The organism is Francisella sp. Scap27 (genome assembly GCF_013394105.1).
Lineage (GTDB): Bacteria > Pseudomonadota > Gammaproteobacteria > Francisellales > Francisellaceae > Francisella > Francisella adeliensis.
Map to the genome: position 1 here is coordinate 1 of NZ_CP041326.1, position 57671 is coordinate 57671.

Genomic DNA, 57671 nt, shown 5'->3' on the forward strand with positions numbered 1-57671 from the left:
ACCTATTAAGATCGTTCGCTTAGAGGATTGGTTGTCTTGGTTATTGGTATTGATTAGCTAATAACTATTAGTTATTGAGTTATTTGGTATATTTTGTTTCATTATAAGCAAAGAATCTTTATAATGAAAATCATCAGTAATTTAATAATGGAGTTATCATGCAGATATCAGCAATAAATATCAGTACTATTGCAGTTAATGATAATATAATTCAAAACAATGCTATTTCACAAATTACTTTTTCAAAAACTCAATTATCTCTCTCTTTGCTCAAAAAAAGCTTACTCAACCTCTAATTTGAGTGTCTGCTAAAAATACATATAAATACTTTAATCTGAATCTTTTTAAATAAGGTAAATAATGATAGATAAAATATGGAAAAATGGAGAGATCGTATCTTTTGATCAAGCAAAGATTGGTATAAATACACATGCTTTACATTATGGTTCATCTGTTTTTGAAGGTATTCGAGCTTATAAAACAAATAATGGTACAGGTATCCTTAAGCTAAAAGAACATATGCAAAGATTCATATACTCAATGGAATCTTTAGGAATGGTTTGCGACTACTCTTTAGAAGAATTGTGCCAAGCAGTTATTGACACTGTAAAAGCTAGTGGATTAGGATCATGCTATATACGACCTTTAGCTTATTATGCAGAAGGAAGTGTAAGTGTTTTACCAAAAGAAAATCATCCTGTAGTTATTACTATTTATTGTCTAGAAATGGGCAAATATATGGCTGCTGATAAAGTAGACATTAAAATTAGTAAGTATATAAGGATACATCCAAAATCTACTGTTTGTGATGCAAAAATAGGTGGGCATTATGTTAATAGTATTTTAGCTTTAAGAGAAACTGTAGATACAGACTATCATGCAGCCTTACTACTAGATATAGATGGTAATATTGCTGAGGGAGCTGCTATGAATATGTTTTTTGTTAAAGATAAAGAGGTTGTCACAACACCATTAGGTACTATCTTAGATGGTATAACGCGAAGACTTATTATGGTCATAGCAAAAGATTTAGGCTTTAAAGTAGCAGAGAGATACTTTAAAGTTGATGAATTAATACGAGCGGATGAGGCATTTTTCTGTGGAACAGCTGCCGAGGTTACTCCAATAGCAAGCATAGATGGTATCAAATTGAAGACATCTGATTACGAAATCACAAATAAAATCAAAATAGCTTATGAAAAACTTAAAAAAGGCGAACTTTATAAAGAAGCCTTAACTTACATATAGGAGTAATTATTATGACTGGGAAAAAAGTTTATATTTTTGATACTACTTTGAGAGATGGTCAACAATCTCCAGGCGCAGGAATGTCTTTTGAAGATAATATTATTTATGCTGATTTAGCAGATAATTTAAATATTGATGTTTTAGAAGCCGGGTTTCCATCGGCTAGTAAGACTGATTATGAAATAGTAAATACTATATCTAAACGAATGACAGAAAAAAAATCAAATATGATTATTGCAGGCTTGTGTCAGTTAAGGAAAAATCAAGTTGAAATAACAATGGATGCTTTACGACCATCATTAGAAGTTGGTAAAGCTAGAGTTCATGTTTATCTACCTGTCGATCCTAATTTAGCTCAAGCAAGTTTAGGTAGTAAAAATGATAATGAACAAAATATTGAAAATGTTTATGAGTTAATAAAATTAGCTTTTGATGAAGGTTTTGAAGTTGAGTTTAGTGCTGAAGGGTATTCTAAATTAGGTGATGATTTTGATTATGTTACAGATATTTTTAGAGCAGCTGTTCGTGCTGGAGTTAAGGTGATTAACTGCCCTGATACGATTGGTGGAGCATGTGAGAGAGAAGGTAATGATTATTTTGTTACTAATATGACAAAGCATGCCAAAATTATTAAAGAAGAATTTCCTGATAAAGAAATTATTTGGTCAGCACATTGTCATAATGATTTAGGTTTAGCATTAGAAAATTCTATGAATGCTGTCTTTGATGGACCTGCGACACAGATAGAAGGCTGTATTAATGGAGTTGGAGAGCGTGCGGGAAATGCATCTTTAGAGCAATGTGTAATGTTTTTGAACTTATTTGGTAAGCAAGATGAAGCTCATTTTTATAATGATATTAATATAGCAGGGTTTAAAGAAATTTCTGATTTCATTGATACAAGAATGCTTTCAAGACAACCACATTATCCAATAACAGGATTAAATTCTGCTAGACATACTTCTGGTGGGCATACTAATGCTATTTTAAATAATCCTCTAGCATATCAGCCATTCCATCCAGAATCAGTTGGTAATGAATTAAGTTTTGTCTTTGGTCCATTATCTGGAGGAAATCATGCTAAGAAAATCATTCAAGAAAATGGGTATATTTGCGAAGAGTATGAAAAGGCAAAGTTTGCTCAACAAATTAAAGATATTTATCATGAAAGAAGAAAAGGTATTACTGATGATGAGTTAATTGAAGCTTATAAACAAATAAGATCGCCAATTTCTGTTTCAAGCATTGATTATGGTAAAGCTAATGGAGAAACATATATTAAACTTGAAGGTGATTTTTTTGGTAATATTGACTATAAAATTACAGATAAAGGTCAAAACTCAGCACTTTCAGCATTATTAAATGGTATTCAAGAAAATATTCCTGATATTAATATTGCAGATTATTATTCTCGTTCATTAAATGATGCTGGAATAAATTCAAAATCTGAAGCAACAATTATGATAAAAGCTGGAAGTGATGGCCCTGTTATTAAAGGTGTAGCTATAGACCAAGATATTGAAATGTCTTCGTTAAAAGCATTAATAGTAGCGACAAATAAGTTATATGTAGAAATGAATTTTAGGAAATAATATGTCAAAAAATATAATAGATAAAATTTGGGATACTCATGTTGTAAAGAAGGTAAAAGATTTTCCAGATATTTTGTATATTGATAGGATGCTAATGCATGAGGTAACATCAGCGCAAGCTTTTGATAAGATTAAAGAACTAGGAATTAGTGTAAATAATCCTCGCTCTATAATTGCTACTGTAGATCATAGTATATCTACATCGCCAGTTAATCGTGTAGAGATGAAAGATGCTAAAGCTAAAGCTCAAGTAGAGAAATTGCGTAGTAATGTAAAAGAGTTTGGCGTAGACTTTTATGATTTTGAAAGTCAACATCAAGGGATTGTTCATGTTATAGGACCTGAACTTGGTTTTACGCTACCCGGTAATACTCTTGTATGTGGAGACTCGCATACATCGACTCATGGAGCTTTTGGAACTTTAGCATTTGGTGTTGGTACTTCTGAAGTAGGGCATGTACTTGCGACAAATTGCATTTTACAATATAGACCAAAGACTATGAAAGTCGAATTTGTTGGTAAACCTTCAAAATTTGCTACAGCTAAAGATATTGTTATGAAGTTAATAGCTAATATCGGTATTGGTGGAGCTGGTGGTTATGTAATCGAATATACTGGTGATGTTATCAGTGACATGTCGATAGAAGAACGCATGACATTATGTAATATGTCTATAGAATGTGGAGCTAGAGCAGGGCTGGTTGCACCAGATCAAAAAACATTTGATTATCTTGAAGGTAAAAAATACGCACCTAAAGATGAAGATTTCGCTATAGCAGTTGAAAAATGGAAGAGTTTTAGAAGTGATGAAAATGCTCATTATGATAAGACTATAAAAGTAGATGTTGAAAATCTTGAACCAATGGTTACATGGGGAATAAACCCTCAGCATGCAATCAAAATATCTGAAAAAATACCAACACTTGAGAGTATTCCAGCACACCAACAAAAGTTAGCTCAACAAGCATATAGTTATACAAAGTTTAGTGCAGATGAAGATATTTTTGGTAAAGAAATTCAGTGGGCTTTTGTTGGGAGTTGTACTAATGGACGTATTGAAGATATGCGGGCTGTTGCAAAGGTTTTAGATGGTCGAAAAGTATCTACAGATGTTACTATGTATATTGTTCCAGGTTCAGAACAAGTAAGAAATATAGCGATAGCAGAAGGTCTAGATAAAATCTTTAACTCAGCAGGAGCACAATTTAGGATGCCTGGTTGCTCAATGTGTCTGGCGATGAATGAAGATAAAGTTCCTGCTGGTGAAAGATGTATTAGTACTTCAAATAGAAACTTTATTGGAAGACAGGGTAAAGGTAGTATAACTCACTTAGCATCACCACAAACAGTCGCTGCGAGTGCTATTATGGGTAAAATATGTAGTGTCGATAAATTAAATAAGGAGCTATAACATGGAAGCTTTTAAAACAATAAAAAGTAATGCGATCCCATTATGGTTAAGTGATATTGATACAGATATGATTATCCCAGCAGAGTTTTTAACTCAAATAACTAAGAATGGTTATGGCGAGAGTTTATTTTTTCGTTTAAAAGAGAATGATAAGAATTTTATCTTTAATAATTCAGATTATAAAAATGCACAAATTCTTATAGCTGGTGATAACTTTGGTTGTGGTTCATCAAGAGAGCATGCTGTTTGGGCAATTCTTCAAGCAGGGATAAAAGTTGTTATAGCACCTTCATTTTCAGATATATTTTTTAATAATGCTGCGAAAAATGGTTTGCTTTTAATTGCTTTAGATAAAGATGTCGCTAAACAAATGTGTGAGAAAGCAGAGAATCCAAAACAAGAAATTGGTGTGAATTTAGAGAAGCAAATAGTTACTATTGATAATAATAGTTATAGCTTTGAGTATGACCCTTTTCGTAAAAATTGTTTGCTAAATGGGCTTGATGATATGACTTACTTAGTTGAGCATTTGGATGTGATTAAAGAATTTGAGCAGGCAAGAGGTTAGTATGAATAAAAATATAGCTATATTAGCTGGTGATGGAATTGGTCCTGAGGTAATGCAGTCAGCTTTGCAAGTTTTAAATGTAATAGCTAATAAATATCAGCATAATTTTAAGTATACAGAGGCTTTAGTCGGTGGTGCAGCTTATGATGAGCATCAAAATCACTGTCCTGAAGAAACTATAGAAATATGCAAAAATTCAGATGCAATATTATTTGGTTCGGTTGGTGGTCCTGTTGAAGCACAAAGTCAACAAAAATGGCAAGGCTGTGAAGCAAATAGTATTTTAGCTTTGCGTAAACATTTTAATTTTAATGTCAATATTCGCCCTAGTCAGATTTTTTCATCTTTACAAGAATCATGTCCTTTAAAAAAAGAGCGTATAGCTAATGGCGCTGATATAGAGATATTTCGAGAGTTATCAAAAGATATATATTTTGGTGAACATAAAACTTTTACTGATGAAAATGGTGTTAGACATGCTACAGATATTGCTGAATACGATGAGATAACTATAAGAAATATTGTAATAAAGGCATTTGAACGAGCTAGACAAAGATCAAAAAACTTAACTTCTGTAGATAAAGCCAATGTACTAGATACTTCAAGGTTATGGCGTAAGGTTGTAGAAGAAGTTGCAAAAGATTATCCAGATATAAATGTTAAACATATGTATGTTGATAATTGTGCAATGCAAATGGTATTAAATCCAGCGCAATTTGATGTGATTGTTACAGCTAATTTGTTTGGAGATATTATTTCGGATTTAGCATCAGTACTACCAGGCTCGATTGGTTTAGTACCTTCAATAAGCTTGAATAACGAAGGATTTGGTCTTTATGAACCATCTGGTGGTTCTGCTTATGATATTAAGGATCAAGGTAAGGCAAACCCTATCGCTCAGATTCTTTCAGCAGCATTGATGCTTTCGTACTCCTTTGGTCTTGTTGAAGAGGCGGAAAATATTTCTAATGCAGTTGAGCAAACTTTAAATGATGGATATAGAACACAAGATATTTATTCATCAGGCACTACTTTAGTTTCAACTGAAGACTTTACACAACAGGTCATAAAAAGGTTGTAATTAGCTTATAACCAATAAATTATAAAACCTAATAACATTCTACTTATGAATAGTATAATAATTATGCTAGTATTTATTTACTGGTATTTATTTTCTTAAATTTTCATGAATCAAAAAAGCTCAAAAAAAGCTGCCGATATCTATCAAACAACACAATACAAAACATCATTAAAAGATAAAACTTATCCTAAATATCATCTTCGAGCACCATCGGGGTGGGTTAATGACCCATGTGGTCTTTTTTACTTTAACTCTTCATTTCATGTATTTATGCAGTCAAATCCATGGGGTAAAAATTGGGGCGATATGTCATGGTCACATCTTGTAAGTGATCCAAGTACAAAAGGTGAATTTAAGTGGTTCTATCCTACTGAAGATAAGGCTCTAAAAGTAACAGCAATCATACCATCATTAGATGAAAGAGCAGCTGATAGAAATGGTATCTTTACCGGTTGCATAAAGACAATGCCTTATAAAAATCAAGATAATGAGATAAGTTACTATCCTACGGCTTTTTATTCTGCTGTATGGGGTAGTGGTGAAGCTACTCAAGAAACTGTATGTATAGCAAGAGCTTTAGATACAAACAGAGTAAGTGAAGATGGCAGAATAGTAGACCCACACCTTACAAATTGGAAAAAGTATTCTCAAGATGAAAATGAAGACCTTCCAGAAGTTATTCTAAGGCAACCAGAAGAGTTAAATCTAGTATCTTTTAGAGATCCGTTTATTTTCAATTTACCTGATGATGATAATTTTTATATGCTTATGTCTGCAGGGAGAATAGATAAAGATAATAATCCTAAAGGTGTAGCTTTATGTTTTAAAAATAGTGGTGATGATATAACAAAAAATTGGGTAAGAGCTAATTCAGCAGATAATTTCTTTTTTGAGGGCAATGTTTGTGTAAAAGATAGTATCAGTAGAGGCGGTAATTTTGAGTGTGTGATTATGTATCGTTTAACAGATCATGTTGGTGCGATGAATGGTACTCCTTATATACTAATCTTTGCACAAGATGGAAGTGCTGAAGATAACTATGGTAGAAGTTTGTATTATGTACTGGGTGATATTGTTAAAACACAATCAAGCATACAATTTGAGCCATTAGATACTTTTAAAGATAATAATGGCAAGCCGATATATAAGCTTTTAGATTTGTCACCAGATTTTATTTATTACGCTGCGAATATAATGCCGATAGATTCAGAAAAAAGAAATATATTGATGGCGTGGTTAAATGTTGAATCAGCAAATAAAGATAGCTCTAACTGGGCAGGAGCGTTAGCAATACCAAGATTTTTGTTCGTATATAAAAATACTGATGAATGGCAATTAGGGCAAGAAACAGCTTTTGTAGAGTCATTAAGAACTCCTTTAACTTTCAGTAAAAAGTTTACTTTTAAACAAAAGCATGAGCATTTGATAAAAGCTGTAGATAGTCGACACTATAATGCTGTAGCTACATATAGTAGCGATACACTGATAAGTAAAGAATTTGGCTTTAAGGTTGTAGCTACAGATACTTTTAGTATGAATATTAATATAAAAAATGGTTATCTAAATGTAGCAGGTCGTAAACCATGTAAGCTTGATATTGATGAAACTACTACTGAACTCTGCCTAGAAGTTTATTTAGATGGGGCATCTTTAGAGATATTTGTAAGTAAAAATATCGGTAATGGAGCAATGGTGGGTTTTGCTACTTATAGTGCCCAGTTAAGTACCTTGAAAGACACTAAAGAAAACGCATATGTATATTCTGATAACGGTGTTGATGTGGATTTAGAGATTTATAATATGCAAAGCTGCTGGGTATCAGCACCTAAAGGAGAGTAAGATGCAAGCAGATATAATTAGTTCAAGTAAAGTTAAATTAACAGCACTTCTTTGTTATATGGCAGCAATGTTTGGTGGGGCATCGTATCCTATATGTGCTTTGTTATCACCTCAACTGGCAACTAATTTTGGTGTTATGACATCACATATTGTATATATTGATACTCTTTCATTACTTGGTTTGATAATTGGTAATAGTTTAAGTGGTAAAATAATTGCTAAAATTGGTGGTAAAAATACTCTTTTATTAGGAGTATTTATTTTTAGCTTATCTCAATTTGCTATAGCGTTTCAAGATAATATCTTTTTATATGCAGGATTTGTTTTAACTACAGGTTTGGCGATGGGTCTTTTTGTGCCATCTGTGAGTTATCTAATTGTAGCGGCATTTACTCCAGGTAATAAAAGTGAAGCCAAACTAAGTGTACTAAATTTTTTCTTTGGTTTAGGTGGTTTTATAGGTCCAAGTTTAGCAGGTATTATAGCTAAAAATTATGGTTGGAGATGGTCTTTCTTTGCAGTATTTTTTGCTCTTATGATTCTTGCGGTTATAGTTAAGTCAATCAACCTAAAAGAAGTGATCGGGGTTGCAAGCACTAAAAAAGAAAAAACTGATGTAAAACCAATAAAATCAATCAATCTAGGAGTGGTATTAGTTGGTTTAGCTTTGATTGCGTATGTGTATATTGAGTATATTATTACATATTGGTTTTCGCCGTATCTACAAACAGACCTTAATTTTGATGTTGAGACTGTAGGTTATATAATCGGTACATTCTGGTTATTTGTAGCTTTAGGTAGATTTTTCTTTGGTGAATTTGTGATACCTAAAACAAAAGACTATATCTTTATAATCGCTGCATCTTTAAGTATCGGGGTGTTATTATTGATGTTTATATTTCTAACAAGTCAATGGGTTATATTTGTAACGGTAGCATTACTTGGTTTAGCCTGTGCGAGTATATTCCCTGTTCTACTAGGGTTTGGTATGAAACAAAATCCAATAGTTTCACCAATAACAATGGCATTTTTAGTTTGCTCTGGGTCTGTTGGTGGAGCTATATCTTTACTATCTTCAGCAACTATTGGTTCACTTTTACCAAAAGTAGCAGCTATATATATGGGACCTGTATTGTGTATAGTGATTATAGTGATAGTTTTATATGCTAAGAGATATTCTAGAAAGGTGAATGCTGAGAGCTAATCGTATTTGTTATTAAAAGGTTGTTTTAAAAACAGGTCCATAAGGAGTTATACCAACTTCTGTATTATCTATGATTTCATGATTTATTATACCTGGATGATAACCTACATAGTCATCCTCTTCCTCTTCAATAAAGATAATGTCTATGTCATCTATATGATCATATTCCTGTTTCTGGTGTTTATAGGTAATATTTTTCGGCAAATAATAGTTATTTAAATTTTCTATATTTGCACCGTAGCAATATTTAGAAGCTATTAATAAAAATAAATAACTAGAAAGTTTATAGTGTTTCATTTCAGTTTATGGGAAGAAAAATTTACACATTAAACCTAAAGTTTACAACATCACCATCTTTCATGATGTACTCTTTACCTTCTAGGCGAGCTTTACCAGCTTCTTTAGCACCTTTTTCACCTTTGTACTGAATATAGTCATTAAATGCTATAATCTCAGCACGGATAAAGCCTCGTTCAAAATCAGTATGAATTACACCGGCAGCTTGAGGGGCAGTAGCACCTACAGGTATAGTCCAAGCACGAACTTCTTTTACACCAGCTGTTAAGTATGTCTGTAGATTAAGTAGAGAGTAACCTGCCTTGATAACTCTATCAAGACCTGTTTCAGTAAGACCCATATCTGCTAAAAACTCTAGCTTTTCTTCTTTATCAAGCTCAGAGATTTCCTGTTCCATAGATGCACAAACAGGAACTACATTAGCACCATCATTTTTAGCATAATCATTTACTAAATCTAATAAAGGATTATCTTCAAAACCATCATCATTTACATTTGCAATATAAAGTACAGGTTTGCTAGTTAGTAGAGGAGTTTGTTTTAACCATATAGTTTGGTCATCAGTCATTTCAAAAGTTCTAGCTGGTTTTTCTGATTCTAAATGTTCTTTCAACTTAGCATAAAAATCACCTTTAGCTAAAGCTTCTTTATCGCCTGACTTTTTCATTTTAGCAAATCTTTGAATAGCTTTATCACAGGACTCTATATCTGCAAGTATCAACTCCATATTGATAGTATTGATATCATCAATAGGATCAACCTTATTGTTCACATGAATTACATTATCATCTTCAAAGCAACGCACTACATGAGCAATAGCGTCAGTTTCACGGATATTAGCTAGAAATTTGTTACCTAAGCCTTCACCTTTACTTGCTCCAGCTACTAATCCTGCAATATCTACAAACTCCATAGTTGTAGTGAGGATCTTTTGTGGGTTGACAATTTCAGCTAGAGCATCAAGTCTTTGATCTGGTACATTTACTATGCCAACATTTGGTTCAATAGTACAAAAAGGGTAGTTTTCAGCCTGAATACCTGCTTCAGTAAGAGCATTAAAAAGAGTTGATTTACCTACATTTGGTAAGCCTACGATACCGCATTTAAATCCCATGATTATATTCCTTTGTTATTCTTATTTATTTTAAAAATGGATACCACTACCAAGTAGTAGTATGACAGTGTGTATTATTTTGTATGTAGCCTTTGCATTGCAGGTTCTATTTTGCCATTTATTATATCATCTATTGAACTTATAGCATTATCTATAGAGTCATCAATTAATTTTTTTTGAGCAATAGATGGGTTTGATAATACATAGTTGGCAACTTTTGATTTATGTCCTGGGTGGTCTATACCTATTCTAAGGCGTAAATAATCATTTGTACCAAGGTGCTGATGTATACTTCTAAGGCCGTTGTGCCCACCGTGACCACCACCTTGTTTTAGTCTTACTTGCCCGTTACCTATATCAAGCTCATCATGAACTACAAGTATCTCACTAGGATCTATTTTGTAGAAGTTTGCAACCTTGCTTACAGCTAAGCCACTATTGTTCATAAAAGTAGTTGGAAATACTAAAATCACATTGCTATAAGCTATATTAACCTTAGCAATATGACAATTGAGTTTTGAGTTTGTGCTAAAAGATTCGCCTTGTTCTTTTGCTATTTTAGCTATCAGCCATTCACCGACATTATGACGAGTATTTTCATATTCTTTACCAATATTGCCTAAGCCGATTATCATTTTTATCTTGTTCATTTTTTAGAATTTTCTGTTTTAAGTTTTTTCAAAACTAGTTGAGATACTTCTTTTATTATTTTCTCATTAGGTTTAGCATTTTTTTCTGTTTGAGTGTAGAAAACTGACATAGCTATTGCTCGACTATTATTCGGCCATATTATAGCAACATCATTTGTTGTACCATATTCACAAGTTCCAGTTTTATCACCAACTAGCCAATTACTAGGAGCTCCAGCAGTAATACGATTTTTACCAGTATCATTATCTTTTAGCCACTTTTTAAATAATAAACGATGTTTCTTATCTAAAATGTCATTAGAAAAAGCTAGTTTATTTATATCCCTAGTCATGATTTTAGGCGTAGTCTTATTAATATTCGTCCGTAAGTTGACATCGTTTATTTCAGGCTCTTTATCTGCAATTTTAGTAGCATGATCGCCTAAGGATAAATTAAATTCACTAAGTTTTTCTAAACCACCCAATTTTTCAACCAAAAGATTTGTAGCTGTATTATCGCTTAGAATGCTGGCATGACAAAGTTCTGCAACAGTCATTGTTTTATTAAGATGCTTTTTAGTGATGGGAGAGTATCCCGCTATTGAATTAGGAGATATTTTAATCTTCTCATTAAGCAAATTTTTATCGGTCATACTTTGCTTTAAAATTGCACCAACTACTAAAATCTTATAAGTACTACAAACAGGGAAGTAGAAACTAGATTGAAAGGAGAAGTTCTTCCAGTTATTACGGTTAATTGTATAAACCCCAATTTTACCGCCATGTTTAACTTCGATTTTCTTTATGTCTTTAGCTAGTTTTATGTCATCTGTTGATAGTGCAAATGTTGATGTTGTGACTATACATAAAAGTAGAGAGAAAAAGGTTTTCATAGATTAAAATTTGTCTGATGTTAATAATAAGAATTCATTGATTTTTTTGACATTTGATTTTTCAGCACTTGCGGCATCAATTAAAGGTAGTTTATCTCCACCAGAAATTTTTAAAGCATCTTGAGGAGTCTTATAAACAATAGTCGGAAAACCTTGAATATTTTTAGAAAGATTCATGTTGTTTAAAGCTTTATCATTTTCTTCGGTATTATTCTCATCATATTTATTAGTATCATGGTAATCGATGAAAGCTTTAAGAGGATCTTTTGAATTGAAAAAGCTATTTACAATTTTAGGGCTGTTATGTAATGCTCCAACAGGTAACCAGCGAACAGCAAGAAGCCCTTCTTTAATAGCCGGTTGACTCGCAGTAAATAGATATGAGCAGTAGCTACAACTTGGGTCTATGATTGCATAAAACTTATGAGGAGCATCATTTGAACCTTGTTGAATATAAGAGCCAAATTTTTGGATATCTAAATACAACTCATTTGCTTCCTCATCAGATGTGAAGTAGTTGGTGTAGATCTGGTTTAGACTTGTAAGCTTATTTTGGTTTCTATCCCAGGCAAGAAGTTCACCATTTACTAGTACACTTCCATCTTTGCTTGTGAAAGTTACAGTTCTTTTTTTAACATCGTCTTTATCTTCTAGAATATAGCCTTCTAAGCTTATCCCTGTATCAAAACTTTTTATTACTTTATATTGAGGGAATGCTTGCTCAACAAGCTTTAAGCCTTGAGAGTATGATTGTGGGTTGCTTAGCTTCGAAGTGGTAAATATATAGGTAAGCAATAACAGCACAGCCATAAATAAAATTAAAATAGTGAAGTTTTTCTTTTGCATTTGAACAGAATGTTTAATTAATCAACATGATATGATTATACCATATATAAAAACTATCTTGAGTTAGTAAGTAGAAAATAGTAGCTAGTATAATTGATGGACCAAAAGCTATGGTGTTTGTGCGTTTAGAACATAGATTTATAATTATAGCCATAAAAATGCCTATGATACAGCTAGCAAGGATTGTGTATAATAACATTTGATAGCCAAACCAAGCACCTATTGCTGCTAATAGTTTAAAGTCGCCATAACCAAAGCCTTCTTTGCCTGTAAGGATTTTATATATCCAAAATATACTCCAAAGAGATAGGTAGCCTAGAATTGCTCCCCAGATGGAACTATCTAATGTTATAAATACACCATAGTAATTGATAACAATACCAAGCCAAACTAAAGGCAAAGTAAGATTATCTGGTAATATTTGGTATTCTAAGTCTATGAAAAATAGAGGAATGAAAACCGTCGCTAAAATAAGCATAGCTAGGCATTGTAGAGTAGCCCCGTATTTAACAAAAACAGCTACAAAGATAATAGCGGTTATAAACTCAATTATAGGATATTGAGGTGATATTTTACATTTGCAAAAATAACATTTGCCTCTTAGTATAAGCCATCCAAAAATAGGGATATTATGACGATACTTAAGTTTATTATTACACTTAGGACATTTAGATGGTTTTAAAATACTATAAACTTCATTTGAGCTTGCAGTTTCTTCATCAACCGGTAGATCTAAAATTTCTCTAGCTAAATTTTTTTCTTCATTGAAAATATTTTTAGGGATTCTATATATCAGAACATTAAGGAAGCTACCTATTGCAGCACCAAATATGAATATATATGCACATACTATAAAAAAGTCATAATGGATCATAGAGCTATATTACTTGGATGAGCTAATGATAGGGTTGGCAGAAGCTTTAAGTTTGTTTAAACCATCAATAGCAGCGATACGATAAGCCTCAGCCATAGTAGGGTAGTTAAACGTAGTATTTAAAAAGTATCTAATAGTATTATGTTTACCTGGCATAGACTTAATAGCCTGTCCAATGTGAATAATCTCAGAAACACGATGACCAAAACAGTGAATACCTAATATTTCAAAGGTTTTTTTATGAAAAAGAATTTTTAGCATACCAGTTTCACTATAAGAAATCTGTGCACGAGCTAAATCTTTGAAATATGCTCTGCCTGATTCATAAGGAATATTCTCAGCTGTTAACTCTTCTTCTGTTTTACCAATACAGCTAATTTCAGGTCTTGTATAAATACCTGTTGGAATATCTTCAACTAGTTTGTCATTACAAGAACCATCAATAATATGAGTTGCAGCAAATCGACCCTGGTTAAAAGCAGATGAAGCTAAAGAAGGAAAGCCAATCACATCACCTACAGCATAGATATTATCTTGTGTAGTTTGATAGTTTTCATTTACGTTGATTAACCCTCTAGTTTTATTATAATCGATGCCAATTTCATCTAGGTTTAATCCTTCTGTTTTACCAGCTCTACCTAGTGCAAATAATACGTAATCTGATTCAATAACTCTACCGGATTCAAGAGATGTAATAACCTTGTCACCAACTGCTTTTATGCTGGTATAAGTTTCATTGTGCATTAGGTTTATTTTTTGGTTAACTGTAAAGTGATGTGTCAAAGTTTCAATGATTTCATTATCCAGGAAAGACATCAGTTTATCACGAGTATTAATCAGATTTACTTGAATATCTAGTGTTCCTAGTATTGAAGCATATTCACTTCCAATAACACCAGCACCATATATAGTTATAGATTTTATTTGTTTATCTTTTAAGCAAAGTAATTTGTCACTATCTAAAATTCTTGGGTGTGTGAAGTCTATATCTTTCGGTTGGAAAGGGCCAGAACCAGTACATAAAATAAATTTGTCGCCAGTAATGATTTCACTTGAACCATTTTTACGAGATATCTTTATTTTGTGGTTATCCATGAAGCTTGCAAAACCATAAAATACATCAATTTCATTGTCGGCAAATCTATTTTTCTTAATCTCAGTTTGCTTTAAAACAATCTCATAGGCAGTATCAAGCATTTCCGGAAAATCGTAGGTTTTACTGTTATATTTGATTTCACGAGAAAGCTGTCTTAGAGTTTTACTAGGAATAGTACCCCAATAGTTACAAGCACCACCAAGAGCATCATCTTCAATAATAGCAACATTTAAGCCATTTCTAGTTGCTTTCATTGCAGCACCTTCGCCACCAGGACCACTACCAATAATAATTAAATCATAGTTGTATTTCACAAGTTTCTCCATGTTCTAAAATTTTAAAAATCTTTATAGCAAAAGATGATAACATACTCAATGTATATATTAATAATTTTTGTTTAAAATACTAAGATTCTATAAGCAATTCAGCAATTTTTTTAGTCGGTGAAACAATCTGATCAACGCCAAGGTTGTTGGCTATATTAATACTTTCATCTTTATCTAATTTTATAGATATTCTAGGTGTTTTATCGGAGCCTTTAAGCACTTCTTTTATAGCTAATAAAGTCAAGATATTATCCGAGTCTTTCTCATTAAGAATAAATATAGCTTTAGCCTTTGTGATATTTGATTTTTTTAGAGCATCATAGTCGTGAGATTCAGCATCAATAAAATGCTTTTCTTGTTCCTCATCCATATTTATAAATCGCTGCTGGTAATTTTTTTCAATAATTACTAGATCATTTACTTGTGAATCAAAATAATCTTTAATTAGACATTTTGTGATTTCAGTATATCCACAAATGATTAGATGATTATTCATAAGAGAAGCTCCTTGTTGAAATTTAAATTTATCAGTGATTTTATTTATTATGCTACCAGCTAATAAAGTTACTACGCTGGCAAAAACACCAATCCCAATCACCATAACCGATACAGTAAATATTTTAGCTTCATTTGTAATAGGATGAATATCGCCATAACCAACAGTACTAAATGTTACTAATGTGAAATAAACAGCATCAGTAAAATTATCGATACCTTCAAATTGATCTTTTAACCCATAAACACCAAGGACACTATACGCAATTGCTAAAAAAAATGTCAGCGATATTATGAACTGTTGGAATGTGAATTTTCGGGTGGTTGTTTCATTAAATTGTTTTTTAAACACTAATAAAAGAATTATTTCAACAGCATGTAAAGAGAAAGTTATATCGTAAGAGAAGTGAGTGTCTTGGATATAATCACCTAACATCGAAAGAGCTATGAATATAACAGCTAAACGCCAATATGCTCTTTTGCGTTGGAATACTCCTTTTGCAATAAGTATCATCAGGTAGCCAAGAATTATAGGCATAGCTACACCAATACCAACATTAAACTCCATGCCAAGATCATAAAGATCAGATGTTAGGTGAGAGTGAAGATCAACTGAAAAAATTCTATTAATAACAGGTATCGCAGTAGCAAGGATTGTTACAATACCATTTATAGCAATAGATAGAGAAACCAGTATAGGAGCATATTTAGAATACTTGTTATTTATTAGGTTAATCATACAAGTTACTTATAAAGTAGTAAAAGCTATAGAAGATTATAAAATATAGGTTTATCAAAGTATAGCTATAACTGACCTTGTATACTAAGTTATATGGTGAGGCTGGTATATAAGGAGTGATTTTTGACAATTAGATAGTTAAATTGCTTCAATATGATAAAATTAAGTCCAGAGGTATATTTAAAAATTTCAAAATCAGAATGTCACAAAAGAAAATCAAAGCAGTAGCACTTATATCAGGTGGTTTAGACTCGATGATTGCTACTAAAATGATAGTAGATCAAGGAATACATGTTGAGGCTATAAACTTCTATACAGGATTTTGTGTTGAAGGGCATACTCATGCTATAAGAAAGCAAGATAAAGAAAAGCAAAAAAGAAATAATGCTTTATGGGTTGCTGAGCAACTTGGTATAAAAATGCATATTGTAGATGTAATAGAAGAGTACAAAGATGTTCTAGTTAATCCTAAGTACGGTTATGGAGCAAATATGAATCCATGCCTTGACTGTAAAATCTTTATGATTAAAAAGGCTAAAGTATGGGCTATAGAAAATGGTTTTGATTTTATTGTCACAGGTGAGGTGATTGGACAAAGACCAATGTCACAGCTTAAGGCTAAGATGAAAATTGTTAACGAGCAGGCAGATGTTGAATCTATACTTCTTAGACCCCTTAGTGCAAAAAACTTACCAGAAACAAAGGCCGAGAAAGAAGGTTGGGTTGATAGAAGTAAACTTTTATCGATAACAGGTAGGTCACGCAAACAACAAATGCAAATGGCAAAGGATTATGGTTATGATGACTATGCTACACCTGCAGGAGGTTGTTGTTTTCTTACTGATAAGAAGTACTCTGATAAATTGGTTGATTTGTGGCAAGCACGAAACACTAGAGAGTATGAATTAGATGATATAATGCTACTAAAAGTTGGTAGGCATATCCGCTATAATTCCAAGTTCAAGCTTATTGTAGCTCGTGAAGAAGGAGAGAATAATTATCTTCATGGTTATAAGAGTCAGTTTGTATCAGTGCATAGTGAATCGCATTTGGGTCCTCTTAGTTTAATCGATGGAAACTTCGAAAAGCAAGACGAGGAATTTATAGCTAGAATTTTAGCAAGATTTGGTAAAGGTAAAAAAGAAGAAAGTGTTGTAATGAAGTTTGAATACTTAGATGGCACTTGTAAAGAGCTAGAAGTAAAACCACTGGCTATTGATGAAGTAAAAAAAGAGTGGTATGTATAAATGAAAGAGCTTAATTTAGAAAGATTACTTTGTCCTATGCCTGTCATTAAGACTCAAAATATGCTAAAAACCATGGATAGTGGTGAGAAGTTAAAAGTGGTTTGCACAGATCCAGGAACGATGTTTGATATACCTGCATGGTGTAGAGTTAATGACTATAGGCTTATAAAAGCTCAAGAAGAGCAACAAAAATTTGAATTTATAATAGAGGTAAAATAATGGATCAATCAATAATAAATGCTTTAGTTTGTCCTGAGTGCAAGTCAGAATTATATCTAGATAAAGAAAGGCTATTACTTATTTGTAAGGCTGATAAACTTGCATATCCTATAGTTGAAGGTATACCAGTAATGCTTGTAGAAGAAGCACAAAAACTGAGTATAGAGGAGATTAAACAGTATGGCTAAAACTCATATAATAATACCAGCTCGTTTAAAGTCAACACGGTTGCCTGGTAAAATGCTTGCTGATATTGGTGGAAAGCCTATGATTCAGCGAGTATATGATCAAGCTAGTAAATCTAGTGTAGCAAATATAATAATTGCTACAGATGCTGATAAAATTAAGCAGGTTGCAGAGCAATTTGGTGCGAAAGTGGTTAGTACGAAAGAAGAACATGAGTCTGGAACAGATCGTTTAGCAGAAACAGTGTTAAAACTTGGTTTAGCTGATGATGATATAGTGATAAATGTTCAAGGTGATGAACCTCTAATTCCTATTGAAAATATTCATCAAGTTGCGGAACTTTTAGAAGATTCACCAGAAGCGGTCGTTTCTACTCTTTGTGAAAAAATCACCTTAGCTGAAGATGTTTATAACTCAAACAATGTCAAAGTTGTGTTCGATAAAAACAATTATGCACTTTACTTTAGTAGAGCATCTATTCCTTTTGATAGGGGATTTTCAGAAAACTTAAAAGTAGGGGATGCTAATTTTTATAGACATATAGGAATGTATGCTTACAGAGTTGGTTTTCTAAAGCAGTATACTGCACTGGCTCGATCACCAATTGAAGGCTACGAATCCCTAGAGCAATTAAGAGTTTTATGGAATGGTTATAAAATAGCTGTAGCGGGTGCTAAAGTAAGTACTCCTGCAGGTGTAGATACACAAGAAGATTTAGATAAAATAAGGAAGTATTTTTGATGTTTGAGCTTGATGAGCGTTTAGCTAATGACACAATAGAAGTATGCGAGTACTTAGATTGTAAAATATTAGTTATGAATAATGCTAAGTTACCTTGGTTTATAGTTGTGCCTTTTACTGAAAGAGTCGAATGGTATGAGCTTGATGATTCTGTGCAGTATAATATTAACAAAATAATTAATAAACTGTCTAAGCTATTAAAAGATCAGCATAGTGTCGATAAGATAAATGTTGCGACTATAGGGAACGTAGTAAAGCAGATGCATATACATGTAGTAGGGCGTTTTGAAGATGATTCAGTTTGGCCTGCACCTGTTTGGGGTAATATAGAGTCTAAAGAATATACTATGAATCAAAAACAGAAACTTATTCAAGAAGTTAGAAAATCCTTTAGTTGAATAACAAGGTTTGGTTAACCAATTTTATTGAAAATATCTTGAGATACCTTTTCCACAGCCTGATCACCGTTAACTTTAATGTACTTAGGCGCTTTTGTATTTAAACCATTAAAGTTTTTATAGAAGTTTATCAGAGGTGATGTTTGTTGGTGATATACAGAAAGCCTTTCTTTGACAGTAGCTTCGTTATCATCTGTACGAGTGATTAAATCATCGCCTGTTATATCATCTTTATCTTGTGTTTTTGGCGGGCTGAACCTTATATGGTATGTTCTCCCTGAAGCGGGATGAACTCTTCTACCTGTGATTCTTTCAATTAAAAGCTCATCTGCAATATCAACTTCAACTATGTAGTCTATATTGACACCTAACTCATCTAGTTTTTCTGCTTGAACAATAGTTCTAGGAACTCCGTCAAGCATAAAACCATTTTTACAATCTGCTTTAGATATTCTATCTTTCACGATCTTAATTATAAACTCATCAGAAACAAGTTGTCCCGCATCTAAAACCTTTTTCAGTTCATTACCAAGTTCACTACCTGATTTGATAGTTTCACGAATCATATCTCCTGTTGAGATGTGTGTGATATTAAATTTATCTTGAATTACTTTTGCTTGAGTGCCTTTGCCAGCTCCAGGAGCACCTAAAAGAATTATGCGCATGTGTGTTATCCTTCAAATCTTTGTTTACATAGAGTTGTTTTAATTATAAAATAAAACAGTATTTATAGCTATAATTTAAGAGTTTAAATTTGTTGATAGGATTTGTAATATGATTTCGCTGTTCTTAGAGAAAAAGCGCAAAGAAGCTCAAAATACGTTATTAGGGGTAGAGTTTGATGCTGTGTCTTTAGTGGCGGTTCAGCTGAATAAAGATGCTGAAAAATTTTCTCTAGTAAGTTGTGAAAGCGAAGAATTTTCAGAAGAAGCATATTTTGAAGGAGAATTAACTTCAGATTATGTTGGTAATGTTATTTCAAATGTAATTTCAGAAAATAAACTTCCTCGTTCTACAAAACTAGGTCTTGTAACGTATAAAGATATAGATGTATCTCAAGAAGAAATCATTTGTGATAAAAAAGCTTTAGAAATGATAGCTAAAGAAGGTGTAGAGTTTTATCTTAAAGAATCTTTTTTTAAGAAAAAATATCCGGACAAGTTTGCAGATATTGCTTTTGACTATTTTGATGATATTGAAGAGGAAGGTATTTTAAAGGTTTATTATATTGCTGAACCAAAAATTATGGAAACCTTAAATAACATAGCAGCTAAATCTAAAAAAGCATTATCAGTATGTGCCTTAGATAAGGATTGTATTACTAGTTTTGCACAAAAACTATTTCTAGCAGAGCTTGAGAAAAACAAACGAGATAGTGTTTTTTTAGGTTTGTATTCAGACAAGCTGTCTATTTATAGTTTTTCAAGCAAAGGTGAACTTAAAAACTATGAGTCGATAAAAATTTTTGATGAGAAAATTACAGATGCTAGCTATGTCGATGAAGCTACTCAGTTATTGTTAAGATTTATGGATTTTATGTCTCTTGATTTTTCAGAAGAAGCTGATTTTGATAGTTTTGCAGAACAAGATAATACTGTTTATATATATGGACTAAAGCAAAATTTAGATGTCTTATTTGAGTCGGTGAAAGAGCTTTCTATGAAAGATTGTCACTTATTGAATCCATTTGTAAATATTGACTGTGAAGATTTTGGTGAGGAGATTAAAAAACCTTATAGGTATGTTATCGCTATGGGAATAGCTATGAGGGAATCCTTATGATAAAAGACTTAAATTTTGTAAGGGGTCGAGAGAAAAAACATAAGTTAAAGCTTCTTGCAATAGATTTTGGTTTTATGACCTTGGTAGCATTTATAACTATGTTTATGCTTTCTATTATAATGTCATGGTCTAGTAGTGATCAGATTAAGGTGGAACAATATATACAAACTCAAATCACAAAACTAAATAAAGCTGCAGCTGAATATAATAATGTTAAAACACAAAGAGATAAGCTTCTCGATATGGCATCGGACCTTGCTAATATTAGAGCTAGCCAATATTATATTTTACTTGGTATTGAGAAAATCTCTCGAGCTATTACCGATGAGCTTTATATTACTAATATCAATTATGTTGTAAGCACGGATAATGTCATAATTAGTGGAGAGGTTCAAGATTTAAAGCTATTATCTGTATTTATGAAAAATCTTGAGATTGAGTTTAGAGTTAAGAAGGTTGAGCTTAAAAACTTAGGTTCAGAGAAAAATGGTAAAAGAAGTTTTACTCTAGAGTATAAGTTTGGTGAGGATAACGCCTTTAAAGGAGATAGTGTCAGATGATAGATAAGATACAGAATCTTCTAAACAATAAAAAGGTCAACAAGGTTATTGATGCTCCGATAAAATTTAAGATACCAGTTTTTATTTTAGTATTTGTGATTTTCTCAGTTTTCTTCTATGGTTTTTTTGTAAACCCTGTTTTAAGTAAGAATGCAGCAGTAGCTCAGCATATTAAATCCATGAAGCAACAGATTCCTAAACTAGTTAAAAAACAGAAAGATATGGTAGCTCTCAAAGATCAAGTTAAAGAGCTAGAAAAACATAATGCTGAAGAGCGTTTTAGTATTCCAGAAAGACATTCAGTTCCAATTTTCTTATCTGCATTAAATGAAGCTATTAGTGGTGCTGGAGTGACGATTATAGATTTATCACCAGCAGGCGTACAAAAAAATAAGTATCTCGATCTATATGCGCTTGATTTTAAAGCTAAACTTAGTGGTGATTTTTCTCAATTAGTGAAACTCTTTGTAGCTTTGATTGATATGAAAGATATTGCAGTCATTACAAATATAACAATTAAAAAAGAGAATGATTCTAAACTTATAGTTGAACTAAATCTTCAGACTTATTCAAGACAAGGTGTGGGGGCTTAGTTAAATGATAAAGCGTAGCTACACTAAAATGACATTTTCTTTAATAGTTTTGATCCTCTTATTTGATACTGCATTTGCAAACTATGATAGTCAAATCAAGCAGGTAGATCAGCTTGTTGAGAAAAATATGAAAACTATTAAAAGTTCAGAAAAGCTCGACATCCCTGAATATAAAGGTGATACACTTACATTCCAAAGGTTATCGAAGATTCGAAATGTATTTAATATTGATCATTTGCTACCTTTTGAAAAAAGAAGAATAAGAACAGTTAAGAAAAAAGCTAAAGAGACAGTGAAACTAAAGCCAATAATAGTGCCCAAAGACCTTGAGAAAGTTATGGATAAGAAAAAAACAAGGTTACAAGAATATCCGCTTGATTCATTTACATTTAAAGGATTAGTTAAGCAAAATAGTAATAATTGGGGAGTGGTTGAAAACTCTCGTGAACCAAAACCTATATACTTGAAAGAAGGCGAGCTTATAGGTCAAAATTATGGTCAAATTTCAGGAGTTACAAAAGAAGGTGTACTTGTAAACGAATGGATGAAAGATGAGAAGCAAAGAGTTTGGAAAAAGACTCAGGCAGTTATAAGATAAGGTATAAAATGTTTTTTAGAAAAAAGAATTTGTTAGCGTTGATTACATTGGTTGGAGGGGTTTTAAGCTTTGACACCTTAATTGCTGAGCCTACAAAAGAAGAAGTAAAGCCTCAAAGCACTATGAGTCAACCAACCCAAAAACGTCAACCTAAAATCGTAGGAAGAGATGAGCAAAAAAAGAATGATTTTGAGCAGCATATTAAGGATTTAGAGTTTCACCGTAGTTTGAATGGCAGCGCTGTTTTTCAACCAGTTTTTGAAGAAAATATTTCAGGTTTTTCCAACTACAAAACTAAAATTTCACAAGATGGTTATACTCTAACAATTACATTTAACGATACGAATATATCTGATAAATGGGTTAGCAATATTGATACTAAGGTTTTTAACACTATTGTAGACTCCATTAAAATCCGTAAAGAAAATAATAAGGTTATTTTTGTTATCCACTCTTTAGATAGGATAGCACTTACAGATTATAAGGAAGGAGATGCCTTCAAGTTTACTATCGATAGACGCAAGAGTAGAGTGCAAGGTTTTAATGTTAATGAGCCGATTTCAATTTCATTTAAAGAAGCGCCAGTGCAGACAGTGTTGCAAGTTTTATCAGAGTTTGCGGGTCTTAATCTTGTAGTTAGTAGTAGTGTAAGAGGTAATATTTCAATAGATTTGAAAAATGTACCGTGGAATGAAGTAATGAACATAGTCTTGGTTAGTAAAGGTCTTGCTACCAAAAAAATGAATAGTATTCTTTATGTTGCTACTGCTGCAGAAATCGCTGCTCAAGAGCAATTAGAGCTTCAAACTAAAAGATCATTAGAAAATAATGCGACATTAATTACAGAATTTGTACCTCTTAATTATACTACAGCTCAAGCAGCACAAACAGTTATTACATCTATGGCTAAGCAAAATGGTGGTATTATGTCTCCGCGAGGAAGTATTACATCTGATGCTCGTACAAATACTCTTATCATAACGGACACAGAAGAGAAAATGCCTCGCATCAAGGAGGTTATAAGTGAGATTGATATACCTAACGACCAGGTTCTGATAGAATCAAGAATTGTTGAGGTTTCAAGATCTAATAGTCTGCAAATAGGATTTAACTATAAACTATTTGATCCTTCAGGAACAACAGCTATAGGGTTAAATACTTTTAGTAATGCTGCTCCTACTCCTACTCCTCCTACTGGAGGTCTTGGAGCTGAATCACCTACAGCAATAGGTGCGACAGCAGCACTTGCGTGGAATGTGTTTGGCGGGATGAAGTTAGAGGTTGAAATTCAGGCTTTAGAGAGTGAGACTTTAGCAAATAGTGTGGCGTCACCACATCTTGTAGTTGCAAATAATGAGACTGCATTTATTAAACAAGGTACTCAGATACCATTCAATCAATCAACTGCTTCAGGTGCGGCATCTATTGCATTCCAAGAAGCTGTTTTGGAGCTTCAAGTAACACCACAAATAGCACCAGATGGTAATATTATATTAGATTTATTAGTGACTAAAAACTCAGTTGGACCTCAAGGTGAACAAACAAAAGATGGTACTGTGATACCTCCAACAATTAATACTCGTGAGATCACAACAAAAGTTATGACAAAAGATGGCTCGACTGTAGTTATTGGTGGAATTTACGAGAAGACAGAAACAGAAACTAGAGATAAAATTCCTTTATTAGGTGATATACCTTATTTAGGTTATTTGTTTAGTTTTACAAAGATTGATGAAGACGATAAGGAGCTTCTTATTTTTATAACTCCTAAAATAATTGAAACTAAGATAGATGGTGATAGATAATAGTTGCAAAACCACCATAAATTAGGTATCTTATATCTCTATAAATTTTCATAAAAAGGGTGATTAGTAATCAACTATCACAGTGTGTAATTAACTTATAATTTTGAGTCAAAAATGATAAGAACTAAAAATATCTTCTTAATTGGTCCAGTAGGTGCTGGAAAATCTACAATTGGTAAACAACTAGCTAAAGAACTTAAACTAGAGTTTATAGACTCTGACGACACTATTGAAAAAAAATGTGGTGTCGATATAAACTGGATCTTTGATCTTGAGGGTGAAGCAGGTTTTCGTGAGCGTGAAAGAGAAGTAATTGCTGAGATTTTAGCTGAAAAGCAAAATATCGTACTTGCTACAGGTGGTGGAGCAATCAATGATCCTGATACTCGTTCACTTTTATCATCTCGAGGTAAAGTTGTTTATCTTGAAGCAACTATTGAGCAGCAACTTCAAAGAACAGCAAAAGACACTAAAAGACCTCTTTTAAGGGTTGATGATAAAGAAGCTGTTCTTAGAGAACTAATGACAGAAAGAGAGCCTTTATATAGAAGCATAGCAGATGTTGTTGTTGAAACAAACGGAGCAACAGTTAAAAATATAGTAAATAAAATATCTACCTTCTTAGTAGAAGAATCTATGCTGTGATACAGAAACTACAAGTTAATCCAACTACAAGTCCAAGCTATGAGATTATTCTCGACTCAGGACTAGATTTTTCTTATTTATCTGACTTTATTGTAAATAAACAAGTTCTCGTTATAACAAATACAACTGTTGAGAAACTGTATTTATCTAGTCTAATTGAGTTTTTAAATTTAAAATGTAGTGTTGCGTCTTGTATCCTCGAAGATGGTGAGCAATATAAATCTCAAGAAAGTTTAGATAAGATATTAACCTCTTTGCTTGAGAATAAGTTTACACGATCATCTACAGTTCTTATTGCCTTAGGTGGTGGGGTTATAGGCGATATAACAGGGTTTGCAGCTTCAATATATCAACGAGGTGTTGATTTTATACAGATTCCTACTACGCTACTGTCTCAAGTTGATTCATCGGTTGGTGGTAAAACAGCAATTAATCATTCTTTAGGTAAGAATATGATAGGTGCCTTTTATCAGCCTAAGTTAGTCTATACATCTGTCGAATTTTATAAGACTCTACCCCAAAGAGAATATATTTCTGGAATGGCAGAGGTTGTGAAATATGGTTTTATTTCTGATAACTTTTATGATTGGTTGGAAGATAATCGAGATCTGATTTTAGCGAAAGACACGAAAACACTATTGCAAATGATAAAACTTAGTTGTGAAATAAAAGCTCAAGTTGTTGCTGAAGATGAAAAAGAAACTACAGGCGCAAGAGCAATTTTGAACTTTGGACATACTTTTGGTCATGCAATTGAAAAATGCCAAAAATATAAGGGTCTAAAGCATGGTGAAGCTGTAGGGGTTGGTATGGCTCAAGCTATAGAATTCTCATGTTTTCTTGAAAATATAATTAGCAAAGACTCTATTAATTACAAAGCATTTATAGAATCTTTTGGTATAAGTATATCTTTTCCTAATAATATTGATAAAAACGAATTTTATGATGCAATGCTTGTGGATAAAAAAAACTCAGTAGGAGAGCTTAAATTTATTTTATTAAACAAATTTAAGAGGCTTAATGTAATAAAAGTAGGTAATGACACTATTAAAAAGTTTCTCAAAATATAATAGTCTTTTAATACCATCATAATTGATTTTTCAATCGTTATATTTTTTTTAAGTTGTAATAATCAGTAAATTGCTTCCTTTAAAGAGCTTTAACTCCTGGTATGAAAATATCGTAGACTATATTAACTCTTATTTTAGATGTGATTTGGGTATGCAAATGCTATTAAAAACTATGCTTCCTTATGATGATTTCTCTATTGATTAAAGAAAGACACAATAAAGCAGCCAAGGAACTCAAATTATCGAATTTTTATATAAAAACTAGCATTGTTAAACCTTGTAAAGTTATATAAGGCTATATACCATATAAGTATATTAGGTCTTATTTTAATTTTGATTTGGTTGAAAAAGTTGGGAAATTATTTATAGTATTTATATTTTTACCATTTATTGTTTATGCAAATCCTGCTGTAAGAGATGGTTTGCCGATAATATCTAAGATTAATTATATAAACAACCAGTTAAATAATATAACTGTTGCTATTGGTAAAAAGAAGCCTGAAAGCAGTAGATTTAGATTAAAAAACACATCAAAAAGAGAGTTGTATTATACTTTATTAGCTTTATATGATAAGGTTAATCGTTTTAATTTTGAAGTTACAGGCATTTATATTCTCCCACCTAAAAATATTGATGAAGTAAAAGATGAAGACATTAGTTCGCTTTTAGATAAAATTATTGGGATGATAGGTCAATCATCAGATAACTTAAAAATAAGCAAAAAGCCTTTTGAAGTAAGCCATTCGATAAGTCGATTTGATATTGATAAGAGCTTTAATAATGTTATATATGCTAATATTCAAATAGAGAATATTCTATATCAAAAAACCTCTCCAAGAGAGGTTTATAAAGATGTCTCTCAGGCAAATAAAAATATTCTTTCAATATTACCTCAGAGTAAAATAAAGAAGCCAGTAGAGGAGAAAATAGCCTATAAATCGCCTTCTGATGTATATGAAATTCTACTCAAATGTTATGCTCAGCTGAGTATTTATGCAAATATAAAACACTACAATATAGCTACAATGGATATATCAGGAAAAAATATTCTATCAAAGAATATCCAGCCTAGTGATGTTCTTAACTTAGCAAAATTAATATTTTCTGAAACTATATATCTAAAGCCATCTAGAGATCAAAGCAACTCAGTTACTTTACATGAGAGTTATAAGACTCCAACAGATGTATATAAGCAAGCCTTATTGTTATTAAGTAATTTGAGAGAGCTTAATGAGATAACTGCTAAAAAGCAGGTGGGGCAAGTATGATTATTAAAAATAAAAAGTTATTAGTCTTTGGAGAACTACTTGTATTATTTTTCTCAATGCTTGTGATATATGGTTGGTTTTCTAATAATTATGAACTTACTAGAATTAAACAAAGTTGGCCAAATATGCAATTTAATACAGCTCTTTGCTTTGCTTTTTTAGCATTTTCTGGCTTGCTGAGGTATATGCGACTATTTTTGTTTGCAAGACTATTATCTTTATTTGTAGTAATTATAGCAACTCTAACATTGATAGAGTATAGTACAAATCTTAACTTATATATTGATACTCTTTTTTATAAGTCAAATGTTATACATGCTGTATACCCTGGAAGGATGTCACCAAATACTGCAATATGTTTTCTTTTTATAGCGGTTATTAATACTATTAGAAGTAAGCAAAATAATAGTTTTTTAGATCTATTATATTCATCATCTAGCTTAGCCGTAGTCTGTGTTTCTTTGTTAGCAATATTTGCTTATGCTGTAGGTATTAGCACATTTTAGCCGTAGTCTGTGTTTCTTTGTTAGCAATATTTGCTTATGCTGTAGGTATTAGCACATTGCATAGCTGGGGACAGATTACAGGTATGGCAATACATACAGCTATTTGTTTTTTTATTCTTGGAAGCATAAACTATAGTCGCGCTAAAGATAGTACTAAATTACTAAAGCTGGGTGAAATTGTATCTGTATTTATTTTTATGATGTTTTTTGTATCATGGTTATTTTTTATTAAATACGAATATAGTGTTACAAATGAAGTAATCAATAAAAATGCTAAAACAATCAATTTGACTATTAAAAATAATATTAAATCAAGAACAGATACGATGTTAAGGCTTGATAGTAGAGTTAATTGGTCTGCAGGAGTGAATTATTATTTTTTAAAAAATGATCTTGATAGCTATCTTGATAATTTTTCAAACTTGAAATTCATATATTTTAATAAAAATGGAAGGGAGTATTATTTTTCTAATATAAGTATATCTTCTCAACAATCTGCTAATATAATAAAACTATGTGATTCAGATGAATCAAAAGATTATTGTATCAAAGGAAACAATAACTCTTTTGTAGCAGTATTTGATAAAAGTTTATTTAAAAATTTAGTCGATGTTACAAATCTTAGACATTACAAAATTATTGTTAAATCCCCAGAGAAAGTAGTATATAGTAATTATAATCCATCTAATAATAGTTATATTTATAAGTTTAGTTATAACTTCTCTATTTTTGGGCAGTCATGGAATACGACAGTATTTTTTGATGAAAGTCAGTATGAAGGTCTTTTACCTGTTTTTCCTGATCTATATTTTACGCTTGGGTTCATCATAAGCTTTATTGTGTTGTTGCTTTTTTACTTTGCGGATAAATTTGCAAATAAGGCACAAGCACTTAGAGAGCGAGAAAAAGAGCTTGAAATACTTAGCTCTACAGATGTACTGACAAAAACATTAAATAGAACGGCGTTGCTTGAACTGTTAGGGTTATTGCTTAAAAAGGCTAAGAAAGAGAATAGTATTTTAACTGTACTATATGTTGATATTGATAATTTTAAAAATATAAATGATACATATGGTCATTCAGGAGGGGATGCTGTTATAGTTGAAGTTGCTTCTAGACTACAAAGATATCTTAAAAATAAAGATATAATTTCTCGTATAGGTGGTGATGAGTTTGTAGTAGCATTTACTGATATTAGTAATAGAGAGGATTTAATAAAAGTATTAGATAGAATGATAAAGATTTTTGAAACCCAAATAGAAGTTCTTCAAGGTAAGTATGTATCTCAAACAGTTAGTATAGGTATTTCTATATATAATAATCAGAATGATGTAACAGTAAATGAACTTATAAATCAAGCAGATAAAGCTATGTATCAAGCTAAAAAATTAGGCAAAAATAGTTATTCATTTTTTAAGTGAGTCTATTCATTAAACAATAAGAATAATTTTTCCAAACGATATTAATGAAAACGACTTTTATGATGTATTCTTTGTAGGTAAAAAACAGTAGGAGAGCATAAATTTATTTTGTTAAATAAGTTTAAGCAGCTTAATATAATAAAAATTAGTAGTAACACTGTTTAAAAGTTTCTTAAAATAGAAAAAGACAGCAATAAAGGATTATCTTGAGCTATATATTTTAGGTAATAGAGTATATTCATTTAGAAATGACTTTCATTATATTAATCAGTCTTCAGTTATGGATTAAGTATTTAAGATTTGTTGTCAATAAGGCTTCTAGTAGCTTTCTTTAATTCACCTCTATAGTGATCAAGATTTTTTGCAGATTCTTCTTTTAAGTCTTTGATTTGTTGAGTTAGAAAAGTAATTTGGTTTTCTAAGCTTTCTTTAAGATCTGTAATTCTTTGTTTTGCTTGTTCTTGTACTAGATCACAGTAAGACTTAGCATCTTTAGCTAATCTTTCAGCTGTTTCTCTACGAATACTTTCTTTAACAAGAGCCGAGTATAGTTTTTTTACCTTTATTTCTTCGTCTGACTCGTTTAAGACAGTTGACCATTCTTCGGAAATATTACTAAATAATTCTAATTCATCTATTTCTGATAGTATTTTAATTGCATTTTGACTGATAGCCATTAGGTTTTATTCCTTAAAAAATTTTAATTATGAAATATGTTTGGAACTGATTGTTTGAAACATCATATAAACTGAGTAAATAATACCTAATTGCGGGTGTAATTTAAAGTATATTTTTTTAAATATTTTGATTAAGTTGCTTGGTAGCTATAATGCTATAGTATAAACTAGCATTATTAGAATTCCTCTATAAAAAGATTCGTATGATTATAAAAGAAAATGACCCAATTTTTAGCTCGTTAGGTAAAATTAAATACTCTGCAAGAAGAGGTATGTTAGAGTTGGATATATTACTAGCACCATATCTAGATAATTGTTATCTAAATGAATCAAAAGAAGATAAAAAGCTATTTGTTGAGTTTCTTACGAGTGAAGACAATGATATGTTTGATTGGCTTTTTAAAGGAGTAATTCCTCCTGTCAAGTATAAAGAACTTGTCAAAAAAATAGTTGCTGAAAAGCATAAGTATAATACAACTAAATTAGTATAAGAGAGAAAATATGAACAATTTACTTAATCATTCTGATAATTTCCCTATATCTCAAGCAATAATGGATATTTCAAAATATTGGCTTTTAGATGAAAAACAAGTTATGAGTAAGCTTGTTGAAAAAGCAAGGGTTTCAGATATTCAGCAGGAAAAAATTCAAGAGCAAGCGCATCAATTAGTGGCTAAGGTTAGAAAAAATAGGCTTAAAAAATCTGGTATTGATGCTTTTATGATTGAGTATGACCTATCTTCTGAAGAAGGCATTGTACTTATGTGTTTAGCAGAAGCTTTGCTTAGAGTTCCAGATAGCTATACAGTTGACTTACTTATCAAAGATAAGTTAACAAGTGCAGCATGGAAAGAGCATGTTGGCACAGAAAAACATTTATTTGTGAATGCGGCTACCTGGAGCTTGATGCTTACTGGAAATATCCTAAAAGAAAATAAAAAATCATATAGAAGTATCTTCCAAAAAATGGTTAAAAAGTCTAGTGAACCTATGATTCGTCAAGCGATGAAAAAAGCAATGAAAATTGTTGGTAAGCAGTATGTACTAGGTGAAACCATCGAAGAAGCTTTGAAGGTTTCACAAATAAAAGTAGCAAAAGGATATAGTTATTCTTACGATATGTTAGGTGAAGCTGCTATGACGATGGTGGATGCTGATTATTATTATGAGCAGTATCTAAATGCTATAGAAGAATTATCAAAGTATGCTCCCAATAAAGAGATTAAAAAGAACCCTGGTATATCTGTTAAACTTTCAGCGTTACATCCGCGCTATGAAGTAGCTCAACATGAAAGAGTGCATACTGAATTATACCCTAAACTATTGAAATTGACTCAGTTAGCAAAACAGTATAATGTTGGTATGAATATTGATGCTGAAGAAACTGAAAGGTTGCAAATATCTTTAGAGTTAGTCGAAAGATTAGCTAACGAAGAGTCATTGAAAGAGTTTGATGGTATTGGTATCGTTGTTCAAGCTTATCAAAAAAGAGCTCCTTATGTATTAGAGTACTTAGCGAATCTTGCAAAAGAAACTAATCGCAGGTTTATGGTTAGACTTGTGAAAGGGGCGTACTGGGATGCAGAAGTTAAGCATGCTCAAGAACATGGTCTAAATGGTTATCCTGTATTTACAAGGAAGTATCATACGGATGTGTCATACCAAGCTTGTGTTAAGCAATTATTTGATCTTCATCAGTATATTTACCCACAATTTGCAACTCATAATGCGCAGACAGTGGCAGCTGTAACTCAAATTGCTGGCGATAATACTGACTTTGAGTTCCAATGTTTACATGGTATGGGTGATCCATTATATGATAATATCGTAGGGCATGAAGGTTTTAAAGATATTCCCTGTCGTATATATGCTCCAGTTGGTGGACATAAACACTTATTAGCATACCTTGTGAGAAGGCTACTTGAAAACGGTGCAAATAGCTCATTTGTAAATAGAATTGTTGATGAGAATTTACCGATTGAAGAGCTGATTGAAGATCCTGTTAAAAAAGCGGTTGAAATAGGTTGTGATCAGCATCCTAATATTCCTTATCCTAAAAATATAGTAGCACCAAGACTTAATTCGCAAGGTTATAACACAGATGACTTTGCTGAGCTTATGACTATGTATGAAAATATAAGTAAGTACACAGTTAAAAATGACTATAAAGCTAAACCTATAGTATCAGGCTTTAAGGCTAGTATTGAACATGCTGAAGATGTTATTAATCCCAATAATCTAGAAAAGGTTGGTATAGTTATAAATGCGGATGCTAAAGTAGCTAAAAAGGCTATGAAAAATGCTAATGAAGCATTTGAAAGCTGGAATAATACTTCTGCTACTCAAAGAGCTGAGATTATTGAAAAGTTTGCTGATTTACTCGAGGAAAATACTAGTGAATTTATAGCAATTGCTATGATTGAGGCTGGTAAAACTTTATCAAATGCTATTGATGAAGTAAGAGAAGCTGTTGATTTTTGTAGATACTACTCAGCGCAAGCTAGATCGGAATTTAATGGGCCTTTTGAGTTGCCTGAGCTATCTAATAAATTGAAGCAGATAGAGTTTACTGGTCGTGGGGCAATGGTTTGTATTAGTCCGTGGAACTTCCCACTGGCTATATTCTTAGGGCAAATTACAGCAGTGCTTGCTGCGGGTAATACTGTGGTGGCAAAACCAGCAGAACAAACATCAATAATTGCTTATAAAGCAGTAAAGCTTCTATTTAAAGCAGGTTTGCCTAAAAAAGTACTTCAATTTGTACCAGGTACAGGTATTGAAGTAGGTGGAGCTATAGTGAAAAGTAAACATTGTAAAGGTGTAATCTTTACAGGTTCTACAGAAGTAGCGGCGACTATAAACCAAACTCTTGCAAATAAAGATGGTGAAATAATGCCATTTATAGCAGAAACTGGTGGGCAAAATGCTCTTATAGTTGATTCATCATCATTGCCAGAGCAGGTTACTGCTGATGTAATGCGTTCAGCTTTTGATAGTGCAGGGCAAAGATGTTCGGCATTAAGAGTTTTGTGTTTGCAAGAAGATATCGCAGATAGTTATATCAAAATGATAGTTGGGGCGATGAAAGAGTTAAAAGTTGGTGATTCTAAATTTCTTAATACTGATGTTGGCCCAGTGATAGATAAAAAAGCTGCTGACAATTTAAATGCTTATATTGAAGAAAAGAAAAATAAGTTTAAAACTATATGTCAGCTTGAAGCTAATGAAGACTCTAAAAAAGGTACATTTGTATTGCCAGTAGCATTTGAGATTGAAAGTTTATCTGACCTTGGAAGAGAACAGTTTGGACCGGTGTTGCATATATTAAGGTTTAAAGGAAATAAACTCAAAGAGCTTATAAGAGATATTAATGCTACAGGTTATGGTTTAACAGCTGGTGTGCATAGTCGTATTAATGAGGTGATGAACTATGTTAAAAATCATATTAAAGCAGGTAATGTGTATGTAAACAGAAACATCGTTGGTGCTGTTGTTGGTGTTCAACCATTTGGTGGTCAAGGTAAATCAGGTACAGGACCAAAAGCTGGTGGACCTTTCTATATGCATAGATTAGCTAATGAAGTGTTATCTAATGTTAATAAGGCTCAAAAAGAAAAAATAGCCTCTGAAAAATTAGCTGAGTTAGAAAAACAAGTAAATACACTACAAAAATCAAAATATAGCATTACAAATATAATTGATGGTAATAGATCTAAAGCTTCTAAATCAGCTATTTTAAAGAGTAAATCAGGTAAAAATATAGGTGATATGTTTATCGCAACATCGGCAACTGTTGATAATGCAATAGAGATAGCTTATAAAGAAGCGGATAACTGGAATAATGTAAATGCTGAAGAAAGAGCTCTAATAGTGGAAAAGTTCATTAAAGCTTTAGATAAAAATAGAAATGAGGTTGTAGCAGATATTGTTGCTGAATCTGAAATTAGTATCGAAGATGCTCATCTGCAAATAGATAAATCAATTGAGCTGATAACATATTATGCTCAACAGGCTAAAGAAGAGTTTGCACACCCTAAATTGCTTCCAGGTCCAACAGGTGAGATTGATGAACTAAGTTTAAAAGGTCGTGGAGTTGCTGTTAGTATTTGCTCAAGTGATGATTCTGTTATTAGGTTTATAGGTCAAACTATAGCAGCACTTTTAGCTGGTAATACAGTAGTTGCAAAAGCAGCTTATACAGGGAACCTAACTGCTTATAGGCTTGTAAGACTTATGATTAAAGTAGGAGTTAGCCCTAAAGTGATCCATTTAATTACTGGTGATGCTGAAGAAATCACATCAACAATGCTATTTAATTCAAAAGTTGCCTTAGTTGCATTTTCTGGCAATACAAATGCCGTTAAGCAAGTGCATCAAGCATTAGCTTTAAGAAGGGGAGCGATTATACCTTTTGTAGCTGAAAGTGTTGAAAAAGTTGGAAGACATAGTACTGAGTTAGCAATTGAAACTGCGTCACCACTTTATCTTCGTCGCTTTGTAGTTGAGAAAACTGTGAGTGTTGATACAACTGCATCAGGCGGTAACGCATCCCTGATGAGCTTAGAAGAATAATTTTATAAACAGCCTTCGCCTAAAAAGAGGTTGTTTAAGGTACTAGCTTAAGCTATAAAGAGTTATTTCTAACAACCTCAAACACTATAAATAATTCACATTCTGTATTCTCAAGAGTTAAAAAAGTAAACTATTATCAATTAGCTTTAGGGTTTTTTACTATCTTCGAATTTGAGGGTATGTTAGTTAAATCTATCTTTCATCTTATTTGTTCATTTTTCTTTCAAGACTGTATTTGCTAAAAAGGTTGGTTATTTAAGGTTATAAATCATTGAAATGTTAAAATTTTAGTGATAATTTATGATGATAGGTGTTTTTTATTATGTTTTATTTTTATCAAAACTAAAACAAATAAAACTCTTTGAACTTATAATAACTCATTATTTAAAATAATCTAAAAGGATAAAGTTATGAATGATAATTCTAAAAAGATGTCGCTTTTCAGTGCGGTACTGGTTGGTGCGACATCGATGGTTGGTTCGGGGTGGCTTTTTAGCGCCCAGCTTACTGCTAGAAATGCAGGTAATTGGGCATTTTTGGCATGGATACTAGCAGCAATACTTATTTTAATGATAGCACTTTGTTTAGGTAAAGTGGTATCTATGTATCCTGTGCGTGGAGCAACAACACGCTCAAGTGCTATTTCACATAACAATGTATTTGCAATGCCTTTTGCTTTTGCAAACTGGTTTGGTGTTGTGGTGGTGATATCATCAGAAGCATTAGCGACTACACAGTATTTAGCTGGTGTTAAAAGCATGGATTGGTTAATGACAGATGGTGATTTGACATTAGCAGGTACAGCATTTGCTTTATTTATATTAGTAGTTTATTTATTTATAAACTTCTATGGGGTTAAATTTCTTGCTAAGATTAATAATGGTATTACAGTATTTAAGATGGTTGTACCAGTGCTTATAGTTATAATTTTTGTAGCCTATGCAATAACACATAGTTCTGACCATGTAAGTATGTTTGCAGATGATATTCCTGGGAATAGTCAGTTTGGATTTCACTCAGCTCTTACAGCTATCGTTGGCGGTGGTTTGATTTATACTTTTAATGGTTTCCAAACAGTAGTTTCTTATGCTAGTGAAGTTAAGAACCCTGGTCGGAATGTGCCATTAGCAATTTTTATAGCATTAGTCTTAGTACTATGTTTATACCTTGGTTTGCAGTATGCATTCATGCAAGCAGTACCACATGATTACCTTGTTCAAAAAGGTGGTTGGGCTGGATTAGATTTTGAGTCTCCATTATTACAATTAGCGATGATGCTTGGCCTTGGTTATATATCTGTACTATTGATAGTTGATAGTATTGTAAGCCCATCAGCAACAGGTTATATCTACTTAGGAGCATCTTCAAGAATGCTTTATGCGATGTCTGCTGAAGGTCAAGTTCCTAGATTTTTTGCCAAGATTACTCCGAAGGTTAATATTTCAAGAAGATCATTAGTAGCAAACTTTTTATTATCAGGCTTTTTCTTATTATTCTCTAATAACTGGACAGCTTTAATGCTTGTTGTCACAGGTTTCCATATTATTGGTTATATGGCAGCTCCAATTAGTATGGGCGCACTAGCTCCTCGTACTAGAATATTCGGTTTAGTAGTTTTTGTGATATTAACACTGCTACTTAATACAGTAGAAATTGAAACTAATGTTCATATGAGTGCTATATTAATAATCTTAATGACTATTTATGGTAGCCTTGAGTATAGAAGAATAGGTTTAAGGAGTCTATTGCCATTGGTTCTACCGTTTATTATATTTATTGCGATTGTATCACCAATTGACCACTATGTTTTTGAAGGGTTTGTAGGAGCAATATTTTACTGGTTTGTTACTGATAAAAGGTATATTGCATTCTGTAAAAAAACAGCAAATGATAAAAATATCATTGTTGACTAATATCATATTTTTGTTTAGGTTTAGTGTAAATCTATAAGTTTTTCTAGTTATATATTAATTTAATCAATATAATACAGTCTAATTTCTTTTTTTAAAAATTCAATTATGAATAAAAGCTCTAAATGGATTTTACTTGTCTTATGTTTAGGATATTTTATAGATTTTTATGATCTGACAGTGATGAGTGTGTCTTATGTTGATTTGTTCAAAAATCAATTTGGGATATTAGATTCGATAAGCATCCAAAAAATGTATTTTACAATAAATAATATACAAATGGCTGGGATTCTAGTTGGAGCATTATTATTTGGTGCTTTAGCTGATAGGTTTGGTCGTATTACCGTTATTAAGTATAGTATCTTGCTTTACTCAGTAACAACTATAGTTGCTATATTTGTTACTAATATTTATATGTTTATGGGGTTAAGATTTTTGTCTTATCTTGGATTAGCTAGTGAGTTTGCTGTTTCTACAGTACTGATTGTAGAATTTTTCCCTCGTAAAGTAGCTGCTTGGGGTATGAGTTTATTATATATATTAGGTGTGTTTGGTGGAATAACAGCAACATTACTAGGAGTTTTCTCATATAAGGTAATGTTTATCTTTGGTGGAGTTTCAGGACTTATAATATTTAGTTTCAGAAAAATATTAGAAGAATCTCCAGCATTTATAGAGTTGTATAAAACTGATGACATTAAAAAAGCAGGTAATGTTTTTTACTTGTTTAAAAATTATTGCAAACCGTTATTACTTAATTTTTTGATTACAATTCCGTATTTTTTTACAATAACGGTGATGTTTGCTTTGGTCAAGTTCATCGCAAATGATATGAATTTTGCAACATTGGTGAAGCTATTCTTATTTGGTTTTTTTACTGGTAACATAATTAGTTGTATAGTTAGTGGTTTTTATAACCAATATTTTAAGTCTCCAAGCTTATTTTTTATTATAAATATTATGGTGTTTTTAGTGAGTATATTTATGTATAAATATGTTTCTGCAAATACTATATTTATTTATGGGATTATTATCGGATTTATTGGGGGTGGGTACAATATAATGTGGGCGCAATATGCAGCTACAGAATTTCCAACAGAAGTGCGTTCATTAGCTACAAATATGATATTTGCACTAGGTAGAACTAGTAGCATATTTTTTGGGCTAATATTTGCAAGCTGGATATCTGATGAACAAATATTTAGAACTAATATAAATATCATGGCTATAGCTATCGCTGTCATGGTATTAGTGATAATATTTAGTTACAAGCGTAAAAAAATTCTAATAAAAAATTAAAGTCATGAAAAAAATATTATTTGGTATAACTGGAAGTGTTTCAGCATATAAGACTGTATTATTAATTAGGCTTTTTATAAAAGATGGCATAGAGTGTAAAGCTATAATTACAGAAGGTGCTTGCCAGTTTATTAAGCCAGAGCTTTTAGTTGCCTTAGGTTGTGACGTATATACTGATGAAAGCTTAGATATGCTTTCTTATGAGCAAGCGATGTCACATATAAACCTACCTAGGTGGGCTGATAAAATTCTTATAGTTCCAGCATCTGCAAATTCTATAACAAAATTTGCTTATGGTCTAGCTGATGATTTACTAAGTCAAAGTTTACTCGCAAATGATGATAACTCTAAAGTTTATATAGCTCCAGCAATGAATATGAATATGTGGAATAATCAGTTAACCCAACAAAATATTTCAAAGCTTAATAATTTAGGTTTTAATATCATTAATCCGGATGCTGGTGCACAGGCTTGTGGAGATGTTGGTGGAGGGCGTTTAGCTGAGCCTGAAGAACTTTTTAAATGTTTTCAAATGAAGTCGGCTAATCAAGATTTTGCAGATAAAAAAGCAGTGATAACTGTTGGAGCTACAGTTGAAGATATTGATGGAGTAAGATACTTATCAAACTATAGTTCCGGTAAGATGGGCTTTGCCTTAGTGGAAGAGCTTTTAGCTAGAGGAGCACGTGTTACTGTACTTAAAGCAAAAGTGACAGTTAGTTTTAATATTACTCATCCTGGATTGACTGTGTTAGATACTCCAAGTGCTGATAGTATGAATCAAGCAATGTTAAAGTCTTGTGGAGCCGCAGATATATTTATAGGTTGTGCTGCTGTTGCAGACTATAAAATCAAAGATAAGTTCACAAATAAAATCAAGAAAACTAAAGATGATAATTTAGTGCTTGAGTTCGTCAAAAACCCCGATGTATTAGCAAACTGTAAGAAAGAATACCCTAATATATTTGCTATAGGTTTTGCTGCTGAATCAGAGAATCTTATAGAGTATGCGAAAGGTAAATTAGTAAAGAAAAACCTAAATATGATAGTTGCAAATTCTACAGCAGTCTTTGGAAATGATAGCTCTAGTGTAACCGTATTATCAAAGGAAAACTCTATACGGTACAGTAATAAATCAAAATCTGAAATAGCTACTTATATATTAGATTTTGCAAAGGAGATGAGATGACAGAAAAACAAGTTAAAATAGTAGATAAGACATGTAATTTTATAACGCTTAAAAATGAGAATGTAGAATTAATACTTTTGGATCTAGGAGCCTTAGTTTATTCATTAAAAACTAAGGATGAAAAAGGCCAGTTAGAAGATATAGTTTTGCAGTATCAAGATATTCAAGAGTATGCAACAAATCCATCATATTTTGGTGCAACAGTTGGTAGAGTTGCTGGTAGAATTAAAGATGCTCAAATTCACCTTGATAAAAAAATATCTAATTTAGATAAAAATTTTCAAGACAAACATACTCTTCACGGTGGGAGTAATGGCTTGAATTTGCAACATTTTAACTATAGCTTTCTAGCGGATAATAAAGTCAGGTTTGAGACTGTACAATTATCTAAGAAGGATAGTTTCCCTGGTAATATATCTTTAGCAGTAACTTATGAGTTACTTGAGAAATCTTTGATAATTAGTTTTGATGCAATATCTGATGAAGATACTGTATTAAATATAACAAACCACAGCCACTATAACCTTTCAGGTAATTATAAAACTACAATAGAGAATCATGACTTGAGAGTTGAAGCTACTGAGTTTGTTAATATTGATGAAATGATGATACCTAAAGAAATAATAGACCTTCCTAGTGAAATGGATTTTAATGTTAAGTCTAGAATAGGAAGTAAGTTAAAGTATCAGGATTCTAATTATTTTAGTCGAGGAGGCATTGATCATTGTTATATAGTTGATGGCGAAGTTATGCTTGAAGATCAAAGTAGTGGAAGGAGGTTGAAAGTTTCTAGCTCGTATCCGGCAATGCAGATATATACTTGTAATTTTAGTCGAGGACATACACTATCTAACGGTAAAGTACTTAAGCAATATGATGCTATCTGTTTTGAACCACAGTTTGTAGGTGCTTTTGATGGTGATTATACTAATCATCCAATGAGACTAAATAAAGGTGAAAAGTATAGTCATTTTATAAAGTTGGAGTTTTAACTGAGTCTTTTATGTAAAGCTAATGCTTTCTCACGACTAGCTTTCAAGTCAGCTATAGGGTGAGGATAGTTATTACCTAAAATAATACCAGCTTCTTTTAATATTAACTCGCTTGCTTCCCAAGGTTTAGCAATTAGCTTATTTGGTAAAAGTTTTAGCTCTGGGACATATTTACGAATATATTCAAAAGCATCAAACTTTTCAGACTGTAATACAGGATTAAATATTCTAAAGTAAGGGGCAGCATCTAATCCACAGCCTGCGACCCATTGCCAGTTGGCATTATTACTAGCAAAATCAGCATCAAAAAGGGTGTCAAAAAACCATTGTTCGCCTTTCTTCCAATGAATTAGACAGTTTTTAATTAAAAAGCTAGCAACTACCATTCTTACACGGTTGTGCATATAGCCAGTTTGCCAAAGTTCACGCATTCCAGCATCAACTATAGGTATACCTGTTTGACCTTGTTGCCATGCTTTAAGTTTAGTGTCATCATTCTCCCAATCAAAAGCATCAAATTTTGCATTGATATTTTTATTAGCTAGTTCAGGGTAGTAAAATATTTGGTAGTAACTAAAGTCTCGCCAAACAACTTCTTTGATAAAATGTTCTTCATTATCACCAATATGCTCAAGGCTATAAACAGCATTAAAAATTTGGTTAGGAGAAATTTCACCGAAATGTAAATGAGGTGAAAGGGTGCTTGTCGCATTATCTGACATGAAATCACGAGATTTTTTATATGTACTTACTTTATCATCTAAAAATGATTCTAATTTTGAGATAGCTGCATCTTCACCAATTTGCCATTGCTTGACTATATCCTGCCAATCTAGCATTGGCTCAAGGAGTTTTAAATCTGTAATATCTATACTATCTGATGTTTTGGTAAGCTTTTGAAAAGTTGGTTTAGGTAATGTGGGCTTATGTGCTCTAGTTTTCATTAAAGCTTTATAAAAAGGAGTATAAACTTTATAGTGTGTACCATCATCTTTAGTACATTGCCAAGGCTCCATTAAAAGACTACCATTAAAGCTTTTTACATTGATATCACTTTCTTCGAGAATTTTTTTGATTTCAGTATCTCGAGCAATGCTATATTTATCGTAACATCTGTTCCAATAAACATCTGTAATACTATAGTTTTTTATAAGGTTTTTTATAATCTCGATAGGTTCACCACTATATACATTTAGATTATTATCGAGTGATTTATCTAAAGATATTAGTGAATGATGTAACCAAAGTTTGCTAGCACCACCAATTTCTACTTTATCATCATGAATATATATAGCTATAGTTTCATCAGCTTCACTAGCATAAGTAAGGCTAAGGTTGTCAATTAATCTAAGGTCTTGTCTAAACCAATGTAGTGCGATTTTTTTCATAATTCTTGTTGTAAGATGTTTTTTAGCATTTGAATATGTTCTTGAGAGTCATTAAGGCAAGGTATAAGACTAAATTCTTTACCGCCTTTATCTAAGAAATTTTGCTTTTCTGCAAGTGCTAGCTCTTCTAAAGTTTCTAGGCAATCGACACTAAACCCTGGAGCTATGACTACTACTTTTTGATTTTCTTTAGCAAACTCTTCTAACTTTACCGATGTATAAGGTTCAAGCCATTTTTTAGGCCCAAAACGAGATTGAAATGATAGTTCAAATTTAGTGTTTTTGTATTCATTCTCAAGAGTCTCTTTTACTAATCTATATGTTTTATGACAGTGGCAATAGTATGGGTCACCTTTAGTAAAGTATTCTTTTGGTAAGCCATGGAATGAAAATAAAACAGTATCAGGTGTAAAATCTAATTGGGATATATATCCTTTAATCTGGTTAGATATCGTTTCGATATGATACTTGTTATCGTAATAAGGGTTTATACCTTTAATAGTAGGTTGCCATCTTATTTTAGAAAGAACACGATAAACTTCATCATAAACAGTCGCTGTTGTAGTGGCTGAGTACTGAGGGTATAGTGGGAATATTGCTATCTCGGTAGCACCTTGCTCTTGTAAGTTTTTAATTTTGCTCTCTATACTTGGTTGTCCATATCTCATCGCACAATCAACTATATAATCATCTAGTTCGTTATCTAAATCTTTAGCTAGATTTTCTGTATAAAGCAGAAGAGGTGATTTATCATACTCTTTATTCCAAACGGCACCATAGGTATGGACATTTTTCTTTGAACGAATTGGTAATATTATAAGGTTTAAAATTATTTTCCAAAGAATAGGATTTGCCTCTATTACACGCGGATCAGATAGGAATTCTTTAAGATATTTTTTTATGGACCTAGCATCACATGATTCTGGCGTTCCTAGGTTTACTAATAGAATAGCCTTTTTTCTAAATTTACTTCCATATTCTTTCATAGTATTGTCGTGAAGATTATTCAATATGATAATTGTAGCAAATATTTTTCTAGTAAATTGTTAAATTTTCTTTATGAAATAGACATGTTTATTTTGAGTTAAAATCAAATTAAAAAGTATTTATATGCTTTAAAAATCCTTTTAGAAGTGTTAGTTTATACCTTGGTGTTTAACTAAATCATTATTATTACATGAGTGAAACTAATATTCTCTGGCTTACATTTATTATTTATATAGCAATTATTTTTGCTATAGGAATATATTCTTACTTTCAAACAAAAAAAGTTTCTGACTATATGCTTGGTGGGAGATCTCTTAGTGCTCCAATAGCTGCATTAGGAGCAGGTGCTTCTGACATGGGGTCTTGGCTACTTCTTGCATTACCAGGAGCTTTTATGGTTTCAGGATTAAATCAAGTATGGTTGCCACTAGGCTTAACTATAGGAGCCTTTGTAAATTGGGGAGTAGTAGCTAAAAGACTTAGAGTCTATACAGAAATAGCCAAAGACTCTATTACTATTCCTGAGTACTTTGAGAACAGGTTTCATGATAAAACTAATATCCTTAGATCATTGACAGCTCTTGTTACTGTTGTATTTTTTACAATATATATTGGTGCGGGTTTTGTTTCAGGAGGTGTTTTATTTAGCTCTATGTTCCATATTTCATACCATGAAGCTCTTATCTTTACAGCAATTATAATATTTACTTATACATGTGTAGGTGGTTTTTTAGCTATTGCATGGATAGATTTCTTTCAAGGTACTTTAATGCTTTTGGCTTTAATTATGGTGCCATTATGTGTGTACTTTGAGTTTGGTAATGTTGATGTTGTAGGAGCTATATCAAATATAAAAATAGAAGGTTTTTATGATATAACTTCCGGAATCCCTCTCATAACTATCGTTTCATTATTGGCTTGGGGATTAGGCTATTTTGGCCAACCTCACATTATAGTAAGATTTATGGCTATAAAAGATCCAAATAAAACTCCTAAAGCAATGTGGATTTGCATGATCTGGATGATACTGGCTCTTATAGGTGCAGCTTGTGTAGGTATTTTAGGAGCTGCTTATTATACAGATGGTATATCAAATCCAGAAGCTATATTCTTAAAATTATCAGCAGTATTTTTTAACCCATGGATAGAAGGTGTTTTACTAGCGGCTGTATTATCCGCTGTTATGAGCACATCATCAGCACAACTATTGTCATTATCAAGTGCATTTTCTGTGGATGTATATGCTAAGTTTATTAGAAAAAATGCATCACATCGTGAGCAGCTAAATGTAAGTAGGCTTATAGTATTTATTGTAACTATTGTAGCAATAATAATATCTTACAACCCAGATAGTAGTATTTTAAATCTAGTTAGTTATGCTTGGGCAGGATTAGGTAGTTCATTTGGTGCAGTTATTATATTTTCACTTTTCTGGTCAAGAATGAACAAATATGGAGCTATTGTTGGAATAATAGTGGGTTCTGTAATAGTTGTAATATGGCCATTCTTTGAGGACTTTGGTGGATGGTTTAAGGTTTATTCAATGGTTCCAGCATTTACTTTAAGTTGTATATCTATTATTGGTGTTAGCTTGGTTACAGGTAAGCCTGCAGATAGTGTCCAAGAAGAGTATAAATCTTATAAGTTAGGCTTAAATAAATAAATATCTCTCCAGTTTTCCAATCTTTTTATCTAAATAAATATCTCAAACTAATTATACTAATAGATAATGTTTATAGAGTAAAAAATACTTATTAGTGTTAATATAGCAGTGTTAAAAACAATATAGGTTAAAATAAAAAAATGAAATTTTCTGACTTAGGTCTATCTTCTTCAATCTGTGAAGCATTAGAGAACAAAGGTTATACAAAACCAACACCGATTCAAGCAAAAGCGATTCCACTAGTGTTAAAAAACAACGATTTAATGGCATCAGCTCAAACAGGTACGGGTAAGACTGCAGGTTTTACACTACCAATAATACAAAAATTACTAGATCAACCAAAAGCGACTACAAATACTATAAAAGTACTTGTGCTTACGCCGACGCGTGAATTAGCAGCTCAGATTCAAGATCAAGTTAGCTTATATGCTGCAAATACTCATATTCGTTCAGCAGTTGTATTTGGTGGAGTGAGTATAAATCCTCAAATGATGAAACTAAGAAAAGGTGTTGAGGTTTTGATAGCAACACCAGGTCGACTTTTAGATTTATATGGTCAAAATGCTGTAAGATTTGATAAGCTGACTACTTTAGTGTTAGATGAAGCTGATAGAATGCTTGATATGGGGTTTATCCATGATTTGAAAAGAATCCATAAGCTACTACCTAAAAAAATTCAAACATTAATGTTTTCAGCAACTTTTTCTCCAGAAATTAAAAAGTTAGCTAGTGAGTTTTTATTTCACCCAAAATCAGTATCAGCAGATGTTGTAAATACTACAGTAAAGAAAATTACACAAAAAATATATACTGTAGATAAGGCAAAAAAAACAAATGCTTTAATTAGTTTAATACAAGAGCAAAATTTACATCAAGTTTTGGTGTTTTCTCGTACTAAACATGGTGCTAACAAAATTGCTGAGAAATTAAATAAAGCAGATATTTCTAGTAGTGCTATTCATGGTAACAAAAGCCAAGGGGCTAGAACTAAAGCGTTAGCTGATTTTAAATCTAAAGAAATAACAGTACTTGTTGCAACAGATATAGCTGCTAGAGGCATAGATATAGCTCAGCTTCCTTGTGTGATAAATTTAGATCTGCCTAATGTTGCAGAGGACTATGTGCATAGAATAGGTCGTACAGGTCGAGCTGGTGAAGATGGCTTAGCTATATCTTTAGTTAGTGCGGATGAAGCAGAATCACTTTCAAATATTGAGCATTTGATTGGTCATCTTTTACCTAGAGAAGAGCTCGAAGGTTTTGAAGCTATTCATAGTGTACCTGTAACGAGTATGTTAAAAAAAACGAAAGTTAAGAAAATAGATGAAGTGAAAATTATTGCTGCAAAACGAGCGAATAGAGGCAAAAAACCATCCGTTCATAATAAAGATTTCTCTAAGAAAATTAAGAAAAAAATAAATGATAATAAATCTACAAGAGTCAAAAAGCCGACAGTTTAGAGTCCTACCCAATAAATTTTAGTTTGGTGTTATGAGTAATATAAAATAACAGTTTTAAATATGTTTTAGGTTAAGATAAGCTAACTATTCTTTAGTAGCTAAATCTCAAAACATTTCTTACATCAGTTCTAATACAAATCACTATATTCATCTCTAAGGAGTTTATGTCTCAAACCTTAGCAGATTTTGCTATTACTAGACTACCTATTTGCCATAATCTGAGAGAGAAAAGGCATAAATAGCTTATAAGGGGTTAGTGAGAAAGTTAAAACCTCTACAGGCGAGTTTTATAGAATAAAACAATTTCTAATAGAGGTTAATAAACAGAATATGTAGTAAGTATATGTTTTTTTATAATTCTTATTCGTATAAGCTAGCTGGTTCTTCATGCATGCTATGAAGATTTTCAGCCTTAACATGAGCTTGAGTACTTTCTATAATAGCATTTAACCAACCACGAGCTACCCACATGATTATAGCAATTACAGCTACAAATATTCCTAACATCAAGAATACATGACCGTAAACTGCAACACTTTCAACTTTAGTGAAAACATCACCTTCAGCAGGAGCTGTAAGAGCCCCAACCCAACCACCAATAGGGCCTGCGACCATTGTTGTCAAAGCCCACATTCCTAGGGCAAAACCACTCATTTTACGAGGGAATAGTTCAGCTACCATAGATAATCCCAAAGCAGAAATAAGGAGCTCACCAGTAGACTGAAAGAAGTAACTAATAACTAACCACCAACCTGAAACGATACCATCTGTAGCTGTAAATTGTGGGAAATATAAAACTAAGAAAGCAAATGCGCAAAGTGTCATCCCAAAACAGAATTTAGTTACATGTGTTCCAGGTACTTTCTTATAAAGTACAGATAGTATAGGAGAAACCAATAATATCACTAGAGGGTTTAAAACCTGCCATTGTTCGCCATGAACATGCATACCTAAAAAATAAGGATCAACATTATTAACAGCAAAAAAGTTTAAAGAGGTCGGCATTTGCTGATATAAAACAAAGAATATAATTCCTTGAACGATAAGTATTAATGCTACTATCATTCTTTTTCTTTCATTTTCAGACTGTTTAAACATTTGAATGAAAAAGTAAAGTACTGCAAGAAGAGCTATAACAACAACGATAGCTGTACATAGAGTTGTATTTTCTAAAATATTTCCAGCAATAACAATAGCTACTAATGAACCAATTATTACTGAAAAAACTTTCAGCCAAGACATTTTTTGTGAGCCGGCTTCTGTAGAAAGTTTAGAAATTTTAGGGTAAAAAACAGTATAACTGATTAGACCTAAAGCCATACCTATTGCAGAACATAAAAAAGCGTGTAAATATCCATATTTGGCAGCTACAATCGGTGTAATAATCATTGATACAAAAGAACCAATATTTACAGCCATATAGTATAGTGTCATAGCACCATCTTGAGCTGGATCACCTTTTTCAAACATTTTTGAAATTAGAGATGTAGGATTTGGTTTAAATAAACCTCCACCAATAGCTATACCAGCTAAAGAATACATAACTACAGTTTTTTCGGTGCTTCCAATAGCTGTCGCTATAGCCTCACCAAAGCTAAGTGTTAGGTAAGATAAAAATAAAAATCCAGCACCTATAAATATAGTTCTTTTAGCGCCTAGATAGCTGTCACCAATCCATCCACCAATAAGTGGACCACCATATAGCAGTGCTGAGAATGAACCAAATATGAGCATTGCATCTGCATCACTAAAACCAAGTTTTTTAGCAAAATAAATTGCTAAAATAGCTTGAAGCCCATAGTAGCCAAATCTTTCCCATAGCTCAAGGGTCCATAAGACCCAGAATGGTGTCCTACTACCTGCACTCGGTGAGCTATTAATATCATTAATAATCATTATTGAATCTCCTTTAATTGAATATATAGCGATAAAGCTATAGATTCATCATAAGATATTTATCTATCGAAAACAAGAAAAATGAAGAGCAAAATATGTTCGTAAATATGCTGTTAATTTATATTTTATTTAGCGAAGAATAATAGCAGTACCATAGCAAAAAACTTCAGTACCACTAGTGTTGCCACCTAAACTACTAGAATCATAACGAATTGATATGATAGCATTTGCACCTAGTTCTTTTGCTTGGCTTATCATTTCTTGTTCAGCATGAAGTCTAGCATCTTTACAGACATCGGTATAAGAGCTGTTTCTACCACCAATTATGCTTTTTAAGCCACCTAATATACCTTGTGTGATAGTAGGAGTACGCACAATAATTCCAGTAACCATGCCTTTGGTTTCTAGTACTTCGCGATTGCTTATAGTATCAGCTGTAGTTAAAATCATAGTTTTTCCTTCTTCATTCTTATATATCTAACTATACATGTTTTCAAGATGGCTATTGAAAAAATTAAGATTATCACCGTAATCATACTTACCTGTTATAACCTCTATATATACACCTTTTTGATGAGTTTTAGCTTTTAATAAAGCATCTTCAAGCTCTGATATGGTCGAGACCTTAAGACTAAGCCATTCTTTGCACCCTAGGACTGTTGGTAGGGCTGAATAGTTTATTTGAGCTAAATCATCATAGCTAGGATTAGGATCTAACTCTAAGGCTCTTTCAACCATATAGCCATCGTTATTTATACAAAAAATTATTGGATTGATATCATAACGACCCATTACAGCTAAATCATTTAGTGTAAGTTGATGAGAACCTTCACCTGTAACAAGAACTGTTCTAGCATTAGGATTTGCTAAAGTTATACCCAATGTAGCTGGGGTTGCCCAACCTATAGAGCCCCATAGTGTTTGGTTATGGTATTTAGCCTTTGCTGGTAGTGGGTATTTGGATATATTAAGTGAGGTTGAGCCTGTTTCTGCAACAAGGATATTATCATCATTTAAAAATGAAGTTATTTTGTCATAAAACACATCTAAAGAGATTTTGTTATCATCGGTTGATTTTGGTTTTTCTAATGTTTTAGAATACGATGATTTGTAATTTATAGCTGTAACTCTATCAAATAATTTATCTAAAAGCTCACCGAGGTATATGTTTTTGAAATAATTATTTTCACTTTCTACAAATAGAGGTGCTAGATTTAAAACTTTTGTCATATCAAGATTGTTTGTAAATCCAGAAGTATTAAAGTCTGACCATAACGCATCGCCGATATTTAACACTAAATCTGCACTTTCAACTATCTCGGAAGTACCTTTATCTGATAGGAGTCCAGCATAAAAACCCGTGTAGTTACTATGATGTTCAGATATTACACTTTTATCATGCGGCATAATAGCAAAAGGGATATTTAGCTTTTCAATAAGTTTTATTGCTTTTTCTGTTATACCAAACCTATCTAACTTAACTGACGGAATAGCAACAACTTTTTTAGCATTAGCCAACCTTTCTAAGATAAGCTCTAAAGCCTTATCTAATTGATTAGCATCACTTTTTAAATAACTACAGTCGATATCATCAGGTGTGGTATCTGTTACAGGTTTAGCACCATCATCTAAAGATAAACTTATATATGCAGGTTTGCGATACTTAAAAGCCTCTGCAATAACTCTATTCATCTCTCTACGGGCGTTATCTGGAGTTATAATTGCTGATACGCAAGCTGCTGATGCAGAAATGTCGAAAAAGTTACCAAACTCACCATCACCTAGAGTATGATGGACAGCTCTTCGCTTAGCAACAGCCATATCGTTAGGTGAACCTACAAGATGAAACACTACTACATTTTCAGCTTTTGAGCCCATCACACCATTTAAAGCACTTAGCTCACCAACGGCATAAGTAGTACAGAGTATAGCAGCACCTTTTACTCTAGCATAACCATCTGCAGCATAGCTAGCATTTAGCTCATTTGCATTGATGATGCTTGTAAGTTTAGAGTTGTTGATAAGTGCACGATCAAATGAAAATGCAAAGTCTCCTGGTACAGAAAATGAGTGTTCCACACCTAAATCAACTAGTCTTGAAACCACATATTCTGCAGTATTTTGAGCATCTTTCACAGTATCAAATTGTTTTTTTGCTGTTATTTGTTGAGCGTTTTTCTTGGGGTGGTTATTGATAGCCATTGCGAATCTCCTTGGATTGAACGAATAGTTAATAAGCTATAAATCTATCATAAGAAATTTATTTGTATAAAACAAGAATAAAAAAGATATGTTATACAATATATTTTTTAATTTATCGAAGAATGATAGTAATATCAAAAACTATTTTTAACTAGATATTCTGCAATAGATTTTCCTTACATAGTCACAAGCTCTTCCGATGCAGTAGGGTGGATAGCTATAGTGTCATCAAAATCTTGCTTAGTTGCACCCATATTGATAGCTACAGCAAAGCCTTGTAGCATCTCATCTACATTTAGACCAATCATGTGACAACCGACAACTTTTTCATTGTCACCTGTTACAACTAGTTTCATAAATGTTGGCATTCTATGACCAGATATTGCACAGTACAGATTTGTAAAGCGAGATTTGTATACTTTTACGCTATCATCACCATACTCAGTTCTAGCTTCTTTTTCAGATAAACCAACCGTACCAATAGCAGGGTGAGAGAATATTACAGTAGGGATATTTTTAAGATTAGCTTTTAGATTTGTTTCACCATTAAAAAGTCTACGAGCAAGATACCTACCTGTTTTTATAGCTACAGGAGTAAGTTGTGCAACACCAGAAGCATCACCGATAGAATAAACACCATCAACATTTGTTTCACTCATGTCATTAGCAGGGATTATGCCTTTCTTAGTGATCTCTATGTCAGTATTTTTAATTCCTAGATTATGAGTATTTGGAGCTCTACCTGTTGCCCAAATTAGTGTGTCGACATTTTCTAGTATTTTGCCTGTATCTGTAGTGATTTTTAGAGTATCACCAGTTTTTTCAACTTTGATGATATTTGTATGATTCATGACATTCATATTTGTCATTTTCATACATTCAACCAATACATCACTAACATCATCATCAAATTCCATTAGTGGCTTTTCTCTACGCACCATAATAGTAGTATCTGTATCATGAGCATTTAGTACGCCTGCAATTTCGACGCCTATATAGCCACCACCGACTACTACAGCTTTTTTTGGTGTATTTTCTAGCTCAAAAAAATCATCAGAGGTTATACCAAGCTCAGCACCTTCAATGTTTTGCGGCACGATAGGGTAAGCACCTGGTGCGATAAAAATATTATCAGCAGTAAGCACCGTACCATCATCTAACTCTATAGTCTTATTATCTACAAACTTACCCCAATTATTGAAGTGAGAAATATTCCATTTGTCTAAAAGTCTGTCATAAAAACCGTGAATATTACCAATATAAGTAGCTCTTTTTTGTTTTAGGGTAGCCCAGTTAAAACCTTTTACATCTACATCAAAACCATATCCTGCAACATCATGTTTTAATTGCTCAGCAATCATAGCTCCATAAAACATAGCCTTTTTAGGTACACAACCACGATTTACACACGTGCCACCTAGTTGTAGTTTTTCGATAATTGCTACTTTTTTACCAAATTTAGCAGCCTGTACAGCAGAAGCAACTCCGCCAGATCCACCACCTAGGCTTATTACATCAAAATGTGTATTTTTCATTATTTTTCCTTATTTATTTTACTCTTCTTCTAATAGGATTTTTCTATTATCTGTTTTTTGAAGAGGTCTATTATTATCAAAGTGAAGTGTATCTTTAAATATTTTAACTTGTTCTTTAGTAATGTAATTTTTTTGTTTTAACACAACCCATTTTACACCCTCTGTACATGGAGGAGTTGTTAAAGACCCTGTAAATTCATAAAATGAATGATGACCATTTGGAATTGGGTTATCATCATGATGAACTGTAAAATCAAACTCGTTTGTAGTGTTGACTTTTTTGGGAATATGCTGCCATATTTCTTTTATAAAAGAGCTATCTTTTCCTTTATTGTATTCGTAAAACAATGCTAATACTGCAATTTTACCATCTTTGGATATATTTACAAAATGTGCCTCAAATGGAAATTCTTTTCCATCTAAAAAGTTTTCACTAGGTGCATGGAAGTGCATTTGCTTTAATTCATATTTTTCTTTACCTATATCAAGATAACTACCTGGTTTAAATTGTATTTGAATTGTATGACCATTATTTAAGATAGAATTAATATGTAGGTGATAATCTAATCTTATTTTTTCAGCTTTATTTTGTGTTTTTGCCACAGTTGTTGTCAGTATGTTTATAGGTGATTGTTGTTTACCGTTATCACATTGCTTATAGCTTGATGATAGCTCTCCCCAGTGCTCTGGACCTTCTGCACCAACATATCCCCATTCTGCATGTTTTGTACTATCAACATTACTTGCACACCCAGCAAGAACTGCTAAAGATGAAGCTATAAATGTTTTTTTGAAAATTTTTTTGTATTTGAATTTCATTATTTCTACTCCTTTAAATAAATGACTAAGGATTTTTGTTTATTCATTATATTTCGATTTCAGGTTTGACACTGTTTACTTGAGGTGTTTTAGTGACTAAAATAATTCTTAAAGCTAAAGCAATTCCTCTAAGTTTTTACAGAAAAATATACATCTAAGATTTTTCAAAAGAATAATTTTTTGTGTCTTTAAAATTATACTTTTTGATGACTTCTGCAACTTGTCCATTATCATCGGCATAACCAAATCCAATCCCAATAATTTTAAAGCTTAGAGATTTTTGATTAAAGGATTGAATAGTTTTATCAAAATCATCTTCGATCATTTGTTTTATACTTTGGTCACTTATATTTATCGTTGAGATATTGATATTTGGCTCAAACTGATCAAAAGCATTTGAAGTTCCATATTCATTAAATAATTTTTGTTTTGCTGGATGGAATTTTATCCAACTAGGCATATTAGAGTCTTTATAGCGATCTTTTGCTAGGTTCCTAATTACAATGTTTGATAATCCTTGTAAGTCATGATCATTACCAATATTTAATGTTATAAAACCATCTTCACTAATTGTTATTTGATCTGCAGATATATCAAACTCTTCAGTTGTATTAGCAATTCTTTTTACTAGTTGAACAATACTTTCTAAGTAAAACCTTTTAAAACTAGTTGTATATAAATTTAAGCTAACAGGGTATTGTTGAATAAACGGGGTTATATTATATTTTTCATAGACACCTTGCTTCGCTGCATAGTTATTAAAGTTTTTTATGTATGTTTCAGCATTTTTATCAGGTATCAAAAATATACTATACTGTGTATGTCCATTTGTAAAAGCACTAATAGGAATAAGTAATAAAAAAGCGATTAATGTTTTAGAGATTATTTTATTTAGCATTGTTATATCCCTTTAGATATTTTATTTAAGGTCGTAAGTAATTCTTGTGGAGTATTAGTAGAGGTATCAATTGTTATTATACTTTGATTCCAAGCCTGATATTCTCTATCTAATACATCCTCCCAAGAAGGATATTTATTTTCATTAATATTATATCTTGTTTCTACTCTATTTTGATGAGTTTGTTTGTTTTTACACACAACTTCAATATTAATTATTTCGGTAGAGTCAATGTTTGCTAATTGAGCCCAAAGTTTTCGAGATTCTATGACAGGATTGCAACAATCTATAATTACATTTTTGCCAAGCTCAAGGTTTTCTTTTGCTTGATAATATGCTATTTCATAACCTTGTTTCGTTAGCTTTTGAGAATATGCTTTTTTCAGATAATATTCAATTGTATCTACTCTAAGATATATAGAGTCAGGTGTGATTTTAGTTAGCTGTTTCGCTAAAGTTGTTTTGCCTACTCCTGGTAGGCCTGAGAATATGTAAGCGTTTGGCATAATAGTTAATTTTTAGTATACCTACACTTAGGGAAATTGCTACAACCTAAAAAAGTTTGTCCATTTCTTTCTCCTTTTTTCACAGTTCTTTCAACTAAAGTACTTGAGCATTTTGGACAAGTATCTACAGATTTATACTTTTCTGTAAGACTTTTGACATGTTTATGATTATTTATTATAGAGTTTTTCAGTTTTGTAGAGTTTAGAATATTTGAATATTCTTTTATCTCACTTGCTGTGAAGTTACAGCTGTTTTGTGACTTCAAAAATGATCGTAGTTTAAATAAACCAAACACATTTTTAGGCTTTTTTGTTTTAAATACCGCACTACCCACAAACACAATAATATTCTTTATAAGAGACTCATCTAAGTTAAGAGTAGATTCTATAGTCTTTACATGTTTATAGTTTTGGTGAATAGGATTTTGAAATTTAGATTTATGTTTATAGATTTGTTGAGTCCAATTACTACTTTTAGCATCTCCAAAGATCCAACCTTTCATATTTTTAGTCTCTATAACAAATATTCCTGCAGGAATTAACAAAATATGATCTATTTGAGTAGTGCCGTTATCACAAGGTAACATTAGATTATTTATCAAGACTCCTTTTTTTTCTTCAACAATTTTCTTTATTGAGAATGCTAGAATCTTTTCACCAATCCAACCTTTAAAAAAAGCAGTCTTACAAAACAGAATAAATAAAACTATAATCCAGAGATACCAATAGGTAAACATTGTATTTAAAATAGAAAGTAGTAAGTTTCCTACATTCATTAATTAAGTCTCCTTTTAAATCTAGTAAGCGTAGTTTTTCGTGAGATTTATATTTGTGTGGTAATCTTTATTAAACTTCATACTCATAACTAATAGTCAGCGGAGCATGGTCAGAAAACCAGTTTTCTTTATAAACATACTCTGAACCTGCGACTACTTTATTCTTGAGGTTTTGCGTAGCTATTTGATAGTCAATACGCCAGCCGACATTATTTGCACGAGCTTGACCACGGTTTGACCACCAAGTGTATTGAAGTGGTTCGTTATTAACGACTCTAAAACTATCTACCCAGCCTAAATCATCAAATATATGGTCTAACCATTCTTGTTCTTCGGGTAATACACCAGAAGTCTTGCCATAGTTAGGTTTCCAGTTTTTGATATCTATCTCTTTATGGACGATATTAAAATCGCCACAAACGATAAAATCACGACCAGAAGCTATCTGCTCTTTTAATATTTCTTTGTACTTTTCAAGAAATTGCATTTTGTACTCTTGACGGACATCACCACTAGAGCCGCTTGGGAGGTATAGACTAGCAACACTAAAATTCTCATAATCAAACTGAATGTAACGACCTTCATTATCAGCCCAATCAAGCCCAAGCTCTTTGATAACTTTTAGAGGTTTTTTCTTTGCATAAATAGCAGTACCACTATAGCCTTTTTTAACAGCATCTTTAAAGTCATAATGATAACCTTCGGGGAAGTACTGACTATCTCCCTCAAGTTGATGAAATTGAGCCTTTGTTTCTTGGATACATAAAAAGTCAATATCTTGAGAGGTAAACCAATCCCAAAAACCTTTGCGTGTAGCTGCACGAATACCATTTGCGTTAAATGAAGTAACTTTTATCATTTTAGTTAAAATTTAGTAAAATCTTGTGGTTATTTTATCATTTTAAGATTGCTATGTAATTGCCTATAGTAGAATTATGTAAAATCAATTAAGTGTGATAAATTATTATAAAATTAAAACACCTTAAACAAGTGCCTAGTTATGCAAAATTATATTTCAAAAGAAAAAATCAAAGTTAGTCAATCATCTACTGGTGATGATATCTGTATCGAAAAAATTACAATTAAAGGAAGTGATAAAAATTCGCCTACTGTGTATATGCAAGCAAGTATGCATGCCTCTGAATTACAGGGTAATACAGTAATGATCGAGCTTTTAGAGTACTTTAAGAAGTATCAGCCTAAAGGAGATGTTTATCTTATACCTCAATGTAATCCTATTGGTAAAGATGTATTTATAGGAGCAGGGCATCAAGGTAGGTTTGACTCTGCAACAGGTGATAATTTCAATAGATACTATCATTACCCTAAAATTAACTATAAAAGCTTTGCAGAAAAGCATATAAACTCAAGCACAACAGACTATAAAAAAGCATTTGAGAAGTTATTACAGGAAAAAATATCTGAAGAGCTATCAAATAAGTGGGAGCTATCAAGAGCTAGAAGATTAAACTTAATAGCACAACAAGAAGCTCAAAAAGCTGATTTTGTTTTGGATTTACATACAGATACTGATGCAACAACCTATGTTTATACTGCAGAATTTGCTAAAAAAATGGCAGAAAAATTTGGTTACAAGCATACTCTTGTAATTGATAATGATAAAGCGGAAGGTGCTTTAGATGAAGCTATATTTTGTCCGTGGTGGCATTTATCTCATGCATTTAAAGAACTAGGTAGAGATGAAAAGGTTCTAAAAGAAGGGTACACTTTAGAGCTAGGCTCAGAAGAGTATATCAATTTTGCAGATGCTAAAATGCAGACACAAGGGGTACTGAACTATCTCCACCACAAAAACATTATTGACTCGCCATTTGAAACTAATCTTTTGCATGAAAAAATTATACATACGGATATATCTAACTATAAACACATCAAAGCTATAGAGGGTGGTTTATATGAATGGTTTATAAAGGCCGGTGATTCATTTGAAGCTGGTGAAGTAATCGGGCAATATATTCAAACATCGACTATGATTAGAAAAGAATTAAAAATACCTTATAGTGGCACTGTTATTAGTATTCATAATACAGGGGCTGTATGTCAAGGAAGTCAATTAATGAATTTAGCACTAACACAATAACTGAAATTCTATACAAAAAAATATTACTTATTCACGGTAGAAAAGAGATTGGTTGTTCAAAGGGGCTTTAAATCAATACATGAATGATTTAATTCATGAGTTTTTAGTTATGGGCTCACTGCCTATATTTGTTTGTAATAATGTTACCAAAGAGAAAAATGGAGTAAGATATATTACTAAAGAATATGAATAGCTTTTAAAGAAGGTTTTTTAATTAAAGATCTATAGTAAAGAAAATTGAGATTCTTCTTTAGTGATTTTTTTCTCTTGAGAATTACGTTTTGTTTTTACTGCATTTGCTAGCATTTCTAGCATTTTAACAGTTTCATCAAAATCAACACATTTATCTGTAACACTTTGACCATATGTTAGAGGCTTAGTATTTATATCTTGATTACCAGCAACTAGGTTACTTTCAATCATTACACCAAAGATATCATCACTAACTTTAATTTGTTCACAAATATTCTCTAAAACAGAGTTTTGTTTAGTATGATCTTTTTGACTATTACCATGGCTACAGTCAATCATAACTTTTGAGTCAATCCCTGATTTTTTAAGTTTAGCTATACATTCATCAACATGCTCTTTACTGAAGTTAGGTCCAGAAGCACCGCCACGAAGTATCACATGACCGTTAGGGTTTCCTTTAGTTTCAAATATAGCCGTAGAACCTGATTTAGTTGTACTTAAAAAATGATGTGAATATGTTGCTGACTTGATAGCATCTACAGCAACTTGAACATCACCATTAGTAGCATTTTTGAAACCGATAGATGCTGATAGACCAGAAGCTAATTCTCTATGAACTTGGCTTTCAACAGTTCTAGCACCAATTGCTCCCCATGAAATTAGCTCAGCAAAATATTGAGGGGTGATTACATCTAAAAATTCAGTTGCACATGGTAAGCCCATATCTGTAAGATCTGATAATAGGTTACGAGCTAGTCTTAGGCCTTTATTGATATTAAAAGAATCATCAAGATCAGGGTCATTAATTAGACCTTTCCATCCAACAGTAGTACGAGGTTTTTCAAAATATACTCTCATTACGATAATGATCTCTTTTTCAAACTTCTTAACTTGAGCTTTAAGTTTTTTAGCATACTCAATTGCCGCATCAGTGTCATGAATAGAGCACGGTCCAACTACAACTACAACTCTATCATCTTTACCATGGATAACTTCAGCTATCTCTGTACGAGATTTTTTAACAGTTTGAAAAGAACCCTTTAAAAGAGGAGTCTCTTGAATTAGTACTTCTGCAGGAATCAATACTTTTTCCTTTTTTATATTTATATTTGAAACTTTATCAAAATTTTTATCGCCAATCATTAATGTTTATTCCTTTATAGTCTAATTATCTTTTACCTAGTAGGTTTGCCATATTTCCCATGCCTTGCATGCCAGCCATTCTTTTCATCATATTGGCCATACCACCTTTTTTGCCAACAACTGATTTCATCATTTTTTTCATTTGAGTGTGTTGTTGGAGTAATTTATTCAAATC

Annotated in this window: 54 protein-coding genes (1 of these 54 running past the window's edge); 31 read left to right on the top strand and 23 right to left on the bottom strand. The window is 32.1% G+C overall.

Annotation, left to right across the window (positions count from 1 at the left end; all coding sequences use genetic code 11):
- Window positions 1–360 precede the first annotated feature (360 nt).
- From FLM55_RS00005 to FLM55_RS00035, 7 genes are all read left to right on the top strand, one after another.
- Window positions 361–1248, top strand: coding sequence for a branched-chain amino acid transaminase (locus FLM55_RS00005; protein WP_178947435.1), 888 nt, complete (start codon window positions 361–363; stop codon window positions 1246–1248).
- 11 nt (window positions 1249–1259) lie between these two features.
- Window positions 1260–2840 (top strand): alpha-isopropylmalate synthase regulatory domain-containing protein, encoded by a 1581-nt coding sequence (locus tag FLM55_RS00010; RefSeq protein ID WP_178947436.1) that lies wholly within the window; start codon window positions 1260–1262, stop codon window positions 2838–2840.
- Window position 2841: 1 nt separating this feature from the next.
- On the top strand, window positions 2842–4251 hold the full coding sequence (gene leuC / locus FLM55_RS00015; protein WP_178947437.1) for a 3-isopropylmalate dehydratase large subunit: 1410 nt from the start codon (window positions 2842–2844) through the stop codon (window positions 4249–4251).
- Between the two features lies 1 nt (window position 4252).
- A complete protein-coding gene (leuD, locus tag FLM55_RS00020) occupies window positions 4253–4819 on the top strand; it encodes a 3-isopropylmalate dehydratase small subunit (protein WP_178947438.1) in 567 nt (188 codons plus the stop codon).
- Between the two features lies 1 nt (window position 4820).
- Window positions 4821–5900 carry a 3-isopropylmalate dehydrogenase gene (gene leuB, locus FLM55_RS00025; RefSeq protein WP_178947439.1) on the top strand — a complete coding sequence of 360 codons (1080 nt, stop codon included), beginning with the start codon at window positions 4821–4823 and terminating at the stop codon, window positions 5898–5900.
- 105 nt (window positions 5901–6005) lie between these two features.
- Entirely contained in the window at window positions 6006–7739 is a 1734-nt protein-coding gene (locus FLM55_RS00030; protein ID WP_178947440.1) for a hypothetical protein, read from the top strand.
- A 1-nt stretch (window position 7740) separates the two neighbouring features.
- The gene (locus tag FLM55_RS00035; RefSeq protein ID WP_178947441.1) at window positions 7741–8943 is read left to right on the top strand and encodes an MFS transporter; all 1203 of its coding nucleotides are present in this window, start codon (window positions 7741–7743) and stop codon (window positions 8941–8943) included.
- A gap of 12 nt (window positions 8944–8955) precedes the next feature.
- Here FLM55_RS00035 and FLM55_RS00040 read toward each other — a convergent pair whose 3' ends face one another.
- The 8 genes from FLM55_RS00040 to FLM55_RS00075 all read right to left on the bottom strand — a co-directional run bounded on the left by FLM55_RS00040 (window position 8956) and on the right by FLM55_RS00075 (window position 16252).
- Window positions 8956–9240, bottom strand: coding sequence for a hypothetical protein (locus tag FLM55_RS00040; RefSeq protein WP_178947442.1), 285 nt, complete (start codon window positions 9238–9240; stop codon window positions 8956–8958).
- 22 nt (window positions 9241–9262) lie between these two features.
- Window positions 9263–10354, bottom strand: coding sequence for a redox-regulated ATPase YchF (ychF, locus tag FLM55_RS00045; RefSeq protein WP_112870174.1), 1092 nt, complete (start codon window positions 10352–10354; stop codon window positions 9263–9265).
- Between the two features lie 74 nt (window positions 10355–10428).
- Entirely contained in the window at window positions 10429–11004 is a 576-nt protein-coding gene (gene pth / locus FLM55_RS00050; RefSeq protein WP_178947443.1) for an aminoacyl-tRNA hydrolase, read from the bottom strand.
- Window positions 11001–11876 carry a class A beta-lactamase gene (gene bla / locus FLM55_RS00055; protein ID WP_178947444.1) on the bottom strand — a complete coding sequence of 292 codons (876 nt, stop codon included), beginning with the start codon at window positions 11874–11876 and terminating at the stop codon, window positions 11001–11003. The genes pth and bla overlap by 4 nt, the downstream gene beginning before the upstream one ends.
- Window positions 11877–11879: 3 nt before the next feature.
- On the bottom strand, window positions 11880–12722 hold the full coding sequence (locus FLM55_RS00060) for a DsbC family protein (RefSeq protein ID WP_178947445.1): 843 nt from the start codon (window positions 12720–12722) through the stop codon (window positions 11880–11882).
- Window positions 12723–12735: 13 nt separating this feature from the next.
- A complete protein-coding gene (locus FLM55_RS00065; RefSeq protein ID WP_178949017.1) occupies window positions 12736–13593 on the bottom strand; it encodes an A24 family peptidase in 858 nt (285 codons plus the stop codon).
- 12 nt (window positions 13594–13605) lie between these two features.
- Window positions 13606–15006 (bottom strand): Si-specific NAD(P)(+) transhydrogenase, encoded by a 1401-nt coding sequence (gene sthA / locus FLM55_RS00070; protein WP_162699207.1) that lies wholly within the window; start codon window positions 15004–15006, stop codon window positions 13606–13608.
- 91 nt (window positions 15007–15097) lie between these two features.
- Entirely contained in the window at window positions 15098–16252 is a 1155-nt protein-coding gene (locus FLM55_RS00075; protein WP_112870169.1) for an ion channel, read from the bottom strand.
- A 200-nt stretch (window positions 16253–16452) separates the two neighbouring features.
- Between FLM55_RS00075 and FLM55_RS00080 the strand changes: the two genes are divergently transcribed.
- From FLM55_RS00080 to FLM55_RS00100, 5 genes are read left to right on the top strand one after another with little or no spacing between them, the layout of a single operon-like run.
- Complete coding sequence (locus tag FLM55_RS00080; protein WP_178947446.1) at window positions 16453–17499, top strand: tRNA (5-methylaminomethyl-2-thiouridylate)-methyltransferase; 1047 nt, start codon at window positions 16453–16455, stop codon at window positions 17497–17499.
- Window positions 17500–17718: a sulfurtransferase TusA family protein gene (locus FLM55_RS00085; RefSeq protein ID WP_112870167.1), complete on the top strand. Its 219-nt coding sequence runs from the start codon at window positions 17500–17502 to the stop codon at window positions 17716–17718.
- A complete protein-coding gene (locus FLM55_RS00090; protein WP_178947447.1) occupies window positions 17718–17906 on the top strand; it encodes a Trm112 family protein in 189 nt (62 codons plus the stop codon). The genes FLM55_RS00085 and FLM55_RS00090 overlap by 1 nt, the downstream gene beginning before the upstream one ends.
- Window positions 17899–18645 (top strand): 3-deoxy-manno-octulosonate cytidylyltransferase, encoded by a 747-nt coding sequence (gene kdsB / locus FLM55_RS00095; protein WP_178947448.1) that lies wholly within the window; start codon window positions 17899–17901, stop codon window positions 18643–18645. Before FLM55_RS00090 ends, kdsB begins: the two co-directional genes overlap by 8 nt.
- Window positions 18645–19043 carry an HIT family protein gene (locus tag FLM55_RS00100; RefSeq protein ID WP_178947449.1) on the top strand — a complete coding sequence of 133 codons (399 nt, stop codon included), beginning with the start codon at window positions 18645–18647 and terminating at the stop codon, window positions 19041–19043. Before kdsB ends, FLM55_RS00100 begins: the two co-directional genes overlap by 1 nt.
- Before the next feature lie 14 nt (window positions 19044–19057).
- On the opposite strand, the gene adk is transcribed toward FLM55_RS00100, so the two are convergent.
- A complete protein-coding gene (gene adk, locus FLM55_RS00105; protein WP_178947450.1) occupies window positions 19058–19708 on the bottom strand; it encodes an adenylate kinase in 651 nt (216 codons plus the stop codon).
- A gap of 109 nt (window positions 19709–19817) precedes the next feature.
- Between adk and FLM55_RS00110 the strand changes: the two genes are divergently transcribed.
- From FLM55_RS00110 to FLM55_RS00155, 10 genes are all read left to right on the top strand, one after another.
- Window positions 19818–20825: a type IV pili gene (locus FLM55_RS00110; protein ID WP_178947451.1), complete on the top strand. Its 1008-nt coding sequence runs from the start codon at window positions 19818–19820 to the stop codon at window positions 20823–20825.
- Window positions 20825–21385, top strand: coding sequence for a PilN domain-containing protein (locus FLM55_RS00115; RefSeq protein ID WP_178949018.1), 561 nt, complete (start codon window positions 20825–20827; stop codon window positions 21383–21385). The genes FLM55_RS00110 and FLM55_RS00115 overlap by 1 nt, the downstream gene beginning before the upstream one ends.
- Window positions 21382–21978, top strand: coding sequence for a type 4a pilus biogenesis protein PilO (locus FLM55_RS00120; RefSeq protein WP_178947452.1), 597 nt, complete (start codon window positions 21382–21384; stop codon window positions 21976–21978). Before FLM55_RS00115 ends, FLM55_RS00120 begins: the two co-directional genes overlap by 4 nt.
- Window positions 21979–21982: 4 nt before the next feature.
- Window positions 21983–22576 carry a pilus assembly protein PilP gene (locus FLM55_RS00125; protein ID WP_256868880.1) on the top strand — a complete coding sequence of 198 codons (594 nt, stop codon included), beginning with the start codon at window positions 21983–21985 and terminating at the stop codon, window positions 22574–22576.
- 8 nt (window positions 22577–22584) lie between these two features.
- Window positions 22585–24381, top strand: coding sequence for a type IV pilus secretin PilQ (locus tag FLM55_RS00130; RefSeq protein ID WP_178947453.1), 1797 nt, complete (start codon window positions 22585–22587; stop codon window positions 24379–24381).
- A gap of 114 nt (window positions 24382–24495) precedes the next feature.
- On the top strand, window positions 24496–25026 hold the full coding sequence (gene aroK / locus FLM55_RS00135) for a shikimate kinase AroK (protein ID WP_178947454.1): 531 nt from the start codon (window positions 24496–24498) through the stop codon (window positions 25024–25026).
- Window positions 25023–26096 carry a 3-dehydroquinate synthase gene (aroB, locus tag FLM55_RS00140; RefSeq protein WP_178947455.1) on the top strand — a complete coding sequence of 358 codons (1074 nt, stop codon included), beginning with the start codon at window positions 25023–25025 and terminating at the stop codon, window positions 26094–26096. Before aroK ends, aroB begins: the two co-directional genes overlap by 4 nt.
- 338 nt (window positions 26097–26434) lie before the next feature.
- Window positions 26435–27364, top strand: a complete 930-nt coding sequence (locus FLM55_RS00145) for a hypothetical protein (protein WP_178947456.1) — start codon at window positions 26435–26437, stop codon at window positions 27362–27364.
- Complete coding sequence (locus FLM55_RS00150) at window positions 27361–27870, top strand: hypothetical protein (RefSeq protein ID WP_178947457.1); 510 nt, start codon at window positions 27361–27363, stop codon at window positions 27868–27870. The genes FLM55_RS00145 and FLM55_RS00150 overlap by 4 nt, the downstream gene beginning before the upstream one ends.
- A 17-nt stretch (window positions 27871–27887) precedes the next feature.
- Window positions 27888–29291 (top strand): GGDEF domain-containing protein, encoded by a 1404-nt coding sequence (locus tag FLM55_RS00155; protein ID WP_178947458.1) that lies wholly within the window; start codon window positions 27888–27890, stop codon window positions 29289–29291.
- 293 nt (window positions 29292–29584) lie between these two features.
- On the opposite strand, the gene FLM55_RS00160 is transcribed toward FLM55_RS00155, so the two are convergent.
- Window positions 29585–29968, bottom strand: coding sequence for a kinesin (locus FLM55_RS00160; protein WP_178947459.1), 384 nt, complete (start codon window positions 29966–29968; stop codon window positions 29585–29587).
- A gap of 203 nt (window positions 29969–30171) precedes the next feature.
- Here FLM55_RS00160 and FLM55_RS00165 point away from each other — a divergent pair, with 203 nt between their 5' ends.
- From FLM55_RS00165 to FLM55_RS00190, 6 genes are all read left to right on the top strand, one after another.
- Window positions 30172–30459, top strand: a complete 288-nt coding sequence (locus FLM55_RS00165) for a succinate dehydrogenase assembly factor 2 (RefSeq protein WP_178947460.1) — start codon at window positions 30172–30174, stop codon at window positions 30457–30459.
- 10 nt (window positions 30460–30469) lie between these two features.
- Window positions 30470–34540, top strand: coding sequence for a bifunctional proline dehydrogenase/L-glutamate gamma-semialdehyde dehydrogenase PutA (gene putA, locus FLM55_RS00170; protein WP_178947461.1), 4071 nt, complete (start codon window positions 30470–30472; stop codon window positions 34538–34540).
- A 410-nt stretch (window positions 34541–34950) separates the two neighbouring features.
- Entirely contained in the window at window positions 34951–36453 is a 1503-nt protein-coding gene (locus tag FLM55_RS00175) for an APC family permease (protein ID WP_178947462.1), read from the top strand.
- Window positions 36454–36558: 105 nt separating this feature from the next.
- Window positions 36559–37749: an MFS transporter gene (locus tag FLM55_RS00180; protein WP_178947463.1), complete on the top strand. Its 1191-nt coding sequence runs from the start codon at window positions 36559–36561 to the stop codon at window positions 37747–37749.
- Between the two features lie 4 nt (window positions 37750–37753).
- On the top strand, window positions 37754–38938 hold the full coding sequence (coaBC, locus tag FLM55_RS00185; RefSeq protein ID WP_178947464.1) for a bifunctional phosphopantothenoylcysteine decarboxylase/phosphopantothenate--cysteine ligase CoaBC: 1185 nt from the start codon (window positions 37754–37756) through the stop codon (window positions 38936–38938).
- Window positions 38935–39930: an aldose epimerase family protein gene (locus tag FLM55_RS00190; RefSeq protein ID WP_178947465.1), complete on the top strand. Its 996-nt coding sequence runs from the start codon at window positions 38935–38937 to the stop codon at window positions 39928–39930. Before coaBC ends, FLM55_RS00190 begins: the two co-directional genes overlap by 4 nt.
- Here FLM55_RS00190 and FLM55_RS00195 read toward each other — a convergent pair.
- Together FLM55_RS00195 and hemH are read right to left on the bottom strand one after the other, a co-directional pair.
- Window positions 39927–41321 (bottom strand): deoxyribodipyrimidine photo-lyase, encoded by a 1395-nt coding sequence (locus FLM55_RS00195; protein ID WP_178949020.1) that lies wholly within the window; start codon window positions 41319–41321, stop codon window positions 39927–39929. The genes FLM55_RS00190 and FLM55_RS00195 overlap by 4 nt on opposite strands.
- Window positions 41315–42304 carry a ferrochelatase gene (hemH, locus tag FLM55_RS00200; protein ID WP_178947466.1) on the bottom strand — a complete coding sequence of 330 codons (990 nt, stop codon included), beginning with the start codon at window positions 42302–42304 and terminating at the stop codon, window positions 41315–41317. Before hemH ends, FLM55_RS00195 begins: the two co-directional genes overlap by 7 nt.
- Before the next feature lie 191 nt (window positions 42305–42495).
- Here hemH and putP point away from each other — a divergent pair, with 191 nt between their 5' ends.
- Window positions 42496–43968, top strand: coding sequence for a sodium/proline symporter PutP (gene putP / locus FLM55_RS00205; RefSeq protein ID WP_178947467.1), 1473 nt, complete (start codon window positions 42496–42498; stop codon window positions 43966–43968).
- A 140-nt stretch (window positions 43969–44108) separates the two neighbouring features.
- Window positions 44109–45428 carry a DEAD/DEAH box helicase gene (locus tag FLM55_RS00210; RefSeq protein ID WP_178947468.1) on the top strand — a complete coding sequence of 440 codons (1320 nt, stop codon included), beginning with the start codon at window positions 44109–44111 and terminating at the stop codon, window positions 45426–45428.
- A gap of 360 nt (window positions 45429–45788) precedes the next feature.
- On the opposite strand, the gene FLM55_RS00215 is transcribed toward FLM55_RS00210, so the two are convergent.
- From FLM55_RS00215 to FLM55_RS00255, 9 genes are all read right to left on the bottom strand, one after another.
- Window positions 45789–47324, bottom strand: a complete 1536-nt coding sequence (locus FLM55_RS00215) for an oligopeptide:H+ symporter (RefSeq protein WP_178947469.1) — start codon at window positions 47322–47324, stop codon at window positions 45789–45791.
- Between the two features lie 129 nt (window positions 47325–47453).
- Entirely contained in the window at window positions 47454–47774 is a 321-nt protein-coding gene (locus tag FLM55_RS00220) for a YbjQ family protein (RefSeq protein ID WP_178947470.1), read from the bottom strand.
- Window positions 47775–47801: 27 nt separating this feature from the next.
- Window positions 47802–49526, bottom strand: a complete 1725-nt coding sequence (locus FLM55_RS00225) for an alpha-keto acid decarboxylase family protein (RefSeq protein WP_178947471.1) — start codon at window positions 49524–49526, stop codon at window positions 47802–47804.
- 176 nt (window positions 49527–49702) lie between these two features.
- Window positions 49703–51061 carry a glutathione-disulfide reductase gene (gene gorA / locus FLM55_RS00230; RefSeq protein WP_178947472.1) on the bottom strand — a complete coding sequence of 453 codons (1359 nt, stop codon included), beginning with the start codon at window positions 51059–51061 and terminating at the stop codon, window positions 49703–49705.
- Window positions 51062–51079: 18 nt separating this feature from the next.
- Window positions 51080–51880, bottom strand: coding sequence for a carbonic anhydrase (locus tag FLM55_RS00235; RefSeq protein ID WP_178947473.1), 801 nt, complete (start codon window positions 51878–51880; stop codon window positions 51080–51082).
- A 154-nt stretch (window positions 51881–52034) separates the two neighbouring features.
- Window positions 52035–52778, bottom strand: a complete 744-nt coding sequence (locus tag FLM55_RS00240) for a 2'-5' RNA ligase family protein (RefSeq protein WP_178947474.1) — start codon at window positions 52776–52778, stop codon at window positions 52035–52037.
- Window positions 52779–52780: 2 nt separating this feature from the next.
- A complete protein-coding gene (locus FLM55_RS00245) occupies window positions 52781–53284 on the bottom strand; it encodes an AAA family ATPase (RefSeq protein ID WP_178947475.1) in 504 nt (167 codons plus the stop codon).
- Between the two features lie 5 nt (window positions 53285–53289).
- The gene (locus FLM55_RS00250; protein ID WP_178947476.1) at window positions 53290–54060 is read right to left on the bottom strand and encodes a nuclease-related domain-containing protein; all 771 of its coding nucleotides are present in this window, start codon (window positions 54058–54060) and stop codon (window positions 53290–53292) included.
- Window positions 54061–54130: 70 nt separating this feature from the next.
- Window positions 54131–54919 carry an exodeoxyribonuclease III gene (locus FLM55_RS00255; protein ID WP_178947477.1) on the bottom strand — a complete coding sequence of 263 codons (789 nt, stop codon included), beginning with the start codon at window positions 54917–54919 and terminating at the stop codon, window positions 54131–54133.
- Between the two features lie 141 nt (window positions 54920–55060).
- Between FLM55_RS00255 and FLM55_RS00260 the strand changes: the two genes are divergently transcribed.
- Window positions 55061–56161, top strand: coding sequence for a succinylglutamate desuccinylase/aspartoacylase family protein (locus tag FLM55_RS00260; protein ID WP_178947478.1), 1101 nt, complete (start codon window positions 55061–55063; stop codon window positions 56159–56161).
- 222 nt (window positions 56162–56383) lie between these two features.
- Here the strand turns inward: FLM55_RS00260 and FLM55_RS00265 are convergent, their stop codons facing one another.
- Window positions 56384–57496 (bottom strand): 3-deoxy-7-phosphoheptulonate synthase, encoded by a 1113-nt coding sequence (locus tag FLM55_RS00265; RefSeq protein WP_178947479.1) that lies wholly within the window; start codon window positions 57494–57496, stop codon window positions 56384–56386.
- A gap of 25 nt (window positions 57497–57521) precedes the next feature.
- Window positions 57522–57671, bottom strand: the 3' end of a protein-coding gene (gene ffh / locus FLM55_RS00270) for a signal recognition particle protein (protein ID WP_178947480.1). Its footprint extends 1224 nt past the window's final position; 150 of the gene's 1374 nt are visible here — the last part of the coding sequence; the start codon falls outside the window, past its right edge; its stop codon occupies window positions 57522–57524.

Bases quoted from the DNA above. Each gene is read 5' to 3' on its own strand.
- hemH (WP_178947466.1), bottom strand. From the start codon at position 42,304: ATGAAAGAATATGGAAGTAAATTTAGAAAAAAGGCTATTCTATTAGTA.
- coaBC (WP_178947464.1), top strand. From the start codon at position 37,754: ATGAAAAAAATATTATTTGGTATAACTGGAAGTGTTTCAGCATATAAG.
- pth (WP_178947443.1), bottom strand. From the start codon at position 11,004: ATGAACAAGATAAAAATGATAATCGGCTTAGGCAATATTGGTAAAGAA.
- FLM55_RS00130 (WP_178947453.1), top strand. From the start codon at position 22,585: ATGTTTTTTAGAAAAAAGAATTTGTTAGCGTTGATTACATTGGTTGGA.
- FLM55_RS00150 (WP_178947457.1), top strand. From the start codon at position 27,361: ATGATTATTAAAAATAAAAAGTTATTAGTCTTTGGAGAACTACTTGTA.
- FLM55_RS00260 (WP_178947478.1), top strand. From the start codon at position 55,061: ATGCAAAATTATATTTCAAAAGAAAAAATCAAAGTTAGTCAATCATCT.
- bla (WP_178947444.1), bottom strand. From the start codon at position 11,876: ATGAAAACCTTTTTCTCTCTACTTTTATGTATAGTCACAACATCAACA.
- putA (WP_178947461.1), top strand. From the start codon at position 30,470: ATGAACAATTTACTTAATCATTCTGATAATTTCCCTATATCTCAAGCA.
- FLM55_RS00005 (WP_178947435.1), top strand. From the start codon at position 361: ATGATAGATAAAATATGGAAAAATGGAGAGATCGTATCTTTTGATCAA.
- leuC (WP_178947437.1), top strand. From the start codon at position 2,842: ATGTCAAAAAATATAATAGATAAAATTTGGGATACTCATGTTGTAAAG.
- FLM55_RS00245 (WP_178947475.1), bottom strand. From the start codon at position 53,284: ATGCCAAACGCTTACATATTCTCAGGCCTACCAGGAGTAGGCAAAACA.
- FLM55_RS00210 (WP_178947468.1), top strand. From the start codon at position 44,109: ATGAAATTTTCTGACTTAGGTCTATCTTCTTCAATCTGTGAAGCATTA.
- kdsB (WP_178947448.1), top strand. From the start codon at position 17,899: ATGGCTAAAACTCATATAATAATACCAGCTCGTTTAAAGTCAACACGG.
- FLM55_RS00110 (WP_178947451.1), top strand. From the start codon at position 19,818: ATGATTTCGCTGTTCTTAGAGAAAAAGCGCAAAGAAGCTCAAAATACG.
- FLM55_RS00220 (WP_178947470.1), bottom strand. From the start codon at position 47,774: ATGATTTTAACTACAGCTGATACTATAAGCAATCGCGAAGTACTAGAA.
- FLM55_RS00060 (WP_178947445.1), bottom strand. From the start codon at position 12,722: ATGCAAAAGAAAAACTTCACTATTTTAATTTTATTTATGGCTGTGCTG.
- FLM55_RS00100 (WP_178947449.1), top strand. From the start codon at position 18,645: ATGTTTGAGCTTGATGAGCGTTTAGCTAATGACACAATAGAAGTATGC.
- FLM55_RS00265 (WP_178947479.1), bottom strand. From the start codon at position 57,496: ATGATTGGCGATAAAAATTTTGATAAAGTTTCAAATATAAATATAAAA.
- FLM55_RS00075 (WP_112870169.1), bottom strand. From the start codon at position 16,252: ATGATTAACCTAATAAATAACAAGTATTCTAAATATGCTCCTATACTG.
- FLM55_RS00255 (WP_178947477.1), bottom strand. From the start codon at position 54,919: ATGATAAAAGTTACTTCATTTAACGCAAATGGTATTCGTGCAGCTACA.
- FLM55_RS00080 (WP_178947446.1), top strand. From the start codon at position 16,453: ATGTCACAAAAGAAAATCAAAGCAGTAGCACTTATATCAGGTGGTTTA.
- adk (WP_178947450.1), bottom strand. From the start codon at position 19,708: ATGCGCATAATTCTTTTAGGTGCTCCTGGAGCTGGCAAAGGCACTCAA.
- gorA (WP_178947472.1), bottom strand. From the start codon at position 51,061: ATGAAAAATACACATTTTGATGTAATAAGCCTAGGTGGTGGATCTGGC.
- aroK (WP_178947454.1), top strand. From the start codon at position 24,496: ATGATAAGAACTAAAAATATCTTCTTAATTGGTCCAGTAGGTGCTGGA.
- leuB (WP_178947439.1), top strand. From the start codon at position 4,821: ATGAATAAAAATATAGCTATATTAGCTGGTGATGGAATTGGTCCTGAG.
- FLM55_RS00180 (WP_178947463.1), top strand. From the start codon at position 36,559: ATGAATAAAAGCTCTAAATGGATTTTACTTGTCTTATGTTTAGGATAT.
- ychF (WP_112870174.1), bottom strand. From the start codon at position 10,354: ATGGGATTTAAATGCGGTATCGTAGGCTTACCAAATGTAGGTAAATCA.
- FLM55_RS00240 (WP_178947474.1), bottom strand. From the start codon at position 52,778: ATGCTAAATAAAATAATCTCTAAAACATTAATCGCTTTTTTATTACTT.
- FLM55_RS00085 (WP_112870167.1), top strand. From the start codon at position 17,500: ATGAAAGAGCTTAATTTAGAAAGATTACTTTGTCCTATGCCTGTCATT.
- FLM55_RS00235 (WP_178947473.1), bottom strand. From the start codon at position 51,880: ATGAAATTCAAATACAAAAAAATTTTCAAAAAAACATTTATAGCTTCA.
- FLM55_RS00165 (WP_178947460.1), top strand. From the start codon at position 30,172: ATGATTATAAAAGAAAATGACCCAATTTTTAGCTCGTTAGGTAAAATT.
- FLM55_RS00090 (WP_178947447.1), top strand. From the start codon at position 17,718: ATGGATCAATCAATAATAAATGCTTTAGTTTGTCCTGAGTGCAAGTCA.
- FLM55_RS00035 (WP_178947441.1), top strand. From the start codon at position 7,741: ATGCAAGCAGATATAATTAGTTCAAGTAAAGTTAAATTAACAGCACTT.
- putP (WP_178947467.1), top strand. From the start codon at position 42,496: ATGAGTGAAACTAATATTCTCTGGCTTACATTTATTATTTATATAGCA.
- leuD (WP_178947438.1), top strand. From the start codon at position 4,253: ATGGAAGCTTTTAAAACAATAAAAAGTAATGCGATCCCATTATGGTTA.
- FLM55_RS00125 (WP_256868880.1), top strand. From the start codon at position 21,983: ATGATAAAGCGTAGCTACACTAAAATGACATTTTCTTTAATAGTTTTG.
- FLM55_RS00175 (WP_178947462.1), top strand. From the start codon at position 34,951: ATGAATGATAATTCTAAAAAGATGTCGCTTTTCAGTGCGGTACTGGTT.
- FLM55_RS00030 (WP_178947440.1), top strand. From the start codon at position 6,006: ATGAATCAAAAAAGCTCAAAAAAAGCTGCCGATATCTATCAAACAACA.
- FLM55_RS00160 (WP_178947459.1), bottom strand. From the start codon at position 29,968: ATGGCTATCAGTCAAAATGCAATTAAAATACTATCAGAAATAGATGAA.
- FLM55_RS00190 (WP_178947465.1), top strand. From the start codon at position 38,935: ATGACAGAAAAACAAGTTAAAATAGTAGATAAGACATGTAATTTTATA.
- FLM55_RS00010 (WP_178947436.1), top strand. From the start codon at position 1,260: ATGACTGGGAAAAAAGTTTATATTTTTGATACTACTTTGAGAGATGGT.
- FLM55_RS00250 (WP_178947476.1), bottom strand. From the start codon at position 54,060: ATGAATGTAGGAAACTTACTACTTTCTATTTTAAATACAATGTTTACC.
- FLM55_RS00215 (WP_178947469.1), bottom strand. From the start codon at position 47,324: ATGATTATTAATGATATTAATAGCTCACCGAGTGCAGGTAGTAGGACA.
- FLM55_RS00120 (WP_178947452.1), top strand. From the start codon at position 21,382: ATGATAGATAAGATACAGAATCTTCTAAACAATAAAAAGGTCAACAAG.
- FLM55_RS00040 (WP_178947442.1), bottom strand. From the start codon at position 9,240: ATGAAACACTATAAACTTTCTAGTTATTTATTTTTATTAATAGCTTCT.
- FLM55_RS00225 (WP_178947471.1), bottom strand. From the start codon at position 49,526: ATGGCTATCAATAACCACCCCAAGAAAAACGCTCAACAAATAACAGCA.